Source organism: Paenibacillus sp. LK1 (assembly GCF_002750415.1).
Taxonomy (GTDB): domain Bacteria; phylum Bacillota; class Bacilli; order Paenibacillales; family Paenibacillaceae; genus Paenibacillus; species Paenibacillus taichungensis.
The window spans coordinates 1-57,671 of the sequence record NZ_PEII01000010.1 but is presented as its reverse complement, the minus strand read 5'-3'; the positions used below and the strand labels follow the sequence as shown (position 1 = coordinate 57,671).

Here is a 57,671-nt window from a genome sequence, read left to right as displayed (position 1 = left end):
TCCCTTCCGCAGCATGTGCGAGAGGGATTTTTGCTGTTTGCTTAATGAAATGCTGAGGAATATGTCCAAAGGGATCAATATCTCTGAGACTTATCTTGTTGTTCCGCCTAACCTAAACATGAAAAAGATGTTGAAGGGGGAAGGCAAATTGCAAAGAGATACAATCTTTACTGTTTTATTTGGATGGCTATTGTCTGCTATGGTGTACTTGGTTGGAGGGATGGATCACCTGTTTATTGCAGTAACGATTTTTGTGGGGCTCGATTACATCACGGGTGTGTTATCTGCTTGGTACAAAAAAGAACTTTCCAGCAGGATCGGATGGTGGGGTCTTGCCCGTAAGTCATTAACATTTGTATTCGTCATTATTGCTCATCAATTGGATATTATTGCTGGCAATTCGAACGACTTTATGAGAGATGCCATGCTTATGTTTATCATCGGTACTGAAGGTATAAGCATTCTTGAGAATATGGGGAAATTGGGACTTCCCGTCCCGAAATTTATCACTTCTGCTCTTTTCAAGCTTCGGGGTGAGGAAGATAATCAAGCTGAAAGCAAGGAGAAGATATAATGCTTCCAATCACAACGGACTACATACCTGTTAATAAATACAGTCGAGCGGGAATGAAACTGAAGGCTAAACGAGGAATTGTTATGCATTATACCGCTTCCCCAGGAGCATCAGCCAAAAACATCAGCAAATATTTCGCAAGCTTAGCACAGCAAGTTGGAAAAGGTCGTTATGCAAGTGCACATTACTCTGTAGATCGAACCTCCATTTATAACAGTCTGCCAGATGATGAACTTGCATACCATTGCGGTAGCGAGACTTACACAAAGGAAGCTGTAGCTCGTCTTGGAACGTATCCCAACAATAGTACGGTGGGTATTGAAATGTGCATTGAGAAGGATGGCAGCATTCACGAGGATACATTTAATAACGTTGTAGACTTGGCAGTATATCTGATTAGAGAACGCGGCTTTCCCAATGTATTTTTTACACATAAAGAAGTTGTCGGGTGGAAGGAATGCCCACTACCTTGGATTAAAACCCCTGGGGAATATGAAAGGTTTAAGCAAGCAGTTAATTCTAAATTGAATCCACTTAAGGAAGAAGTGGTCATGGAGGATGAGGATGATATGAATAAAGTGTTGGATTATGCTCAATGGACATGGAATGAACTTGATAAATACATAGGAGATGCATATAACGACAAAATTATTGACGAATGGGCATGGGTGGAGAAAGTACGTAAGAAGAAGCTGACCTACGGGGAATTGCTCATGTTGAAGGTTCTGATTGATGAACGAAGACGTAAAAAAGGATGAGGTAAGCCACGAGCTGAAAAGAGATTATTCGCAACGTCTTTTTAACCAATCATTAAAATGAGCTGCGTCTTTCAAAAAATAATAATTTTGTATGATCACAATTTTGTTAGGATGTTCACGCTCATATTGTGAGTGAAACATGGATGAATCTACGAGTCCAATTACAGAATGATGTAAGTTTATAACATGTTCAGAAATTTCTTGATTCATACAACCGTCCTTTCATTAATTGATTCATATTGAAGAAAGAGATATCCGTGATGTCTCCTACATATCTATACGAATTCAAAGAAAGGGCGTTAAGGCGTCATAAGTTAGAATTGAAAGTCCCAAGTCCAAGGACTTGAGACTCTACTTTTATGCGCTTCCATTTCCAAGAAACATGGATTCGGTCGATCTATTAGTAATTACTAAAACGGTGTAGCTACTCTTGTAAAAAAGCGGAAAGGGCCTCATCTGCAAGGTCGAGTTCTGCGAAGGCTTTGCACACTTTCTGGAAGGATCTAATGGTATTGGTCTCGTATAAAATGTTAATGGGATCGAAACCTAGCATAACTAGTGAATCCACAAGTTCTGTCTGGTCCACTTCGATATGGTGCAGTGCTTCAAGCATGGTTTCAATGACTGCTAAAAATAGAATTGCTTTATTTACTTGATCCATACGTGTTGCTCCCTTCGTTATTTCCTTTTCTCCTGTCATTCTGCCAAGGTACATTCTTAGAATAAGCAGGGTGAGATGGAAAATAACACGAAGCCTATAAGTGATCCTGTATAAACTAAATAAATCTGAAATGAGGGGAGAACAAAGACGTGAAAAAACAGTAGAAGATCTTCAATGGAACTCCCCTTGTATGTAAGATTAAGCGTTCTCGTTCACTTCATTGATAATTGAATCAATTAACTCATCATCAACCAATGTACTGGCTTTTTCAAGAGCGGATAAAATACCTTCTGGATTATCAAAAAAAACGTTAAACAGGACGGGAGCGACGTCGTCTAAATTAATTTTCTGGGCTTTAACCATACTAATCAGAGCAACAACGATCTCGTGGCCTTCTACATTGCCTTCCATGAATCTATTTCTTAAGTGAGTTGAAACTGCTTCGGTCTTTGACTGCGAGTACGCCATTACATTCCCTCCAACGATTGAATAATCTAAGTAGTGCTCCTCTTTTATGCAAGTCTAAACCAGGTTAGATTAGGAGTTATCTTAACAATAATAAGTCAGTTAGTTCAAATTATCAATAACTACTACAGCAATGAAATTTCACTTGAATCTCGTCTTTGCTCAATAAAAAAGACCCTGTACGGGTCATTTTTTTGGTCTTCCTTCCCAATAATCCGGAAATCCCTCGTAATCCCAAGCATATAGGTTTTCGTTGTCCGCCTGAATGGCAACATCTGCTCCTGAGCCAAAATCAACACCTACAGAGCCAAGTTCTTTTGCTTTAATAGCTAATACCTTGCCAGGTGCCCCTGCACATACGAGAGCTAGTTTCCATGGTGTTTTTTTGTAGATGTTTTCCATTTCTTTAGAGGCTGCGCTCACATGAGACCAAGAGGGGCAGTCTACTGTTGCCACTATGCCTGACCAACCGTAACGGCGTTCCAGAACTTCTTTATATTGTAAGGCTTTGGCTCCACAGATCAGTATCGGCATGGTCTTGAACGTATCATAGAACAGTTTAAACCGGGCAATGTAATTATTTTCAAATGCGTAGAATGTCTTCTTGGGTTTAATCTTGTAATACGCGAGACACATATCAAACAGGGGTCTGAAATACCAGTGATCCGTCTGGGTCAAGTGACCAACGTAGTCGGCTTTTCTCAGGCAGTATACAATGATTTCTCTCGCACCTACATTGGGTAACGTAATGCCACAGTATGTGGGATCATTCACCCACCCGTAATGGGATTGGATGAAATCCATGGTTAGGACGGTTCCATGTGCCAGAATTGTATTGGAAGCATCCCCGAATCGAACGGAAGCATGAGCTTTTCCATCCGAAGCCTTTTGGAACCAGTTATGAATTAATTCAACACTGCCAAGCACGCTCTTCACCCTCTTTCGGATTGAAATGATTGAAGTCCTTGTTGTACATCTGCATCAGCTCCTTCTTTTATAGAATAGAAGAAACGATTCATTCTCTCTCTTCTTTCCAGTGAAAAGATCTTTTTTTGTTGGACACGCTGAAGATTGGCGAAGATCGGTCTACACTATGTGAAAGGGGAGGGATGAACGGTGGCTGACGTATTCATAGGTGCTCCTGTGAGAAACCGGGCATGGATTATGGAGCGGCACTTGCAGTCGCTCAAACAACAGACAGTAAACAAGCATTTTTTTTACATTTTGAACGATAGCGAAGATCAGACAGAACAAATTTTGAATGATCATCAGATCCCGTACTTGACTCATAATATGGGCAAGAAATTCGGTCATCTGCGAGGTCAATACGCCTATCCTAATCTGGCTCTACTACGAAATAAACTGTTGGATGAATTTCTGAAATCCGATTGTGATTATCTGTTCTCTATTGATACAGATATCATTATCCCTGAACATAGCCTGAAGCAGCTTATTGAAAATGATAAGGACATCTGTGCCATGCTGATTCGAAATCACCCGAGAATTAAGGCTCATAATGCAATGATTGGTGGAAAGCACGTTCCAAAATTCAGCGAGGGTGTCATCCCTGTGGATTTGACAGGTGCAGTGTATCTTATAAAACGTGAAGTTATCGAAGCGGGAGTTCGATATGGTTCACATCCGATTGGTGAAGATGCCCCCTTCTGTGAGCAGGCTCAGCAACTTGGTTATGAACTTTATGTGGATACACGGCTTCGTCCGGTTCATGCCTATGAGGAAGGAGTGGAGTTGGTTGCTAAATTGGCTGGTACATAGAAGTAGGCGGAAAAAAGCATGTTTTGAAAGCATTGAAATGACGATCATATATCCACCTGCACTCGATTGGAATTTGTTGTTTCAACGTCCACAGCAATTAATGACCGCATTCTCCAAGATTCCAGGGGTCCGTGCTATTTTTATTAACGAAGAAACGTATAAGAAACAGAGCCAGCCGATCGAGAAGTTGAGTGACGACCTCTTCCTTGTGCAAAAGGGGATTAACTATGACCATCTGGTCAAAGGAAAAAAGGTACTCTGGTTTTCCAGTCCAGGTCAGTATAACTATCGGGATGGCCGTAATTTTGATTTTACCGTATTTGACTACTTGGATAATTCAGCCGATGAATTTGCGGTTTGGAAGGATTACATTCCGAAATGTTTTGAACGAGCAGATCTGATTGCTACAACGGCAAAGGTGATGTATGAAGCTCATAAAAATGACGGAAAACCGATTTTTATGTGCCCGAATGGGGCGGATTATGAGCACTTTAAGAAAGCCCGTGTATCTCTCCCAATACCGGCAGACTTCCCCGATGTTAAGGAGGGACAAAAGGTCGTCGGGTTCCATGGGGCTATGGCTTCCTGGGTGGATTATTCACTTATTACCGACATTGCAGACAAGGGATATCGTGTAGTTCTGATAGGAAACAATGCCCTGTATCAAAAAAACATTGTGCATCCTAATATAACGTGTCTTCCACATAAGGACTACAGAGTTCTTCCTGTTTATATTGCCCAATTCGATGTTTGCATCGTGCCATTCAAGCTGACAGAAATGATCCGTGGATGTGACCCGATCAAATATTACGAATATTTGTCTGCGGGTAAGCCTGTAATAACGACTCGTATGGAGGAAATCGTCAATAAATACAGTAACGTAACCTACTTTATGGATCGTCATAATTGTGGGCAGATGCTTCAGAAAGCAATTAGTGAGAACAGCGAGGCCAAAATCGCAGCCCGTGCTATGGTTGCTAGAGCTAATAGCTGGGACGGCAGGGCCATGGATGCTGTCAAAATGATAAATCAGGTGATGGGAGGCAACGTGGATGAAACAGATATTCAAACGAATTTTCGGTAGCCAGGCGGCCGAGCCGCCAATGGAAGTTGAACAAATAGAGGTTCAAATGAGTGAGTTCAATTTTGAAAAATATGTGCCCAAAATCAATACAACCATTGTATATCTGCCTGCTATTGATTTTCATAGTGAACGATTTGGGCGTCGACCACAACGATTGTTAAGAGAACTTGCGGAGATTGGTTATCATGTGATTTATATAAATTCCAGTGATGAGTTTTATCAGGTGGATGCATTGGAGTATCCTCACCCTGAGCTTCCGAATTTTGTCGTGGCTCGTGTTGGACAGAACGTTCGTCCGTTGTTTCAGGGTGAAAGAGTCATCTATTGGGTGAATGACAGCCAGTTGGCAAATTCGGTCGAGACAGCATATCCTAACCTGGTTGTATTCGATTCACTTACAGATCCCGACCTATTTGAAAAAGACAAGCACAGGATGGAAGCTGTTGCTGACGTTGTGTTTATTACACCAGAGCGAATTTATGAGCATGGAAAATACTGCTCTCATATTCATCTAATTACTGCCGATGAATATGAAATAAAGGAACGAGCAGAACAGGTCGCCCAAATTATAGATGATTTGCCCAATAGACCGGCCCCTCTAATGTAGGGGTCTTTTCTTTTTATTAACCTTATTAGAAGTTGTTCTGTTTGCATAGAAATCCATTTCAAAACTTTTGTTCAACGTATTCAGTGATATGTGTTAGGGAATGAGATTAGCGTTCTACACTATGAAAAGCAGAGACAGCCACCAGCCAAGCAGCTTGGAGGAATGAAATTCTGATCTTTTCAATCCCTCGACCAGCCGCAGGCTCATGTAAGTCTCGTTAGCTAAATAATGATATTACAAATCTAAGGAGTGGACTGTTCAATGGCTAAAAAAATGATTATCAAAGGTGTAGGCACATTCATGGCGAAACGTTACCCTACAGACCCGCTGGGTGCAATTGAAGTAATTACACTGGGTACCCTGCAAGACCTGAAAATTGACCTCAATGTAGAGCTGGAGGACATCTTTGGTGGTGATGGCCTGTTTGCCATCGATGTACTGGTGAAGTCGAAATCCATTGAGGTATCTGCTACAGATGCCAAATTTGATCTGGATGCGATTCAGCTGATGATGGGTTCAACCGTACAGGAACAAGTGAAGTCCTACGTATGGGTTTTGAATGAGCAGGATACTGCCGCTACTGGCGCAGCTAATTCCGGATTTGCTGAAGTGAAACCAAAATTCGCAAGTACAATCTATGGAAATAACGGAGATATTACGGTTCGTCTCAAAGATTCCAACAAGTTGCTGAAACAACTCAGTTCGAAGGCTGCAGCTGTGGCACCAGATGAATTTTTCTATGATGAAGCCAATGATGTTGTTGTACTGAACGCTGCACATATCAGTAAGGAAATTGTGCTCAACTACAAACGCGAAGAATTGGTAGACATGGTTGATTTGCTAGTTGACGAAGTGCCTTTCCCAATCTCTGTAATTCATCATGGTACATTCCAACAAAAAGATGGCTCTTTTGCAGGAGTTGAAACCGAGCTGTACATGTGCCGTGCCAAAGGCACTTTCAGTATCAATGCTCAGCGTGCTGCAGCATCGGCATCTGCGATTTCCTTGCAGATTCTTGATCCTGAACGTGCAGACGGCAAATTGGGAAGCATCAAGCGCTTTAGTGCAACAAGCAAAATCTAAGATCTCATACGATGTTCCATTGCTCCTGGCAAGGTATTTTACGGCGTCTGTGTCCTCCCCTGCACAGACCCTTGCCTTGCCAGGTTCTTTATTTTACAGGGGAGAGAATGTTCAGGGGAGGCTCTACTGATGGTGGAAACAGAACAGGAAAAGGCTGAGCGTGAGCTGGCGGAAAAATTGAACGAGGAAGCTGCCGAACGAATCAAAAATGATTCGGCGAATAAACGGGTAACCCCGGAGGAAGCCGAAGCTGCTGAACGGGCATTCTTCGAAGATGATGAGATTATAACACTTCGTGATCGGCGGAAATACCGCATCCCACCATGTAACCTGAAGGATGCACGTCGATTAATGAAACTGCTAAAAACGGTGAACATCGACGCCATTATTCTTAACTTTATTCCAACAGAGAATGATGAACTGGATGCAAAACGACAACAGGATTTATTTGATGTGTTGGCTATGGCGTTTAAAAACTATCCGCACATTGTGACCAAAGATGAACAGGGTGAGTATATCATCAATCGAGAATACCTGGATGAGTACCTTGATTTAAATACGGCTCGTAAAGTCATTGATATGCTCATTGGTCTAAATGGTCTAAAAAAGTAGAACGCGCCGAGGGTGAGCCTCTGGAGGGAACCGAAATCCGTGATGAGGAAACGCAAGAGCCAATTCACTGGGGAGAAATCTTCTTTACCCTTCATAAGCACTGTGGGCTGAACAAGTGGGAGATCTGGGAGTACACGCTCCCTCAGGTCGCGGAGCTGTGCAAGTCAGCCGAGAAATATATTCAGTTTGAGGTTGAATTAATGACAGCACCTCTTCGCATGTTCGGTGGCGGCAGAGGGGAAGAAGAAGCCGGGGAAGATGGAAGTATTAGACGTAAACGGACCTTTGATGACGCGGATTATACAGAAATATCCGAGGAAGACATCGGTTTGCTTGCACAAGCGCTTGGAGGATAAGGGAGAGACGTCCCGTTTTGCCTACACTAAGGTAGAACGGGATTTATGTATAAAGGTGGTGATGAATTTGGCTGACAAAGAAGAACAAAAACACTCTTTAACGAAAGAGATATTAACGGAGGTAGAGCAGTCTGGTATCCCAACCCCCGACTTGAAAGGGAGTAACCAATCAGGCTTTCAATCGCTCGTTAACCGTCTTGAGGAGATGAGGGACGAAATGCAGTCCCAAATGATTGCAACGTTAACCAAGGATTTGGAGACATTTTATCGTGGGGCCTTCAACGCAATGCAAGATCTGCCGGAAGCCGGTTCACAGGAGCTAGTGGACTCTATGAGCAACATGATGAAATATATCTCCTCAGGCGAAACCAAAGGGTACTCATCCGCTATGCTGAAGGAATCACTTGAGTCGTCACGTCAAATGGATGACCAGATGACCAAGGCAAATCAAAATTTCGAGATCAGATCATCAGGTCAAACAGGTCAAACAGACGGGACCGTCAAGGACCTGCAACGGATTGCACTGCAACATGGCATAGATCAGGAAGATATGGGTCTCGCATATCGCATTGGTTCCCGCTCCTATGATAATCCTCAGGAAGCCACAGCCTTTGCTAAAGAAGTCGCCAAGTTGCGTTCGTTTGACAATGTGGATGTAGAGCAGACTGCTACGGGCTTGGAAGGTGTTTCTTCTGCTTGGGGAGTGAGTGGTTATGATCTATCCAAAGTGACGGACATGATGCTTAAGGCTGCAACTATCTCACAGGTAAGCATTCAGGATCTGATTAAGGCCATGCAACGAACCGTGCCTGCATCGACTGAGCGTGAGGATGAAGCAACAAAAGAAAATGCACTTGCCCGTCTCATGGCTACGTCTTCATTGTCTCTTCAGGAGAAAGAACATTCAGGCCTGAGTGGTGGTTTAACCCAGGATCAGGCGTCAGTTGGCACTCTTGTGGATCAACTTAAGACAGTTGGCGAGAATACAGCTTCCGTGGTTCCGCGGACAGACTCAAGAGACAACTTGCAATTTCGTCAAAGCCAGTTCCGTACTGCGTTCCAAATCTCTACATACGAAGCTATGAAGGGGTTAAAAGAAGAGTTTTCTGAGCTCCAGACCTATCTTATTTCATTCTTGCGATTAATTTCAGACCGATCCAGCGGAATTGCAGACCATATGGAACTAATTAATCGGATTATGGAAGAAGCAGGAGTTCAAGTGGCCTGGGACAAGTTCGCCGATGTGATGAACGAAGGAGAACAGACGCGATACGGTAAGGGTAATACAGGTACAGGGAAGGGCGAAAGCTCAGGAGACAACACCTCCAACCCAATCGGAGTTGCTGATGTGCACCGTGCTGGTGTAACCCAGGAAAGAGCAAGACAGCAAAACCGTCTTCGTGTTCAAGGTACCCGTAAAGCAGAGATACAGACAAGAGCAACTGCCAAGCAAGAAGAAGTGCTCAAGCTACATACTAGACGAGATGAACAACAATCACTCTATAAGCAGGCAATCCAGGATGGTAATTCATCATCTTCCTCCTTTCACGAAGGAGAACGTGATCAAGCGGAGAAGGAAGCCAAAGCCAAAAGCAGGGAACTGCGTCTGTTGCGTGAGGAATTGGATTCACTCGATGAACAGATGGCGAAGACGAAACGGAGTCTTGAATTTCTAAGCCGTGAGTTGGATGAGAATGGTAAAGCGATCATGCAGCTTGAGCATCAAGCGAGAATATTGATGTTGGCGATGGATGATATGGATATGGATGCAGTGGAGCTTCGAAATAAGTTGTATTTCCTGAATGCGGAGTTCCTTTATGGCTCAACCGATGTTCAGCGTTACGAATCCGAGATCCAGAATTTGCGCAAACAATCAATTCTGTTAAATGATGTGCTAGCCAAATTAAGGAGTGAAGTGAATGCTCTGAATTCCTCATTCAGACAGGGTTCAATGGATGCCGTAGCATACATCTCCAAATTGAAGGAGCTTGAACAGGCTCAATTGGCTACAATGATGAACTCTTCTGGAGGCTTCCTCGTGGTTCCAGGTACAGGTAGTGCCGGTGCCGGATCAGCTGCAAAAGATGATAAAGAAAAGGATGACTCGGCAAACAAAACCTTCGTGGCTCGTCATGAAGACCTGATTAAGGATGTCATGAAAGATGCGATAATGGATGAATTCAATCCCGGTGGCGATTCCAAAAAGGAAAAACAAAAGACCAAAAAAAGGGGCCTTCTTTCCAGATTTAAGGACATGAAAGAGACAGGTAATCGCAAAGCATTTTTTGACAGCAATGCCCCGACTCGTGATGAAGGTGGAAATATTCTTCGAGATAGACAAGGTAATTTGATTACTCAGCGTGATATCAATGCGGAGCGTGCTGCACGTGGGATTAAAACACCGGGAAAATTTTCGAAATTAGTGAAATCCGGCTCAAGGTTGTTAAGACCTTTAAAAGCCGTACCAGGGCTTGGTGTTGCGATGGGCGCCATGGATGTGATTTCTGGCCTTGTTGATCCGCTTAGTAATATGGGCAAGTCAGACGCGGAGAAGCAGAATATTCGGGCAACGAACAAGGAAGAGCTGGCAAAACAGTTCAAAGATGTGGAGCAGTCATCTTTTATAGGAAAAGTATGGAAAGGACTTAACCTGGGGATGGATGCCGCTGTATCCGGAACAATGAGCACGATATTTGGGGATAATGCCACCAATAATAAGTTTGGCGATTATTGGAAGGGATTTAAAGCGATGTGGTCCGAAGATGGCGGAGATGCGGTCGAGAAAAAGCTGGCCAAAGAGTATAACTATGAGCAAGAGAAAAAAGAGTCACAGCTTCAAATGGACAAGGAGTCCGGCAAGACGCCCGAGCAGAACAGTCAACCACAAGTGCAATATGTACAGCCTCAGATTCAGTACATTCCTGCTGCTGGCGCAATGGGTACCATTGCTAACGGATATACACCTCAGCCGCAAAGCAATGGTATTGATGAAATGATCGCCAAGATTAATCGTCAACTCAACAAGTCAACAAGTGACAACGAAACAAATTATCAAGTCGCTCGATCCCGTCTGTTGATTAGCGGTGTCCGCGAGGATTCTGGCCAGATGCGCACCTTGATGGAGAAATATTTGCAAGAAAATATCAAGTTCTTTGATAAGGCGATTGCTAGTTTGCAAAAGACTTACGACAAGATGGCAGAGGGCAAGGAAAAAGATGAACTCGGTCTGGAGATTAATGAGAAGAAGCAGCAAAAGGCACAATCAGAGCTTGAACTGAACGGTGTTAAAAACAGTAAAATTGACGAACTCAGACGTAAGATGAACGACCAGCTTGAGCTGACACAGTTGGATTACGACAAACGAATGTACGATCTTCTGGCGGCCAATGGGGGGAAGGAAGATGCACCAGAATTGATTGCATTGAACAAATCCCGTGCATCTGAGCTGAACTCACAAATGAGTTCGATCAAGGAAGATTGGAACAATTTGCTGAATAGTGGATTATTTAAACCGGGCTCGGATGAATATATGGAGATTTTTAAACAAATCCAATCCTTGGGTGTAGAACAGTCCAAAAATTTGGCCGAAATCAGCAAAAAAATGGATAAACCCATATCTACATTCAACATTCCAGCAGGACTTAAAGTCATGGATTACTTTGATTATATGACGACAAACAATACACATAAAAGTGTGATGGTTGGCGCGGGCGATGTCACGGTGCATGTGAATATCGACAATATGACAGGCAGCACAAAAGATGTGGAAAAACTGACGTCGGCACTGGATAAGACACTGCGGCAGAATAATCCGGGTCTTGTAAACAGGATGGCTAGTAATGTCGGTGCAAGAATGGGGAGTAATTACCCCGTATCTTTTATTAGGTAAGGAGGGCATCTGATATGTCTCAGCAAGACCCGTTTGGTTCAGCTAATGACCGGTATAAAAGAAGGCTATATGTGGATACAGGCATGAAGTTTGAGCCTGTGAAGGGGCGGATTATTGATCCGTACTCTTCACCGTCGCCCAATCCGCAAGTGAGGGAAATTAAAATGATTAATGCTCCCTCGCATTTTCATCAGATGGGTGTGTCTTCGTACAAGTCCATCATTAACATCCTGTTTAAAGACAAGCAATCCTATCATGACTACGCCATGTACGTAGGCTGGACGCACAAATTTTATGATGAGAAGGGCAATATTTATGTTGGTGTTGTAGAGTCCATCAAAGTCGACCCAATTTTCTATCATCAGGATACGATGGATAAAGATCAGAAGGGTTACAAGGTCGAATTGACCATGACCCTGATCAAGAAAGATGGATATGACCGCAAGAGTGCGGTTCAGTTTCAGGATTTACAGACGACGGAAGGTAAGAATCACTGGGCAAGAGACTCCATTGAACGCATGGCTGATTTGGGGCTGACGGTTGTAACAGAATTGGATGGTACACCCATTCTATACTTCAGGCCGGAAGATTTTATAACCAGAGCAGAGTTTGTTACTTTCCTGATGCGCACGAAGCGTCTGCTGGAACGAACCATTCGAGAGTAGGGTGACCTACTCTCTTTTCTGTCTATTCTAAAGATAGGGGGTGTTTATCATACGAAAATGGGTTGATGTAAACGAAGGGGACTGGTTCTATAACGATGTTATGGAAGCCACGAATATGGTTCTGGAAGATGGTGAAGTCTTTGTTGCCGGGATCAACTATAACAAGTTTGAGGAAGGCAAGCCTTTTGTATATGAGGAAATCAAGGGGCAAGCGGGGCAAACCTCATTTAGTCTGCCTGTTCTGATTAAGCCGACAGATGACAATCCATTGTATGTGTTTATTGATGGTGTTCAAACGATCTACGAAACGGCTGAAACAAATAGTAAGGGGTTAACTGATGTAGAGTTGTATACCGGTGTGAAAGCAGGTCAGATGGTGTCCTTCTGTAGTTATGGAGAACCGTTGCTGGATAGTGATTGGAAAAGGCCACCGGTCTCCTGGACTGGAGATCTGCCCAGAGCTGCACTTAGTGCAGCCACGACCTATTTCTACGATCCATTCAGTCGTAATCATCAAGAATATTTGTATGCAGCAGGCCAACCGCTTCGCAGACTCAGTATTCCTTCCGAGGTATGGGCAGACACCATGGGGGATGCGGCAGCGGTAACCAAAATTGCAACAAAGGCAATTGGTTACCGGACAGATGTATATTGTGTCAGTCCAGGAGGATCAGTCTTCCTCCCATTTAATCTGAATGGTGTCACCTGCAAGTTCAATTATTGGACGAAGAATAGTGGTGGAGCATTCAAATTCAAGAGTGAAGACATCAAAGCGACAACCCTTAAACCGGCATACAACAACTGTTTTTTTCCTAATGCGATTATACAGCGGGGAGAAGCCTTTCATCTGATTAACAAGCTACGCAAGGTGTTCTATGCCAGATTTACGGACAAGGAAGCGCCAACGACGGGGATTAATGAGCCTATTAAGGCATTTCAGGGACAACGGGTGTTTAGACTTAACGGCAATTATCCAGCAGGTAAAAATAAACTTAAAGTTACAGTGAAATTCAAAGAAGAAAAGAAAGATAAAGTGCAAGAAACTCCGCCTTATTCAGAAATTGACAACCATACGGTCGTCTTCAGTCAACCTTTCTCAGAAGGCGACGAAGTGACTTTCTATTATCTCAAAGATGTGAGCGAGAGGTTCGCAGACGTCGGAAAAGATTCGGCCATTTATTATCAAACCAAGGGTGAGCGGGTAGAACAGTCCAAGGATGCTTTCTGGAAAATAGCCGTTTCGGAGATGGAAGACGAAACATTTGCCAATAATGATCCTCTGATTGCAGGCATCAATATCAAGAAAAAGCTGGATGATGCAGCAGTGGTAACTAATATGGGCAGACCTGTAGGAGGTACGGAACCGGATGAGACATGGTTTTTGGGTAATTCCGCTATGACACGGGCTGAAGCCGTGGCCTTCCTGGACCGATTCATGAAGTGGACCATCGAGCGATTTAAGTAGGGGGAGATACAATATGATTCCAATTTCGGATGAGGTTATGAATGTGCTGTCTCAGCGTCTGAAGCTGGGGGAAGGAGCACTTCCTAATATCCGGGTTGAAGTAGACAGGCTTGCATTTATCCCGGGACGGACAGAAGAGTTCAGACATATGGTTTCCGAGCAAGTACCCGTCATCAGTACACAATCCGTTTGGGTGGATGAGTCGAGTAACGGTATTTATAATGGCTCGACTCTAGCGAATACCCAGGAGATTTATTTTCCGGTCAAGGGTAAAACGATTGATAGCATTACAGTTACAGATAAATTTGGTGCAGCCAGAGATGGCGGTTCTCGAAGTCACCGAGGGATTGATCTGTTTGATGACATGGGAACACCAATTTTGGCGGCTTGGGCTGGAAAGGTTGTACATACAGCTCGCAATAAAACAAAGGGCGCGGGTAATGCCGTAACGATCAGGCATGCCAATGGTTTACTCACAAAGTACTTTCATCTGAAAGAAATTCTCTGTTCGGTGGATGATCAAGTGGCACAGGGGGCAGTGATTGGTACTCTTGGTAATACAGGGGGGGTGTACACGAATGGCCACAAGGTTTCAGCTGCTGAACGTGCCGCGGGCAGAGGAAGACATCTGCATTTCGAGATTTGGGAAGGGGTTAGTCCAACGTCCAAGACTGGGGAGGGAGGTAAGGCGGTCGATCCCCAATTATATCTGAGCGGAAAGCGTAAAATGCACGGAGATGCGAAAACAACATTTGCTGATGTAAAGCCGGTTCAGGTCGAAGGATATCCAGGAGAGATCAAATTGAATGAGAAGTTCGACAAACGTAACTGGCATGAAAAAAGCGTTTATACAACCGGTTTGAAGTTTTTGGAGTATGCCAAGATTGAATCGGGCTGGACTTTGTTTGATTCGGGAGGCAAGTTGCTCTATACGTTTGATGGCAAAGCCGCCGTAGTTGAATTTGAGATTAACGTGACTAAACTGAGCATGCCTACTCAAGGGCTTCTTAGTATTGGAATGGGAACTAATTTTAGTGAAGCGGAAGGGGATTCTTTCGCTGTGGTGATTGATGGTAAAACGTATGCCTATGTCAATAAGTTCAGCGGGGCATATGACCTGACCAAACTAACGGAATTGAACAATATTGTAATCCCCGCAAAAGCCAAAAGCATCAAAATTAAGGTGACTTATGGAGGCAAACAAAACACCACTGTTCCACCCGGATCGGTTCCTGCTTCGAAGGTGAAATATAAAAAATTCGCCATTGATTTTATTCGTATACAAGAGTTGCTGCCTGCTCCATTGAAAAATAAAAAGAGTGAAGAAGGACTTGATCCGTCCAAAGGCTATTATCAAACGAACAGCTATGAAGGTTTTGTCATGAACAATAGGCAAGAGTCGGATGTTATTCAGGTTGGATCTTTTGTGTATATGGACACGCAGGTTCTTCCTAATATCATTAGTGCCGAAATCGATGATCAGTTTGACTCTGAAGCCAGGGAAGCACGGCTGACCATCTCCAATCCCAGGGGATTCTTCTCCCCGGATTATAATCCTGCCCATTTTCCCGAGCTTGGGGGCGTGCCATCTCCATGGTCTTATTTTGCCAACGGATTTCATGTTGGGGTTCTGAGTGAAAACACACCGATACGTATCTACATGGGCTATGGTCAGCATATGATGCGGGTATTTACCGGACTGATTGACAAAGTGGACATCAATGGTGAGGGTTCCACGCTGGAGATCACAGCTCGAGATATGTATAAGCGCATTATCGAGAAAGTCATTTCGGAGAAAAAAGCTTATCCGGAGGTAGATGAGATTGATAATGTGCCAGATCCGGTGCCCCCTGCAGCAGTAGGGACGGACCGGACATCATCCATTATTCAGGCTGCTCAAGCTCAAGCTGCAGCCTATGGCGTACCGGATCACAAATTTTTGCTTGCGATATGCAAGCATGAGACCGTACTTGGCACACAAGGTAAGGGTAAAGAAGAGAACGGCAGCTTCATTCTCGGATACGGCTGTCCTAGTACAGAAGCTTGTAACCCCAGCTACAAGGGAATCCAGGAGCAGATGAAGCGTGGTGCAGAACGGATGTCTAAAGCACTGGCTTCCAGAGGGAAGAAAGTGACTTCCAAGGCGGATGTACTTTATTTTCATAATGGAGGAGACATTGCTCCGATGACCTGGAGTGCGGATCGGGATAATTGGGTGAACAGGGTATGGACCTTTTATCAGGAGATGCTCGCAGACCCGGCAAGCTGGACTATAACAGCAACCTCCACTCCGGCAGCTACACCGACACCAGCTCAGCCTGTGGAACTTGAAAAGCCGGCCTGGGTCAAATCAACGGTTGTCCTAGATCTCGTTAAACATGCAGGTATGGTGGGTTGGAGGGCAACCAGTGAGGATCGCTCTTATCCTGACTATGTAATCGACGAGACCTATCTGATTGAGGTAAATCAGAAGACGGGCAGAGTCATTGTTCCGGTACCGGGACAGGAGGGTGAGTTTGAAGTCAAGGATGCAAGTACGGTGCTTACGCCCAATGGATGGCTTAATCCATTCATTGAGGAGTATGGCAAAACGTTTGAGCAATGGTCCGCCAAAGTTACGGAAGCCGTTCAGGAAATTATCTCGGAGATTCCGTATCGAAGCTACTGTGACCGTCATGGTACATACCGATTGGAGCGCTTGAATTATGACAAACCGGTCATTGCGGAGTTTTCCGAGAACGACAATCTAATCTCTATTACCAAATCCACGGATTGGTCCAGAGGAAGAAGTCACATCGTTGTTATCGACTCGAATGGTAATCAGAACAGTTTTGTGGACAAGGAGATTTTGCTCGAACTCAAAGGTGAGATTCGAACCATGGTGCTTGCTGTTCCTTGGGCGAAGACGGTTGAAGCCAAAAGACAGGTGGCAGAGCGAGCTTTTTTTGATATGAAACGTATGTGCCGTACGCTGCAGGTATCTATTCCTGCGAACCCTGCGCTCGATCTGCTCGACAACGTCATTGTGACAGATAAAACGACCACCACACGGGCTGTATATACGATTAAAAGTATTAAAACCAGTTATTCGGTGGATCGTGGCATGCTACAGGTTATTGATATGATGTGGGCAAGAAAGGGAGTGATGGTGTAATGGCCGGCATTGTGAATGAAAATATTGTTTTTCCCGTGCTGGATCTAATCCACCGGGAGCTTCGCAAATATAGCAGTGTCTCCAATTCAAATGTTTCTCCTCTTGAAGGTGAGCCTTCCGTTACATTATATCGGGAACACCTGCAGGACCCGGATAGAGTGACTGGAGCAGACCTCTTCTATGAATCGGAGTGGAAGGTTTCGATCTGGATGAAGTTTGGCTCAGAGGAAGAAGAAGACTTTCCTGCGGGAGTGGGCTATGCCCACCCGGATTATGACTATTACAAGTATTTCAGGTTAACACAGGTGACCGCCCGTACATTTGATCCAAGTGGAGAGTCGATGTTCACCTATAATATTGGTCTAAATTATGATGACGAAGGACGCTTAACTGGAACGAGCGTAAATCGTATATAGCATATAGGAGGTGGTTCCATGGCATTTAATGTTTCTTACATCGCGGGTGGCGTCATCGACAAAGTGCGCGAGCTGCCGTACCCACACTTCAGTAAAAAGACGATCCCGTTCATACGGGGGCAGATGTTGGACATTCCGGCGGCCAAGACCACCAAGTCCGATACGTTCACCTTGGCGTATGACACGGAGTTTCTGAGCATTGCGTTTGCTGCGAGTCACTACTGTGTCGGCGATTACTGGGAACTGACGATCGGGACGGAGCGAGTATGTCAAACCATCTATACGAAGGAGCTTCCCGAGTCGGTTTCCATGGGTAACAGTTTCGGAATTGTCTACCCGATTCCGGCGGGAACGACCATTAAGTTTGACTTCGTAAGCGTGGTGGCTGAAGCCAAGTCGGTCTGGTACAACATCAAATTTTTGAGATAAGGAGGGTGACGATGGCACTGCAAAAACCGCAGACGAACTTTGCCGCCTTTATTGACGGAGAGTCGGAAGCACAAAATCTGATCAACACGTTGGCCGATGAGATTGTGAGTGCTGACATTCCCAGAGTAGAAGGCGGAATTGATGCAAATCGTTGGGAAAAAGTCTATGAGGCTGGCGGAGCGGAGTGGGTGACCTACAGCAAAAGTTATAATAAGGGCATTATCGGAATGTACGCGCATTCTGACGGGAATCAGTACGAAGTTTACAAAATTCCGGATTGGACTGAAGCGAAAAGTCATTCGGGTGATTCTGCCTTGGATGCCAATGGCTGCTTGTGGGAAGTGAGACAGACTTACTTTGATGAAGTAGTGGAAGGAAAGTCGAAACCAGATTCATCAAATGTTGGAAAAACTTACGGTAACTACAAGACGGGGCGTAAAATTCAGGTCGTGCAGTTCAGTTATCAAGATGTTCAAACCAATGAGACAAAGTACGTTGATATTCCTGGTTGTTTAGTAACTGTTGTTGTGGATGATTCCGTTCCAGACGGGTATAGAGCATACTTGGTACGTCAAGTGATAGGTAACCTCGATGGAACAACCAAACCGTCGAATGAATGGAACCAATTTGAGATTGTGACAGAGATGCCTACGGATTGGGCTTATGCGATCAAGCTCACACCAAAAGGGAAATTTCAATATAATTTCTCAAGAAAAGTTAATAACTATGAATATACTCCTTATTGGACATGGGCTAGTATCATTGATAGTTACTATGAACCTGTAAAGCAAATATACAAATTTGATGAATTGTATTATACAGCTGACGTTCTTAACTATGTGCCCGCGAAGGTAGTTATTAAAGGGACCCCTACAATACCCGCTGGAATTCAGGTTCGAGATTATTACGTCATGCTTGAGCAGCCTGCTTATGACTGGAACTATATCAATGTATACTATGGTGAAGGTTTCGAGGGGAGACTTGCTCAGGGAAGTCAGAGCGCAACGTATGATGGCATATGTGATCCTGATACACTAGTTATGGGAAAAATCCCTACCGTAATAGACCAGTTAAAGGCTCACTATATTTATTTATCTTGGAATGATCCAACTGCGATCAAGCCTTTTATCCCACCATCTACGAAGTGGAAGTTGGACTACGACGGGAAAACAGAAATTGTCAGCCCGGCAGCTCGCTTTTTCCATGGGCGAGATTCTACAACGTCTTGGCTGCCTAACAAAAAACGCAGACCAGACTACCTGGTAGCCTATACGCTATCGGTAAACAATGATCGGGTTATCGTTGTTCTTGAAGGTGATCCTTCACCGAATATCCATAGCTATTATCGAAGTTTTGGATACATAGGCAAAATTGTTCCGTTCAATGACTTTGACCATGGGGGGAACTTCGGGGTTACGGTAGGTATGGGTGATTTGCGGACGGATATGACAGGTTATACGAAGAAAGATATTCTAACCGACCTTAATCCGGATCTGTACGCCAAATATGGGGAGTACACTTCAAATGGCATGGATTCCATGTCTATGTTGAAGACACGCAGTAATGTCCTGTTTCAACGTTATTACCCGGCCTTTATTTCGCATCTTCCAAATTATCCTTCTGTCGGTACACTTCCTCCGGGGCTGTCCAAACTTGTTGTCGATACGGACGGTTTCCAAAAGTCCCTCTGGACAGGAAAGTATCACGCCAGTCCAATCTACCTTGTTCATCAGGCTGAGGGGTATCGGGGATATATGGATGGTGTGGTCGCGATTTACGATCATAACCTGGTCAATCGTGATGAATTAATCGTAGATACAGAGATTATGAAAGATAAGTCTAACCCTTCTCTGGGGACATGGACAGAAGTTTATAAATTTTTCAGTATCAAGAGCCCATTGAATCTGTTCAAGCATTCACCATCACCAGATGTCATCACCATTGCATTTTTGAAAGAGATAAAATAAGGAGGACTACTACACAATGGCAAACTTTAAATATGTAGAGACAATCACCACTTCCCAGGACTTGTTGACAAAACTGAAGGAGGAGGTAACGGGCTTTAAGAGCTTCCCTTTTGAGTCAACTGCGAGTGAGACCCAAGAACAAAATCTGTGGGAAGTATTCTATGAGGAAAAGGACAGCAACGATCGCGTTCAGGAACTCATCCTTCGTGGAGTTATGACGATCGGAACTCAAGCAAGTCCAATCACCAAAAAATTCTATGTTAGCTTCATCAATCATGCTTTGGTACCACGAGTCGTTGCACCTGTTCCGGCTTATGAAGAGCATAGTACGCTAACTGTACAATTGCTTGAAGGACTCGAGGGCAGTGAGCCAACTACATTACCAGTTACAACCCGACCTACCTTCAAATTGACAGGTCATCCGGTACTTTACCAATGGGCACTGGAAAACTATACACCAACGGATCGAAATAAAGAGAAACCTGTATATATGTATGTCAATGTCATGAACAACCGCTTAGCAATGGTTCTTGTTGCAGACCCTGCGGTGAACTTCCTTGATTACAAAAAATCCTTCTTGTATGCAGGTGCCTTGAAACCGTTCAAATACAACCTGAATGATGTAGACGGTAACGTGATGCTGACAGCCGGTGCCGTGATTGAGGAACCCGATATTTCTCAGATTGCCAAAACAGGAACATACTATTATGGTCAATACACTTCTGCAGGTAACAACACACTTCAGATGCTGAAAACCAAATCAGGTATTGAATTCCAGCAGCATTACCCTTCCTTTATTACACAAGCTCCACCAAAAGGTAAAGCTTATCTTGATCCGGAATTGGGGGATACAGGTCTGGAATTGGAACCACAAGGCTTCCAGGCATCGAAGTGGACTTCCAAATATCACTTGTCTCCAATCTATGTGGTCCACCCTTATGAGGGCTACCGCGGTCAATTCGATAACTGCATCGCAGTGACGAAGCATAATATCCTTCACCTTGATGAGTTGATCATTGATGTGGAAGGTAAGTCTTGGAACCAAGAAGTGTATCGTTACTTCGATACAGATACGGCACAGAACTTTATGAATCTTTCTGCCAACCAACGCATGGGCGTGGCCATTCTGAAGGAAGTCCGCTACTTGTAAGTTGAACTGAATGAAAGCTGAATCGTATAGATTCAGTGAGAGGGAACTTTCTGAGACTCCACTCAGGAGTTCCCTTTTTTTCATTGGAAGGGGGCAGTGACGTGAGTCAAGTAGTTAACCAGTACGATTTTACCGTAATAGATTATACGACAACTCAGTACGGCTACCTGTTCACTGTTGGAACTACAGGAAGCAGGCCTGAGGATTATCGATTTATATATATGCCTTACAGTCGTTATCCAAGTGTCCTGATGCTTGATTTCTATATGGCAAGATCGATTTCTCACGGGTTCAATCATCAACTTGTGGAAGCGATCCGCAAGGATCTTGAAGGAGAAGAACGGTTTATTGTGCTGGGTGATGCCAAACAGGGTAAAGAAGGCATTCTACCTAGATCCTCAGAAGGATCGGGCTCGACCACTAAGCAAGGCAATATTATGGATTTTTCATTTGAGATGGAGAGATCTGCGTTAATTGAAGCTTTGGAGGTGGATCATCGGCAAGAAGGTCATAGACTAAATGATGAGAAAGCATCAGCCGTCGATGAAGACATGACAGAAGGCTGGCGGGTGGATAACGACAAAGAGCTGAAGATTGTGCGAAATTTGGGTCTTACCCGTAACTTTGTAAAGAATTTGGACAAGCTAGAGCCCGGCAAAATCAGTTTCAGGGTGAGTGAGTTTGGGATGATTGCGGACTATGCAGATAGCGCAGAGGAAGACAGTCAATCCGAATTGGTGATTAAGGAATTAGTGCACTCCCTCAGAAATGATAAACCGGATATGGATGTGGCAGAGGTTTTCGAGGAAGTGAAGAAGATTATCGGACGATCAACGGAGAACAATTTTCTGTTGCAAGCACTGCAAGATAATCTTAGGACTACAGTACTCGGGGAAAGTATTCAGTCTCAGAAGGTAAGCAGACAAGATGTAGAACTGCTGTATCAGGACCTGCTCGGGTCAAGGGAGAGCGATAAGGAGACATATACCGAGGAAGCTACCATTATCGGAGCGAGGATTTACAATGACCAGCAGTTATCTATTTTTTCAGAAATGTCTACAGCTTTTATTCGCCGATTTCAGGAAATAAAGTATATGCATATTGATCGGACGAGCTCTCAAGGTACAAGAGTGTATAACACTTCCCAACTGGCTCTCATGCGAACGCTGGGTGGTGCTATACGAGAGACTACATTTAGTGGTATGACAACGGGGAAAATTGCTCAAGCATTCAGGGACATTGAAGAGAGTATGTTCCTGTCACAATTGAATCAAGCTACTCGTGACATTGAGTATGAGATGATGACTCATGAGAATGTACTTGCCAAACTGAAGGAGCGTCAGTACCCCACAGTTCTCCATACGGATATAAGAGGTGTACGCCAAGTCGATAAGAGACTGCACCTTCAAGATGATCTTGTTCAAAGCAGCCGTGATCGATATCGATCCGAGCTAGTACTTCGTCCAAGTGAGATTCTCTGGCATCCGATGCAAGCTCACAGAATTATAGACAAACATCCTTCAACTATAGAATCGGACATTATTTTAGCCAAAAGGGATATAGAGTCAATTACCGATGTGGAAAGGCATTTTCCATGGGCTGTTCGAGATCATGTTGAAGAGATGAACATCATGAATGATCTGACTACGGCTCAGAGAGTTTATCTGGAGAGAATGTATATTGAATATGAGCGTCCTGAGGCTCGACGGATTTATGTGGTGCAAAGTACTGTTGATCGTGATGCTGACCAGGCTTACCGCGAAAGTACAGAGTATGGTTTCGTTTTCAGAGATCTGCAAGAAAGCAGACGGATCAGCAAAATCCCAGGGTATGTAGAAAGGGAAAGTAAAATAGGTAAACGAGTATCCGTAGAGGCTCTTGAATTACTTAGCCATCTTTCTCTAGGTGAGAGGCAGAGTAAGTTCGAAACCTATATTGAGGAAAGATTTCATACTGCAAAATTAGAAAACAGGAAACTTTTCATTCCCAACATTGAGGAAAGTGCAGACAGAAAAAAATCCTTTAATGGCTATACGACAGAATTAACAACGGCAGAGAGAGCGCTGGCCCATGATTTATGGTTACCTGAGTTTGAGGAGCATCTGGCTGAGAAAGAAATGATACGTCCTTCCCTGCTCGAAAATTTAAAAACGTTTGAAAAGAACGGTAATCAGAAGCAATTGCATCTAACAGATAAACCACTTGTATCGCACCGAAATCGTAAGAAGATGGATATGGATTCCATTCTTCGGTCTATTCGAGATATAGGTCGTCCGACTATGATTCGAGACGAACTCTTGGACAAATTGGTTGGTGGAGGCTGGTTGGGGAATAAAGCGTACCCTGGATATCTGGACGAGGAATTCATTGTTGGGGAGATCTTGCAGAACAGTCCTGCTGTCATTCTGGAAATGATGATGGAGGCTGTGAATGATGATCGTGCTTCTAATTACTTTGACGAAAACTTCCTGGTTGGGGTGAGGGAACGGGTAGACGCGTTAATCGACTGTGGGATCTTGACAGCTGACAAAGAAGGATCAAGGTCAGGTATTATTTCCTTTAATTTCGAAGGTGCGAAGAACTCTCAGATTGGTGTTATTGGGACGGAACTTGCAGAAGCATCGAAACATTTGGGTGAAACAATACTTGAAGATGAATCCATATCGGCTGAAATGAACAGACGTAGGTCCACTTTAGAGGCAGACGGTTTCGAGGGAGTAAAGGTGAAGGAGAATCTGCATGGCGAAATTACGGAAGTAATTTATGGGGCAGATTTTAATACAAGGCCGGCTATGATTGAGGCGGAAGATCCATTAGGCTACTTGACTCCAGGCGGAGGATTATTTCCAGACGACCCGGCGTATCAGGGTAGTGAGGTTGAACGTAAAGGACAAGCCTCTGTCGAGTATACGACGGGAGCGAAATTTGAACGTGATGGAGATGTTCTCGATCATGGTAGCATGGGTTCCAGCGGGAATCGTGAAAGTGTACTTCATACTGAATTCAATATGGGGGGGGCTTCCCGCGACCGCTATGGAACCATCAATGAAGAATACACATTGGGTGGCACGAATTTGCGCCAGATGCTTTTGAATACAGAATATCTTATTGGAATGCCAAAGCTTCGTGAGGGATATTCGAAAGATCATGAGGCTATGGGAACAAGCCCAACAAGAGAGGCTCTATTTACTGATGAGTACTCCATAGGTACATCCAAAATTAGACAGTTGTATTTTAATGAGAGTTATTCTATTGGAATGATTGAACCACGTCAAGCTGCTATTGATATAGATTACTCTCTGGCTACATTGATATGGAGACCGTCTTTGCTTAGCAAGGATTATTCCATTGGCAGCGTAAAACCTCGAGATGGAGAAGCAGAGACTAGAAATACACTCGGTTCCTCGTGGGCAAGGGAAATTGCGATGGATATGGAGTTTAATGCAGGAATGCGCCAAACTTGGGAATCCACTTTGGAAAGCGTCGCTCCTATTGGGAACCGGGGAGATCATTATGGATTGGTGCAAAATGAGTTATTTCTGGCATTTACAGAAATGAAACCAGCTGACCATGATGATATCCTATTGGCTGATTCAATCACACGCAAGGGCCAATTGAACGTTGAAATCATTTCGGATAACATGAACAGATTGTCCTTCATGCTTGAAGAGAACTATTCCACAAGAATTATGAAAGAAGCATCAATCCATGAGGTTGAGAGTGAAGTGGTCAAATTACGCTTCAGCCAGTTGGTTGATGAGAGTATGTATGGTGGCAAAGGTATTAGGGATACGGACTTTATTGAACTGAATTATGAATCGATAAAGGGCAAAAAGGATTTGACACTGGAAGATATCTTGGTAATAGGATCGAAGGGTACACGTATAGCCTTAATTGAGGAGTCCCTACTTTCCATTCATCTGTATAGAGATGCTATAAATTTCGATAATGATGTTGTTTTTGCCTACAAAAATACTCAGGATTCTTACCTTCATGAGACAACAGAGAGCGTTAAAGAAAAGATTGCTAATCTTGAAGAACAACTGGTAGCGGACAAACCGCAATATGGTTATCTTGATCCTGTATTGCCACTGGGCGGTACAAATCTGAAGTATGGTGATGTCCCGGTGGAATCCGTGGGGGGCACGGGACTTAGCTATGGAGATATACCTATAGAAATAGTTGGCGGAACGAATTTGAAATACGGAGATGTTCCGGTTGAGATTGTAGGTGGGACAAACCTGAAGTATGGAGCGATTGAGAATTTGCTCTCAGCAGATAAGCCCCAGTATGGCAATATGGAAGAGAATCTGCTCGCTGACAAACCGCAATATGGACATTTGGAAGAAAATATTTTCGGATTGAATAATGCCAAAGATTCATTTCTTCATTCACAGCTTCTCGGCTTGAAGAACGGTAAAGAAGCTGACTTGATCCAAACTTTTGATTTAAATAAAGAGGGTAGATCAGCATTCCAGCATGACAACCTTTTCGGTAGAAAAGGTGAACGATGGGCACATACCCATGAGACGGTCGATGATGTAATAAAACTGCGAATTGGATCGTTGGATCAGGACATGTTTTACGGAAACAAAGAGCTAAAAAAATCCATCTTGGAGATGGAACTTGTTGGATTTCAATATAAGCAGCTGGACCTAATCCAAAGCGAATATGCTTATCTTAGAACAAGAGATGGTCACATTGAGGAGAATTCGTTCATCAGTTCCAGAGTTTCTTATGAGGCCTATAACCATCAATTGGATTCTGGGATGAGCCTGTTAAGAAGCGCGACTCTCGATTGGGAGCATGTCACAGCAGGAAAAATCGATCGACATGGTCATTCACATGAGCTGGAAAGTGGAGCTACAGATCAACGAGCCGGAAATCATTTCGACGGAATTTATGGGACGACACTTCAAAGGTTTGCTTTCTCAGATGATGAGGTAAGCTATGGACATAGTTCTCCATATACAAGCTACATTGTTAATGATGGCGAGACTTTTGGCAGCAAGTTGATAGACCCAGCTTATCTCAGTAAGAATGATTTTGAAGGGATAACTGAGGAACGTGAAACTAGAATAGAGAGAGATTTACCGACAGGAATAGCCAATGCTAGACTGTCTGAAATTGAGGATCCTGATCGGCTCATGGCTTCATTTGAGGAACGTTGTTCTCAAGTCATCACAGGTTTTATTTTCGCTGAAAGGCCTGAGAAGAGAGCAGAATATTTGGAACAGTTACACGCGTTTCTTCCTGAGAGAACGACTCATCTAATGGAGATATATCATGAAGCCAAGATGGAACCGCGTGATAGCTTCACACTGACTGATCATCCGGTGGCGCACCGTGAATCTACTGATGCTTACATACCGATGATGGATACGATGGCACAGGGTCTTATATTCGATTACTCAGATGATTTGCTGGATAGGGGGATGGATCCTGAAGATTGGGAGGGAGGCTTGGGCGTTCCAGAGGACTATGAACCGAATGATCCGTTCAATGTATACTATCCTTACTCCAAGGATATGGATGCGCTGGAGCTATCCCAGTCTGATGACTGGAATAAATTCGGTAAGGGCGATTGGGATCGGGACCGATTGATTGGGAAGTTTTATTCCAAAGAGGATACGAAGGACATCAGTGGATGGTATCGTAATAATTTTCTGGCAGAGACCTACAAGTTCTCCGTTGACTTCAAGGTTGATACGGACACGGATGGTGACGGTGCCGGAATTATATTCAAATACTTTGATGAAAATAATTATTGGATGTTTATGGTTCACGGAGGAGACAGTGATAACAGCCTGGATATGAGGACACCGATGCAATTATATAAAATCGTTGCTGGCAATCCAACTGCAGTAGGTTCTCCGATGCAACCGTTTAAGTGGGAGAAGAATAAATGGTATACATTGTCCGTATCAGTCATGGAAAACAAGCTCCAGATCTACACGGATTCGAAATTACAATATGATCTTACGGGCACCGATTAACTCGGTGCTCTTTTTGTCGTATAGAGAGATTGGGAGGTGATTGGTATGGGTCATACATTTGGTTTGTTCTCCAAGTCACAGAAAGGTGTATTGTTCGCGAATATGAGGGCGAAGATTGCGGACGAAAGTTACGACAACCCTAATAACCCTGCATATTTACCGCAGAGTCCCAATGCACCAAGGAGCGAAACCGATCGGCATGGTGAAGAAAATAACCCTATTCTGGGTGATCCAGGTTACGGTCAAATAGGACGATGGCAGACGGTTCAATTGGATGCGCTAGAGAACAGTATTGATCAAATCATTGAGCAGTACCTGAGAGATAAGTCATGGTATGCGAGTGTGCGCTGTCGCGAAGCGTTATGGAATATGTACCGCAGGATTGAATGGTGGGTGGAACAGCAGCAGCCTCCAGACAAAACGCAATATCAGCGGGTACTGCAAATGATTAAAGATTGTATTCGCAAGATTCTTGAAAATGCTCAGAAGCCTGGAGGCAGCCATCATGGTGTGTCATTGCCAGTCTGTCCGGCACCCTACTACCATCATTTTAGTGGGAATTACTTCAATCATTTTGATGCAACCGTATATGAGATACCGCTCTTTTCGATGAAAAAGGACATACCCTTCTCGAACAAATTTCCTGATTTCTTTAGATATGTCTCATCGACGGAGGATCAGGAATGGGTAGCTGTCCATTCCGTAGGCCGAAATGAACAATCTGGTTCAGAGATGATCTTGAAACTGGATCTAGGGCTTCTCGAGATTGGAAACTCATCCAAAATCACATTTAACTGGCGTGTGAAGCGTTATGGACAGATCAGGTTCAAGTACCTGGCTAGTGCTAAGCGCGGTAATGGCATGCTGTTCTATATTAATGGGCAGCAAGTCGGAGGCGAATGGAGTGAAAATATCGGATGGCAGGAAGCTGCATTTACACTGCAGCCAGGTCAGATGTACAAGTTTGACTGGCTGATCCGCAAAATGCGACCTGAAGTATGGCAGAACAATGGCATCTATATCAAGGATGTTGAAGTGGTTGAGATTGTGGATACACGCAAGCCGCCTGCGCCGAAGGATTACGATCTGGATGGCGAGGACGTATATGAGTATGGAAACTGGGTTGTAAGATCACCGCAAAGTGTGGCACAAGCACATTTTAAAGGACAGTTCATTACGGATGATTTGCGTAAGAAAACCATGACAATGGACCTGGATAACGAATGTGATGGTACGATTTCATTTGCTTACAAAATGGGTGTGGATGAAGAGCCGTATCCCGATCATGATTATCAATTGTTTTTTGATGATGAATTCGTTCAGCGGACCCAGCGTGGATATGGAGATCATGGTAGCTATGCTCGCTCAGTGCATGGTGTGGAATGGATACTGAATGGGGACTATTCAGAAACAGAGACCAACCAGGCTAAAATCGAATATGAAATTGTTGCAGGGCCGGATACGACGGTGGACTTAAGAGGTGCACTTGAAGTAACTTGTCCCCCGCGAGAGATTGATCATTGGGAGCCGTCTCATCGTGGACAAGGGATTGGGAAATATCAATGGTACATCTCGGGAAATCCAAGTTGGATTGATCAAGGAGATGTATTGCGTCTGGAAGAGCCAAAGGAAGGGGATATGATTGCTCAGACCTCGGTACCTTTACAGGATGAGGGGTGGTTCATATTCAGTTATAAGCACCAGTTACGGCCTACTGAAGCGTTTGAGGTAACTGTAAATGGTATGTCCGTTCATTATACAACGATGAATGGTAACGGCGAACAAGTACGTATTCCTCTGCAAGCTGGAAACAACGTAATCCAATTTCGAATCAGAGATAGTTTAACGGAAGACCCCTTTAAATATAAGTTGGACAAGTTGTTTACTTATGGTAATAACACGGGCAATACATACCGTACAACGTCTCCGCTAGGTTCATATGTTGATGTGAAACGTGGATGGGATGTAACGGATGCTGGTGCAAGGACGGAACAGAGCGGGGATACGATCACGTACAAAGCGGAGTTGAACCCTGGTGCTAAATTTAATATTAAAGAACATATGCGGATTTATCCCGCGATGGACTATAATTATGATCCAGAAACGGGTGCAAATAGAGATAAAATGGTATTTGATGAACTGTTCAATGATGAAGATAAGATTGATTCAAGATTAAGATTTATAGGAAGCTGGGATTGGAAAGAATTGATTCATGGTGATGGCGTGATGTGGGCGCAGGGACATGATCAGGAATTCATCTGCGAACTTGATGCACAACTGGATAAGCCAGGTTACATATTCTGGCAGTATGGTGGCGATTTCGATCCCGGAGAGAAATTGGAGCTTCAGGTAGATGGCGTTTCAGTCTGGACAGGAAATCAATCGAATGGAAACGATGGAACAAACTGCATGTATCCAGTTCCCTCAGGCAGTCACCGTTTTCGCTGGATTTACCGGGATGGTAAGGCATATGTGCCTAGCGACGGTAACCCAGGTGGATCTGGCAGCGGATCTGCAAATCCAGGCGGAAACGGTACCGGAAATGGTCAGTCAAATGGTTCGACTACAAATCCATTTGGAGAATTATGTTTTCCTGGTGGAATGAAAAATCATGAGATTCAGTATGGACAAAGTTCTTATTCAGGACGGTCTGACCAGACGAGTCTGTGGGGATGGAAAAATGAAGGAGCAACTTATGACGGCAGTCATAGACTTCTGGATGAAGGGAAATATATTACCCGGGATTTTTATGCTCCTCACATTGGTAAAATTGATTATGTTGAGACACTAAAGGTATATCCTATAAAGAAATTAAACAACACGGGTTTACGACCCATTCGAACTTCGGACATGATGAGACAATATTATGCCGAACCAGGTACCATTTATCAAAATAAAGAAAACAATTATTACGGATTAAATGTGAAAAGTCTATCTCCTGGGGAACCGAAAACGGAGTTTGATAGTCCACATACCAAAATGATTTTTCAACGATTTTACTGTGAAGGCGAGTTTAGCATTGATTTTAGATATATTTGTTATCTGAGAGATAAGGATCAACAAAAAGCGAGATTTAGGGTGTATTTTTATCCTGAATCTGGTACGAAACGAATAATATTAAACGAAATTAATAACAGAGGGAAAAATAACGGGAAAGTGAATTACAAGAATATAAGTGCTACTGACTGGAATACAGCAGCGACCTTTTCTGAAACAGTTACTAATTTGAAAGCAGGATATTACTATATCTGCATTGGCATTACGGATACTTTTGGTGACAGTGATCAAGATAAAGATGGTTTTCTCTACCATGCTTCTATTAAGAATCTATCCATTAAAACAAAAGACTCTGCTGGATTGAACGGCGGCAATCTGGTTTATCCTAACAGAACGGATAGTGAGACGTATGTATTGGTTGATTTGATCGATAAAACTGCAGGTTCAACGCTTTACTCCTATCGTTACCCTGCAAGTAATGGACAGATACAGACATACAATATGGATTTTACTCCTTATACAATACCTGGTAAGGCATACACAGTTCAATACAGTTTGCATAAAGCATCAGGTACAGCTGGCGGTAGTGGCTTGGATGCTGGAGGATTTACACTTAGTGGAGGACGTTTTAGAGAAACTTGGAATGCGTACTGTACAGATTCACAGGGGCGTTTGTACCTGGAAGGGCAATCACCACATCCTGGGGAGGATACATGGAATCCACCTGGCCCAGGCACGACTGCGCCAGATGGTGGCAGTCATGCCTGGCTCGACGTTATTCGATTGTACGAGAATAGAGATAGGGTTTGTCGAGGAACCAAAATTGTCATTGAAACTTATGAGGACGGTCAACTATTAATTCCACCACGACCAGTGACAAATGAAGATGATCAGATCATCTCCATTGAAGTCGAGAATACCTCAGATCAGAAAAAAAATTACGAGGTTCGCGTTCGATTCGAGCAGGACTGCCCTGGAGATGGCGCCATGATCTGGGGAGGTTCAATGCAAATTGAAGATCGTAGCAAATTAGATCCATCCTGGGCAGAAGTGACCCACTTCGAAGTTTGGAATAACAAACCAATCTGGATGGGCGGCTGCGATAACAGTAATATGCGCGTAAAAATTACACGTGAAGACGGAAAAGTATTATGGGATGAAAAGTATTACGGGGATGGGTATCAGGGCTTCGAACTGAATGATCTGGCTCCCAAGCCATATAGCAAGTATAAAGTGGAGATTACTACGGATCAAAAAGGGGAAATTAGTGACTGGACAGGAAAACGATACATGACCACCTTCCGGGTGCATGACTTCAAAGCCTACGAAAGATGGGTGTGGGTACCTGAGCCGTTTGATTGTCAGCTCGATTTCTTCATTGACGATGAGCTGATCAAAACATTCACTCAAGAGGGTGGATACTATTCCTTCTCACATCCGGTGCCCAAAGGCAAACATGAGTTCAAATGGGTGTTCACCTCACTTCAGGAAGTAGGTACACGTAGTTACGAATACGCGAACCTGGACTGGATGAAACTGACCAACTGGATCTGTGATGACGTCTATGTCATTCCTTACTGCGAAGGTGGAGGTGGAGACCAGTGTGTAGAAGCACTCATCAAGTGCTTGCTGGAAGTTTGGAAAGCAAGGCCTAAGATGTGTGTGATCGGTAAGCGGATCTGGCTATTCACGTAATGAAAGGAGGATCTTTATGGGTGTTGCAAGATTGATAGAATCAGGCAGGATTTACGAGGAAGACTTCACCAATTCCAACTCCAGCCTTGATTTTAAATGGGAAGTGCTGCCTAACGACCCTGCCCGCTTTGAAGCGGGTAGAGGTAGCTTAGTGCTGAAACATGGCTCCGATCCACTGTATATGTTCTACAAACCTTTAACGGATATCAAGCAATTCGTGATGGATGTGAGGAACAGTTACAACCCGGATACGGAGGGGTGTTATGGAGGCGTTATTGTTTTTGTGGACGAGCATAATTTCATGGAGATTGAAGAGTTTCTAGATATGTCTCTGCCAACCCCTTTGTTGAAAACCTATCCTTGGATTCGGTTAGTACGAGACTACAACTATTATACGGCATATTGGTCAGATGATGGCTTGCTGTGGAACATTATAGGTTCCGTTGAATTGGCGGGAGCGCCCAAGATTGGTCTCTATTTAAAAGGGGATGGAGATCATCCAATGCAAGTTCAGTATATTCGAATCAACAAGGGGACGTCTGTTGCCGTAGATAATCTGACCAAAGGAACTGTGGTAGATCTGATTGACAAGAATGGGATTGTGCTCGAATCAAGAGTATGTCGGTCCGAGGAAACGGTTGTGCATTTTGATATGGGACAATATTTGTATCCGTTTGAGGGGAATTTCGGGGTTAAGCTTCCTGATGGCAATCGTTTTATGGCCATGGATTCCATAAAGCTCTTTAGAGGTGACCAAATGTATTTCGAGGTTACTCCAGATTTATATTATAAAGAGTCGAATCCTGAAACCGGAGAAGATTTCGATGTCCTGCTTTACCCAAACACGGATCGTTTCCTTGGTTATTTAACAGCAGGTGGTTCCGCAACTCAAGAAGTTCGAATGGTCGCCAAAAATCCCATGCTGTCAGGAGAATTTAAGGATGTAACCTTTGCGATTACAACAGGCACGGAAAAAGTACAAATTGCGCCTGACGTTGGAGGTATCCCGGGTGCTTTCAGTTACTCAATCACGGCCTTTAGCATTTCGCCGGGAGCCTCCTATCCATTTTGGCTGCGAATGGAAAGGGAAGAATCACAAGATAGATATGCCTCCCAAGTTAAATTTTCTCTCCAAATGTATTCGACATACATCTAGCTTAATTTTAATGGAACCATTACGTATAGATTATGTAAGGCAAGAATGGAGGTGGTCAAATGTCAGTAAGAATTAACCAGTCTCATACATCGTCCGCCAGGAGTCATAGGGAACTAAGTGATATCGGAGTTAGAACGCATACTGAGATTGATTCCTATCTTGCAGAATTGGATGACGCCAGAGGTTCTGAGGTTAGTCTGGGTGATCGAATGACTCTAGTAGAAGAATCTGCAAATGTTAGCCGTGATAAGGTAATTGATCATGAGCAGAGACTAGACGATGTGGAGACTACAGTAACTTCGAACAACTCACGACTTGATGATGTTCAGCAGGACATTCTGACGGTAAGAGCAGATGTCAACGTCCTTTCGAAGAATCAGGATGATCATGAGAAAAGATTGAGTTTGGCAGAGATAGAAATTAAGGAAGCACGTGGAGAAGAGGTATCGATAAATCAACGTTTTGATACTTTGGAGAAGGTCATTGAGGTTGTATCTAAGCAGCCCATTCAGGATTTCGCCATTACGAACCCCACATATCTGAGTATGTATAACAGTGTTCAAGTTACGATTAATGCCGGGAGAGCGAGTATCAACAAGGTTATTGTAGATCAATTTTCCCAAACATTTAGCATTCCGGACATCACAGCAAATACATCTTATTATATTTTTCTGCATGAGGATGGCAGGTACTCCTATAGTATAAAAAAGGAGGAACCGCAAGATGCTATAATTATTGGTGGACTTGATGTTGGGGTATCACCAACGACTTCACTCACGGCTATGGATTTTAGATATTTCTTAACTAAGGGCTCTATCGAAAATGACATGTCTGCACTAGGAGAACGCGTAACTAGTCTGGAAACAACTGTTGGCATGCATACCACAACGATCGTTACACATGATGCAGAGATCAAAGCCATGCAAACCGAATTGGAGACCACTTCAAAAGAGGTTGTTGTTTCACGGGAAGATAAAAATGGAGTCGTCTATGATGCTCTTAAAGACAGACTCGATAACATGCAGAGCCGACTTGAATTAGCTGAAAGCCGAGGTACCATGGAACATCAATCGGTATTTCACTTCACTTCGTCTCCTAACAGTAGATTGTCGATTACCAGGGATTTTCAGGTACCTCGATACGTGATTGGTTCAAATTCCGCAGAGGTATTTCTGGACGGAATACGCATGGATGTAGGGGACGATTACATTGAATATAGCGATACGCTTATTCGGTTTAGATTTGATGTGCCTAAGGAAGCTAGAGTAACTGTCATTGGCCGAGGGTCTATCATTAACACGACTTCGGTAACGGATTATACCTACTATCCCGATGGAAAAGTACATAGAGAAAAGATTAATGGAGGAATTAATCGCACGATTGAGTACTTCTATAGCATGGATGGAAACCTCGAACGACAAGAGATTACTGAAAGTAGCGGACAGATCAAGTCCATTGAGTATCAGCGAGATCTTACAGGTAAGGTAATGAGGGAAATTAACAATGGAGCTGAGTATTACGTGCTTCAAGGGGGAGATACCTTCGATGATACGGACATCCGCAGAAGAATTGATTTTCTTGAAGGATCTGCTCTGGAACTAGATGTCGTATATAACTATTATTCAAATGGTGACATCGAGTCCGAGGAAGTGTTCTCTGTGAACGTGACACCGCAGCTTTTGAAAAGAACATCATTTACCTACAATACGGACGGTACGGTGAAGACCGAAACCTTGATTTATGACGGCCGAGGAGTTCAGAAAGCGTTTGAATATGACGCTATCGGTAATATCAAACAAGTAAAAATCAGAAAGGTTGTGATTTGAAGTGACGAGGACTGTACAGGATGTCAAATTTGCACTCCATACCATTATGGATAAGTTAGTGGGCAATCATTCGGAGCCATTCAATACAGAGGAAATCGAGATATTAATTTTTGCTTTTGAAAGCAATATTCTGTTTGATAATGTGGCACATAAGTTTTTGTCTTCGCTTAAAGGACTACCGGAAATACATGAGGCTGCTATTACTGATATGGAGTTAGAGGATAAAGCAGTAGAAGAAGAGCAGTCTTATCCAGAAAATCTCATAAAAGAGAGAAGTGACATGGTGAAAGCAATTCTTCTTACTGTAGTCAAAGAGAACATCTTTCACGATATGAAAATTAGATTAGGTGCCTAAGGAGGTAAGGTAGTTGGCTGAAAATATTTTGTTAGGTGCCCTGCGTCGTTATGAGTTCTACTCGTATTGTTCAACATTCATTAAGACCCTGTATGACACTGTAACACAGGATTTGTATGGCGACATCCACTGGGAGTGGTCTTATAGCAATAATAATACGTATGCTCAACCTAAGTCTTGGAACACAGGCAAGATTGGGGTAGCTAATTTAGGGACAATTACTGCTAAAAATATAAAAGATCCGAGTATGTTTTTTACAATTTGCATGAACTCTACTTCTTATAATTATGGAAATGATAATGGATACGGGGCTATGTCTAAGAATTATGTTCTGAGGACAGGTCTTAGAAATAACGGCGATTCAGTAGTTCCCGACTTATATACTAACTTGGGTGCAGTATCCGAAACCCCATTACATACCATGGATTCTAATTCGGTCCATGGTTATGATTACCGAAGTACTAACACTGCAGTCAACGTCTACTTAAAGTGGAGTGTTTTTATTACAGAGAATTACATTTTTCTTTATGGAGAGCCACAGTCAAACCTAAATGTAGCTTATCCATTCAGAATGTATATTGGCAGAATACAACCCTTTGAAGAAGAAGATCCGTTGATTGCCAATGACAACGTGGGCATATTTTCTCATTTTCCTCACGGTCTAATTGACAATGATGATGAACTTAAATACCGGACAGGACGCGGATATATGCGTGCTTCACGTAACGGGACACCTAATGCACTGTATCACTTTGCAACGAGTTCCCAAGTACCTTCACCAGGTGTAGGGGGAAGATTTTTCATCTCTCCATTTTATGTATGGCATGAAACAGAAGGTGCCAGAGGCGAGTTTCATGGTATAAGAACCGCAGTACTTAAGGATGCTAGCAAATACCCCGACGGATCAATTCTTGATTTGGGAGATGAAAGATATTATGTCTTCCATGCATTTGACCAAGCACATCCTGCAACGAATCAGCAGTTTTATGCAACAAACGGTACAGCTTATGCTGGCCAACCCTACTTCTTTGATTCAGCATTACTTCTCGGTGGCGGACAGCGAGTGCTGTTGTTCGAGATTGAAAAGGAGGTGTAATACATGACAATGATACGCAGACACGAGTTTACCAGTACCTTGAGTGTATTTGCTTCAACACTTGTTAGCACGTTAAAAGATGCACTCGACCCCTATTGGGATACAATATATACGGCCGAAACGACCTATGCCAACTGGGGAAATGCGCTGCTTACTAATAAAAAAAATACATCCATGCGTTTTACGATGTGTGTATGGGCGCACGCCAGAGGAGTCAATATTCGTTGGGGACTGAAGAATCTTGGAAGCAACATAGCATCGCCAGATCTATTCGTAAATCCACCATTAGACACAGATAAATTCATGTTGGAAACTCCCTTTTTGTGTCATAACGGACAGTATAATGTGAATTATAAGTGGTCTGTGATTACGAATGAAGATATCTTGTTCATCCACGGGGAGAGTCTAAACTACCCGGAACGAGCCTACCCAGTACGGATATTTCTAGGTAAATGCCAGTCATTAGAGCAAGAAGATCCGGCAATCGCGAATAAGTTCTATGGTATATTCCCACATATGCCTTTCAATACTTCGGATAACAACACGTCAGATCAATACGACACCCCAAGGGGGGTTGTAATGACTTCCCGGAATGGAGCAGAATATGCGCTATACAACTTTGGAACGGAGTCCATTCCTTCTCCAGGTGTAGGCTCAAGATACTATGTTACTCCGTTCATGGTGTACCACCCATTGGAAGGAGCGCGGGGCGAATTTAAAGGCATGCGGTCCATTGTTTTCAAAAACAGTGCGCAGCACCCGGACGGATCGATACTCGACCTTGGTAATGACGGTAAGTATTATGTGTTTCATGTCGTGGATCAAGATTATCCCAATACGGATTATGGACGGTATTACTACAATACGAATCAGGTTGCTGTGTATGGCAGGCCTAAGTTTTTTCACGGTGCCAGACTGCTTGGTGGCGGGCAAAGGGCTTTACTTTTCCAAATCTAGGAGGTGTTTATGAGGTATGGCCAATTTCTCAGGTAGAGTTAAAATGAATGAATTATTCGCAAATATGGTACAGGGGTTTAAAACGATTGCGGGTTCGCCCTGGTCGATCTTTTATGAAACAGCCAGTGTGATCGTGCTCAAATCAGTTGGTACTACAGGTACAGACAAGTTGTTCTTCCGACTCGAGGTTGGAAATACAAAGGGAACTACGGGGAACAAGCTCTCAGTGAGCGTGTGCGAAGATGTTATGGCAACAGACGGCAGCATCCCGGTGGGTAGAGCTGAAGTGAAAAAGGACTTTCTATGTCATACCAGTATTGTGGACACGAATCTATTGATCGATTATCAGGTTTCCGTCCAAGCGAACCGAATCATTATTTATTTGCAGGGTGATGTGAACTCGGTTACAGGCATCTCTAATCTAGGTTACTTCGGAATTTTGAACAGGTATGCCACAGAGGCGGATTCCTCAAGTTTGGGTGTCGGCCTCAGTTACAACGGGGATAACGGCATCCGAACGTTAAGGGATAAAGATAAACAGATGGTCAACAACATCTATGATGCTTATTCTGCAATGCTTCCGGTTAATCCAGGTTGGGGTTCTCTTTATCATCTTGCCCCGGTTATTATGTGCAATGGTGTGGAAGGACCAAGAGGTGAACTTATTGATATTTATGCAGTACCTTCTGCCGGTGTTTCCCATGGAGATGAGATCAAAGTAGGTACCAAAACATATAAGGTGTACTCGTTGTCCATCGGTGGACAGAGCTTCTTATCAGGCGCTACGGTTGCTGTCCTGATGAATTAAGGTGGTGAGTGGACATGACAGTGCATCAAGGAAACGTTGTAGGAACCGCCGCGAGCGGTTCTCTTTTTACCCAAAGTAAGGCGGGAGTCCCTCATCGTGTTGGATACGATCTCAATGCTGTTCCGTTAACCTTTGAAGGCAAGGAAATGATCTATTCGCTAGGAGCACTATCTACTACGGCTGAATTAATTGACATCTATCGTTGGGGAACGTGGAGGCTGCTGGACAGCCATGGTGATGATCTGATCGGATACGTTACGGACAAGTATATTTACGGAGCAAGAACGAGGATTGGAATTCCTTACGAAAAAAATATGATCCTGAAGCACAAGTTCTTGACTCAATCTAGTGGAGTAGGCTTAATCCGAGAAACCATCAGAGGACTGAAAGTGAAGCAGAATTATGCAGGTCTCGATTGGTGTATCAAGGTCAAAATTCCTGTTAACCAGTCCGGTTTGGTAGGAAAAACGTGGGGAGATTGGTCTTACAGTGGAAGTGGCAATACGTCAGGTGCTTACCTGCGTCCACGGAGATATCCTGATACACATATTCCTAGAAGGAGGGAAAAGCCTTGAATCGAACATGGAAACTGATGGAGGAGATGAGAAAAGTGATGTTGCCAGTTTCATTTGCCCGAAGAGTAGAGTATGTTGGCGGTGGGGCAATGGCGTTGATCGATATTCCGATGGAGCATCCTCGATTCATGATTAAAACGATCAGGGTCATTCCGTCCAGAGAAACGAATGTGGAAGTTCATGTACTGAATAGCGCAGGCCCTCATCCGGAGGTTCTGTATTTCAACAATGCCCAATACTCGACGGGAAATTTTATGGAAGGCATTTACGATATGATCGATTTGCCTTATGAGGACATCGATGGGACTTCCACACTTCACTTGTCGTTGAAAAATTTAGGAACAGATATGGCCAACTTCGATATAGAGGTCGTTGGTTTGACTACAAGGTAGGAGGGATACCATGGATATTGTTTCATTCAGCAAAGCTGCCAAGGTAGAACGTGAAGTCAAACAAGCCAGAGATTCCTTTGCCACGCTTGATGGAAGACTGGACGCAGTGTCCACTGGTAATGTCGTTTCGGTGAGACTAAAGACGGAGCTGCCGACCATAGGTGAAGCAGGAAGATTATATCTGGTACGCCAGGACTCAAGCAATCAGAACACTTCAACGACGTATACATACAGTGGTGGGGAATATGTGAAGGTTGGCGGTGACCGAGTTTCTAATCATACCGATAACGGAGCCGTGAATATCAATGGTACCAAAACGATGATTTACTCCCATCCCGTCACACACAGTGCGGACATTATAATAGATGGAAGTACTAAAGTGATTATGACCTCACAAGAGCGTGAAAAGCTACTCAATATTGAGAATGAAGCGAATCATTATATCCATCCGGATACACATAGTGCAGATATGATTATAGATGGTGCAACCCGTGTGAGTATGACTTTGTCCGAGCGCAAGCGCCTGAGTGTGACGGACCCTTGGGATGCAATCAGCGATTTGGTGGATTATACAGACGTAGTTACATATTTTGCTTTTGATATGCAAGGCCGGGTCATTCGACAAGTCGTCACAGACAATTACATGGAGCAGGTCGTCACAGAGCCATTGCTGACCATGCCGATTTCGACAGATGGATATGGGCAAAATGATTCGTTTTTGGTGATATCTGTTGGTGAAGTTCATCGGTTGGACGGACAAGAATTCGTGCAGCTCCCGACCTTGGTCGATGTAATATATCAATATGATGATGAAGGAAGACTGGATTCAAAGTCCATCACCAGGATGGCAGCAACCCCAATTCAAACCAACTTCAAATACATCTATGACTCTTTGGGCAATCGCATAGCGGTTAAGAAATATTAAGGGATAGCTTATGCTGTCCTTTCTTTGTTTCAAAAAAAGAGAAATGCGGCTGCACAGGGTTAACATCCTGACGATTAGGACGTATAGAGAGAATAGTGAAGGTATGAAGGCTAACACTTGAAGTTTATTCTTTATTTCCTAATAACGTTAGAACACTAATTTAGCCAGGAGGTATTACTAGATGAATATTGGACTCACCGCTCATTTCTATTTCAAGGGAAGTGGCAAAAAGAAAACAGTGACATGGATTGAGGACAATCCCCGGCTACAACAGAAAGAGAAGGATTCCGATAAGGTTGTACGCGAGATTCCTTTAACTGCCGATGAAGTCAAGCAAGAATACCGAAGACTTTTCACTAAACATAAAAATGAGGGAAAGTCGATTACTTTGGAAGATACAGATGATGTTGTTCATATCATTGATCTCACCGATGTTCGCAATATTGAACTTACTTCAAAGGAGGGAACCATCGATGCTGTACAGACTGACCTTTGCGTTGAATCATGAGGAGATCATCACGATGGAGATGACCACGGAGAAGGACGACCTAGTTGGTGCAACGGAAGAAGCGTTCGATGTAATTGAGAAGGAATATGGTGCCAATGTGGTTTTGAATCTAGTGGCGTTCAGCCTGCTCAAAGTTGACGTGCCTAATGAACAATGAAGTTAAAAATAGATACTAAAACGAAATAGTATAGTTTTAAACGTAATGTGCTGCTTTATTTGCATAATTGTAAGCCATAGTAAAACCAGTGATATACCCCAAGCCTACTTCTGGGGTCTATTCCTTTTTCATGAAAAGATCGTGGGGACTTTAGTCCGTAAACGCATTGAAACTTGTCTTGTATAAAGAGTTTTGATTAAATTAGGTTTGATTATTGTATTCAGGGCAATAGGAGGAAAAAGGATGATTGTAGGGAGGGATGTGAACATTGACATAAAAGACTTGGAAAGAGAACTCGCGAAAATGGCATCAAGAATAAGAAAAGATTTTACTGAACGCGGGCCAGTAGATACCAGAGTCGTCATCATGAATTATTTTATCATCCTTAAGTTTACAGCAAAATTCACCAAACCTGAAGCGTTCATGCTTGAACACATGCAATCGCATTCCAGTCAGATCTTTGCCGAATACAAGCTGAAGCTTGCAGAAATGATGAGAGAAGATTTCAGTCCTGTTTTCTCCTATATTCACCTGGGTTTGAAAATTGAAGATATTGAAACCATGTTCTTTGGCACTGATTTTGCGGAACAGGTAACCGTCTTTAAAATGAACAAGGATGTTGAGGGGCTGCTGAAAAATGATGCAATAAACATGCCTTAAGACCCATGAAAATTCATTTTGTTATTGGATAGGTTCTTCGGAACTGATTTTGATGTTGACAATATCCTACATATTTCCTTATACTACCCTTATGGCGATCAGATAGAATTAATAATCTTGACGAAGCCTGTAATCGTATAAAAGGGCTTCAAGACCATATCTTCGGTAATTGGAACGAAATAGATGTCAGACCAAGACCGACACATTCCACCATTTTGGTATTTTCCTAGTGGTGCGCTCTGTGTTGGTCTTTTTGTTTGCAAAAAAAACGGGCTTTACGTTTCGCATTTGGCTTCGTATATAGTGGGTAAATGGTGTACTAAAGAAGCTGATAAAAATATGTTGCGAACATTAGTTCGTATTTGTTATTCTGAATGTAATAGGTTGGAAAAGTATCTCTGATAAATTGTCCCATTGCTGAGCTTTGAAAGTTAGTTTTATATCTTGATGTGGATCGGAAGGGGAGGTGGATCATCTACGCAATTTTTATGTAATGCAAAAGACTTATCTAGCTTTAAGCATTGCCTGAAGAAGAAGTTTTCATATTTACGAAGAAGTGATAACACTACATATTAGATATGGTTTTTTGGACATCGGCAAGCAATATTTGAGGTTTGATTAGGGTTAGGATAGTAGATTGCTGAGTGAGCAAGAATTAATCAAAATTTTAACGATAAAAATGCAAGTTAGAGTTAACAAACAACTAAACAACTAAATAGTTATTGGGGGAAAATGATGATGTCTGCTACAACTGCTTTGGGGTTTGATGATTTATTTGAAATTGGGGATATAGATACGTTCTTGAACAAAGCACAGGAAAAATGTCGCCATAAACTTAGAGGCAAAACGTTTGCAGGGATGGAAAAAGAGGATGTAACGCAGGAGATCATGATTAAGTTGTATAACGCGCTGGACAAGTATGACGCAGAAAAAGCAAAAATGTCGACGTTTGTTGATCACCTAATCGAAAACAAAATCAAGGATATGTACCGCAAATGCATGTCTGAGAAAAACCTCAGTGTCGTTAACGCTGTCCAGCTAGTGTGTACAGATCTTGGTGCAAGTGATGAAAGTGATGGAACAGATACAGCGCTAACGCTTGGGCACGCTGGGTTTGCTTTTGAGAATTTTGAATTCGTAACTGACATCATGGAGAATATGAAACTTAATGACCGGGAAAAAGAGATTTTTAAACTTCGAACCTCCGGGTACGAGTTTGTAGAAATTGCAGCAATGTTAGGTGTATCCAAGGCACGCATATCACAGTTATGGAAAGCGATTCGTGAGAAATACGAAGCTCTGTAGTTTTAATAAAGTGGCAATTCATAGCCAAAGTTTGTTGCAGATCGACCAAAACGGTACATAGAACTAAAAGCACCCTTAACGGGGTGCTTTTTTATATCGTATAGAGTAATTAAGCGTTTGAATAATGGAAGGTGGCAGAAGAATATGCTCAGTGTTGTTGTGTTGGGATTTACTTTGGAAAGTCTGTCGGGATTTTCTGATATTGCTTGGGCCCACCATGATTCAGCTAAAGCGTCCGGCCTAAGTAACCGGGAGTATGCGTTGATTATAGAGAAGGTTGTCTTTCAAGCAGATGCGTTGCTCGTTAATCTTGATGTGGAAAAGCTGACTCCTACTGAGGTAGTGATCTTGCATCATGCGTATATTCAAAACAAACCGATCATGGGTGTAGGACTCAGAGTATGGGAGCCTGTCATTGAGGAGATGTTGTCCAATCGAATAAATGATCTTGAGCGTGCTGTAAAGCATATTCGAACGCATTATACGCTCATAAGTGGCACCCTAAATGCCTCTCCTGTGGTACATCGTTAACTGTTAATAATATAACGCGTATAGAGAAATTGAAGAGTTGGATATCCGAGTCTAAGATAATTTAAATATGTGGAGGAATAACTGTATGACACAAATGATAAAAGCAAAAGACGATACATTAACCGAAGAATTGGTTGCAAGTCTGATTGGTAAATGCGTTCACGCACCAACGAATGTGCATGAGATTCAAACGCCAACAGGCGCAACAACAAAAGCCAATGTATGGTTTGCAGGTATTGTAGCTGGCTATGAAAAAGCCGTTATTGGATTCAACTACGAAGCGGACGAATTTCACGAAGAACCGCAAACCTACTACAACATTCATTTAACGGACGGTATGGGATATATTCTCACAAGTGCATTTGAACTTGAGATCCATGAGTTGACACAAGAGGAGTTTGCTCAATTGATCGAGGAGAAGAAAAAAGAGGAGAGCACTACTGAATCCCCTTCTGCTGTACAAAGCGATAAAGAAACAAACGAACAAACAAACGAACAAACAAACCCTGAGCTTCTTATCGCTAATGAATAAATGGACATGAAAAATTATGCCTTAGATATCGCTGTAAAGATGTTTACATCACCATCACCAATGGACCTAGAAGAACAGATTAATATCTGGATGAATGACAATCCCAATGTATTAGTCACTGGATTAGATGTTACTTCCACTTACGATTCAGCAAATAGCAGGATAGAGTATACAGCAATCTTGGCATATCAGACCAGTGAACGAGATGAGTCTTAGTAGGAAAAGAGAAGCCTTTAAATTCGACTATACACCCTCTAATTAATTGGGGTACAAGTTCGTACAAGCATTGAAAAACTACGGTTTCCTTCTATTATATAAGGCTTAACCTAAGGAGGTGAGCAATCCCGTTGGTCACTTTTGAAAAAATCGGGATTATCATTACGGCGGTACTGGCATCGATAACGATATATGGAGGGCTGATTGTACCAGCTGCTGTTAATCCGATTGGAGAACAAAACACAAAACAAACCCTAAAGCAAGTGAAGTCAAATCCGGACGCTACGTCCCATAAAGAAATGGTAGATATGTTAGAGCTTTATATAGAATCTTATCAGGAGAAGATAGTAAGCCAGCCTAAGCTGCTGAAGTATGTGAAGTGGGTGGACCATTATATTGAAGGCTCCAATATGGATTCTGTGTGGATATTGGCCATGATGTGGCAAGAGAGCCGCTTAGTAGAGGATAGCACATCATCTCATGGAGCCATTGGACTCCTTCAAATACTACCAAGTACGGCCAAATCGTTTGGTGTTAGCGGCAGTGACTTATACAAGCCGGAAATTAACATCAAAACCAGCATTGAATATATGGAATATCTATTGGAAAAGTATGACGGAAACCTCCGTACAGCAACAATTGCGTACAATCAGGGGGAGGGCAATGTAGACAAAGGCAAGGCTCGCCCCTGGTATTACAATCAAGTGAAGAAACACCATAACAATATGGTTCAGATACTAAAGAAAATCAATAAAGAACGTTAGAACGGTAGATTGTTGGTGAACTTCCACAACATTTACATAGGGAGATCTAGATGGATAAATTTTCAGAACATATTAGCATGAATTTGAAGTTGGACAAGAAATTTTACTCTATGGACCTAGTAGGAAATATTGAACGATGTCAAGTCGATGAACATTTTCTCGGAGATAGTATTTTGGTTAATGAGAACTTGATTTGGCATTCAGTACATAAATACATTGGAAAACCGGAAGTCATTATCAAAAATCATTGTGTGGAAAAAGACGATATTCTTCAATTGGGACGCCTTGGATTTATTAAAGCAGTCAAAGCATTTGATACAGGACGTGGGGTGAAATTCAGTTCGTTTGCTGTTACTGCGATTGTAAGGGAAATCCGATGTTTTCTGAGAGACAGCGCAAGTATTATTCGCCCCACTCGCACGGCTACAGAATTAATTAACCGAATCAATCGGCTGGAGCACGATATGGGGTATCTTCCGACCGCTCATGAAATCGCTCTGTTGCTTGATGAGGAAGAGGAGAAAATCAATAAGGCCCTACAAGTGGGCAAGGGAGTTAAATACCTGGATGAGCCTGTCGGAGCAGATGATCAGCAAGCCCAAGCAGTTACATTGATGGATACCATTTATAGCGGAGAAAATATTGAAGATGGAGTGGTCGACAGAATTTATGTTGATGCAGTTATAGAATCGGTGAAAAGCAAGTTAAGCGAGAAGGAAGTCACTGTCCTGAAGCATCGGGTAGAGGGTTTTAATCAAACACAGACAGCAGAGATGGAGGACATTAGCCAGATGAGAGTCTCCAGAATTATGCGGAAAGTGGCCAAGATGCTGGACAATAAATAAATATAATAAATCCTAGCATCTCAATTTTTTAAAACAGCAAAAATCCCTTCCGCTGCATGTGCGAGAGGGATTTTTGCTGTTTGCTAACACTGGGACATACTTCGGGTTGTCCTGTCATAAGCTAGTACAAGATTCCAAGTGACCCGGAGGAATGAATCGATGCGAAAATTAATGAAATTTATGGCATGCATGCTTGTACCCTTGTTTCTGTTTCCCTCAATTGGACTTGCTGAAGCTCAGGGAACCATACCTGGCCCCTCAAATCATGCGCAAAGCGCTGCTCTCATTGATGTGACGTCGGGCCGAATATTGTACAGCAAGGACGGGGATAAGGAACTCAGAATTGCCAGCTTGACCAAAATCATGACAGCAATTGTTGCGATTGAACACGGTAAACTGGATGACAAAGTAAAGGTAACTTCTTCGGCTTTTGCCAAAGAAGGGTCATCCATCTATCTCAAGCTGGGTGAAGAAATGACACTGGAAAACATGCTGTATGGGCTGATGCTTCGATCGGGCAACGATGCGGCCTCGGCGATTGCTGAACATGTCGGTGGATCTGAAGAAGGTTTCGTTCTTTTAATGAACAAAAAGGCAGAGCAAATTGGTCTAACCCATTCCCATTTTATGAATCCCCATGGACTTGACGCAGATGGTCATTACTCGACCGCCAATGATCTGGCACGCTTAACCGCGTATGCGCTCAAGAATCCGGTATTCAAACAAATTGTAGCTACGGAGAACAAATCGGCCCCAAATCCGAATGAGAGCTGGGAGTATTCCTGGCAAAACAAAAATAAAATGCTGCGATTGTACGAAGGAGCTGATGGCGTAAAGACCGGATATACCAAAAAAGCATTCCGTTGTCTGGTCAGCTCTGCTACTCGCAATGGACAACAACTTGCTGCGGTAACCCTGAACGATGGAGACGACTGGAATGACCATGCACGTATGCTGGATTTCGGTTTTGAAAACTTCCCTTTGGTGGAAATTGCAAAAAAAGAACAGCCTGTACAAAACACGGATGTGGTCACAGGCCGCGGGTTCACCTATCCTCTGGCGAAGAGTGAGACATCTTCATTGACGAAAAAGCTGATTTTACTCGAAAACCGTGTCCAAGAGAGTACAGAGGGAGATGCAAAAACGACTGATCCCACTTTTGGACTGGCCGGCCGAATTGATATGCAGCTTGACGGGAAACTTGTGGGTTCAATTCCTGTGTATCGCAAAGGAAGTTATATTCCGCCAGAGCCAAAGACAGAGGATGCAACTCTGGGGGGGATCGATGAAATTTCTACCTGGGCTTCCGCATGGCGTGCAGTATTAAGTCATTTGTTATCTCCATAATGAGGGGAGGGTTATCTTTTGATCAATTTAATCTGGCTTCTCATGATCGTAACCGGATTTGCTTTTGCAGCCGCACAGGGCAAAATTGAAGTCGTTACGCAGGCGGCTTTTGATGGAGCAGCAACCGGAGTCACGGTATGCTTTGGGCTGATCAGTGTGCTCGTGTTCTGGATGGGGATGATGAAAATGGCTGAGGATGCAGGGCTCTTGGGACGAATCGCAAAGCTGCTGGGTCCGGTTGTTGGCTTCTTGTTCCCGGATGTTCCGCGGAATCATCCAGCCATGGGCTATATTTTATCTAACATGAGTGCCAATCTGCTCGGCCTAGGCAATGCGGCAACCCCAATGGGGATTAAAGCCATGCAGCAACTGCAAGAGCTGAATCCGGATAAACAAACGGCTTCCCCTGCCATGTGCACGCTGCTGGCTCTGAATACAGCGAGTATCACCATTATTCCAACAACCCTGATAGCCATTCGGCTTAATTATCATTCTGCGAATGCCACGGAAATTGTAGGCACCACGCTAATGGCAACCATTATTGCGACATTTGCAGCCATCGTAGCCGATCGCTGGTACCGAAACAGGGCACTTCACAGGCCGCCGCGTGTACATAAAAGTGACAATCCCGGTATGAAAGGATGAGCAACGTTGTTAACCTTCATCAACTGGATTTCCGTCTGGGCCATTCCGGTTATCATCGCGTTTGTTCCATTATATGCGTTTACCAAAAAGGTCCCGGTCTACGAATCCTTTGTTGATGGGGCCAAAGACGGCTTCTCTACGGCAATTAGCATTATTCCCCATCTGGTAGGTATGATGGTAGCGATCAGTGTATTCCGTGCTTCTGGTGCATTGGATTATGTGATCAGCCTATTCGCACCACTTGTGTCCTGGATGGGGGTTCCGGGAGAAGTATTGCCACTCGGTATTTTGCGTCCTTTGACTGGGACAGGCTCGCTTGCCTTTACAACTGACCTAATTAAAACCTATGGCCCCGACTCGATGATTGGCCGCATGGCTTCCACGATTCAAGGCAGTACGGATACAACCCTATATGTATTGACTGTTTATTTTGGAGCGGTAGGGATACGTAATGGTCGCTATGCGCTCAAAGTTGGGTTGTTTTCCGATGTAGTTGGTTTCATTGCAGCCTTGGTCATTTGTTTGATTGTATTTGGTTAAAAATATGCCCTCTCCTTCCGATATACGAATTATGCTAGAATGATAGCGGAGGAGAGTGAGAATCATGCAAAAGAGTTGGAAACGAATGCTCCGCTTTGGAATGTCAGGCATGCTTGCCATTGCGTTGCTTGCAGGACAGACGGGGTTGGCTGCGGCTCAAGCCGTTAATACGATTCATTTTACGGGTTACTTCGATAAACAACTACGTGCTCAGTTGGCCGTTACAGCGGATTCTTTTCCAGTTGTGAACGTACGTCTGGTCAAGCAGGATGAACCCGATTCAGTATATTATGATGTAGGCACATCTATACTGATCTCCAAGGATGAGGTGCTAACCAACTATCATGTCGTTCAGGATTATGCTGAACTGTCTGATGGGGACGAAGGCACACTTACTGTAGCAAGCCCAGGTCATCTGGACAAGCCGGTTAAAGCCAAAATCATTAAAACAGATCCGGTGACAGATATGGCATTGCTGAAGCTGGACAAAGAAATCGACGCACAACCGGTGACGTTTGCAAATGCCAAAGATAATCAAATTGTCTATACCATCGGATTTCCTAAAAATTCTGCCGGGGAACTTGTGCTGTTGGACGAAGATTTCCCTTCAACTTATAATACAATTGCCAAGAGCCGAGTATTTAATTCACAAGATTCGGACGTTCCAGGCAAGAAGGGCATTGGCAGTATCGTAAAATCTGTGGCACAAGGCAATTCAGGTGGCCCTGTTCTGGACCAGAACAATCGGGTTATTGGCATGATGACCTTTGTATACGGAGGACGTACTTATTATATTACTTCCAAAACGTTGCAATCCTTTATTAAAGAAAGTGCAACCCCTGCGAAAAAGCAGGTCGTTGTTGCAGGTAAAGTAGCCAATTAACCTTTTGCTTATTGCAGTGGTTACATACGATTGAAAGTGAACGGCTCACCTTAACGCTCCTGTCGCATACAGACAGTGAGAGGGTGAGCTTTTTTGGTCTAAATACATAGCTAAATGCAGCTCTAAAGGTGTTTACAACCCCTGCGTTAACAAAATCGATGGATTATCCTTGTGATTTCCGGCCTTGATGGGTATCATTAGTGTGAGGTGACATGACAAACATGGAAAGATTACAAAAAATTATTGCACAGGCAGGCATTGCATCCCGCCGCAAGAGCGAGGAACTGATCCTGTCCGGCAAAGTAGAAGTTAACGGGGAGGTCGTAACCGAACTGGGTACGAAAGCGAACCCCGAAGAGGATATGATTACGGTTAATGGTAAACCGATCCGCAGTGAAAAGAAAGTGTACATGATGTTGAACAAACCGAAGGGTGTTATCACAAGTGCTTCAGACCCTGAAGGTCGGAAAATTGTATCCGACTATCTTAAAGGTGTCAAGGAACGGGTATACCCAGTGGGTCGTCTGGATTATGACACAGAAGGATTGCTCATTCTGACCAATGACGGCGAGTTTGCTCATTTGTTGACGCATCCGAAGCATCACGTACCCAAAACGTATCATGCAACCGTTAAAGGTGTTCCACATGGTTCGGCTCTGGAGAAATTAAAGACAGGCATTATGCTGGACGACGGTATGACAGCTCCGGCAGAGATTGAGTACAAAGATGTGGATACCGCAGCAAATGAATCTGTTATCTCTATTACGATTTACGAAGGGCGTAACCGTCAGGTTAGACGTATGTTCGAAGCGATTAACCATCCGGTAACACGTCTGAAACGGATTTCGTTTGGTGGTATTTTGCTTCAAAACCTGAAACGCGGACTCACACGTAATCTAACCAAAGAAGAAGTCAACAACCTGATTACGCTCGCAAAATCAGAACCCGCCAAAAAAATGAAAAAAAGGTAATGTGAGGACACATAATTTTCATAAAAGCGCCGCAGATTTGTGACGAAATTCGCTATAATTGTTCATAGGATGTTCACAGGTGTCCAAGACCGTTATATGCGAATGCTAGTCACTCAAGCTTTTTGCATAAATCCCTGGAGCGACTTTCAATCAGCAAGAGTTAGATCGAAATGGTGTTATTCGTCTAATTCTTGTACCCGGGAGCGTTTAGAATCAAATTATGCAAAAAGCTGACTTAAAAGGGGAGCAGCACATGGGGAAATCAAGAAGAGCGGTGCAGATCGTCATTTTGTTATTGATCCTGGTGTTGGGCGGATATGCGATTACTACATCGGTATCCGGCTCGAATGGCAAGCCAAAAGAAGGAGACAAAGCTCCTTCTTTTGAATTGCTGGGCCTGGATGGACAAGTTCATACGTCTGAGGAATACAAAGGCAAAGCCATGGTGATCAACTTCTGGGGGACTTGGTGTGAGCCTTGTGTCAAAGAGATGCCTGCGCTACAAGCGCAAGCGGACAAATGGAAGGACCAGGGTGTCCAATTTGTTGGAATCAATGTTGGGGAAGACCAGATGACCGTGGAAAATTTTGTTCGGCAGGTGGGCGTTACGTTTCCGATTATGCTCGACCGTGACAAAAACTCGATCCGGGATTTCGGTATATCTCCGATGCCAACGACATTTTTTGTCTCCGACACGGGTAAAATCTCCACCATTCATATCGGTCAACTTGATTTGAACACACTTGACGCTCAAATCTCACAACTGGCGAAACAGCCCTGACAGGAGGTCTAGTCGTGTTCCAAAATACGAAGTGTGAGTGCGGACACCAGAATCCGGTGGGCACTGTGCTGTGTGAAGCATGCGGCAAGCCGCTGCTGGAGGCCGAGGTAAAATCGGATGAAGTATTGGAAATGCGTTATGATGGCATGGCGCGTCGTTCGCAGCGTACGAATCCCAAAATTATTGACCGCATATGGAACTTTTTCTCATCGGTCAAAATTGCTGTTTACATGATTGTGTTTACACTTGTAGGTTCCATGCTAGGCACGATCTATCCACAAGAAAGTACATTTCTGAATATTGATCCATCCGTATATTACAAGGACACATACGGTCAGTTGGGTCATATCTATTATCTGCTGGGTCTGTCCCATACATACGAATCCTGGTGGTTTATTTTGCTACTGGTGCTGATCGGTGCTTCATTGGTCATATGCAGTCTAGACCGGGTACTTCCACTATACAAAGCGCTGAATAAACAGAAAATACGCAAACACATGCAGTTTCTTACACGCCAGCGACTGGTGTACCAAGGCTCCATAGAAGAGGCATCAGAAGACTGGATTAAGAAAGCGGTTACGCCGCTTAAAAAGAAAGGTTATCGTGTGCATACCGAGGGTAGTGCATTGCTGGCTGAGAAACAGCGATTCAGTCGCTGGGGACCTTATGTTATCCACATCGGCTTGATTATCTTTCTACTGGCAGTACTTGCCCGAGGGCTTCCCGGGCTGAATCTGGATGAGCATGTTGCTTTTCCCGAAGGTGAGATCAAGAAAATACCGAATACCTCCATGTATTTGAAGAATGAACAGTTTAATGTTGAGTTTTACAGTGAAGATGAGGTTCCAGAACAGTTCAAAAATTTGAACAAAACCGTTCCAAAACTGTTTGAAACCAAAGTGGTGTTGTACGAATGTACGGCAGATTGCTCGGATCCTTCGAAAAAACCTCAATTGACCGAGGTGGACCGACATGATGTTCGAGTGAACCATCCACTGAATTACCACGGATTGAAAGCATATCAGTTTGATTATGATTTGACACCAACGATTCGTTCGGTAACGCCTGATCTGGTCAATGCCCAGACGGGTGAGAAGTACGGAGCAATCCAAATTGCTATGGTGGATACGCAGCGAACGTTTGAAGCTGGACCCTATAGTCTGAATGTGAAAGAAAAATATATGGATTTTGGGCTGGATGAAAATGGAGAGCCCAAATCAAAGTCCCCTTCACCTAATGCGCCTGCCTTTCTATTTAACATCAAGGGACCCGATTTACCTGCAGAGGGCATGCAGTACTTGTATTTTGCGAAGCAGATCGATAAACAGCGTTTTCAACAGGACGCAATTAACAAACAGCTGAATGGAGGAGAAATTCCTTTGCAGCTAGAGGTCGATAGCATGGATAAGGTGGACATCATTCAGTCCGTGAGTTACCTCAATATCCGTATTGATAAGGCCATGCCTTTCGTATGGGTTGGGGCAGGAATCGTTATGTTGGGTCTGGTTATGGGCTTTTACTGGCACCACCGACGTATTTGGATTCGGATTGATGATGGACAACTTACCCTAGGCGGCCACACGAACAAAAACTGGTTTGGTTTTAGGCGAGAGGTTGCAGCTGTGTTAAAACATATGAATGTGGAAGTGGATGAGAAGTCGTTGGATAACGGGGGGAACCAAACATGAGTTTATTGGATTTCAGCAGCGACGCATTTATCGTATCTTTTTTTCTGTATTGTGCTGCATTTATGTTATATGGCGTTGCCGTCATGGGCAAGAAATGGAGTAATCGTGACCCGCAAGCTCATGTAGAACGATGGGGCAAGCGAGCCTTTATTGCATCAACGGTTGCACTAGCTGCACATCTCATCTTCTTTGGTACACGATGGGCTGGAGCAGGCCATATACCCGTAAGTAATATGTATGAGTTTATGAGTTTTCTATCCATGATGATTATGGTGGCATTTATTGTAGTTTACGCAATTTATCGAAAATCGTTGCTGGGACTATTTGCATTGCCACTAACCATCATTATTATGGCATATGCAGCCGTATTTCCTCAGGAAGTACAGCCGCTGATCCCTGCTTTGCAATCGATATGGCTCAAGATCCACGTGACGTTGGCTGCACTTGGCGAGGCATTCTTCGCCGTAGGTTTTGCCGCAGGATTCATGTACTTGTTACGCACAGTGGATTTCAGTGGCAAGGATAAGTCATCCAGACGCCAGCGAGGATGGGTTGAGTTTACATTAATCACTATCGTCGTTGTGGTTGGGTTTATCGGGTCGGTATTTGCTTTCCGTGCATCCGGATATGAAGCGGTTTTTGTTCAGAAAACCACGAGCATTGACACAGAGGTACAGGAAAATAGTACAATAGAGAAAGTGATTTATCGCATGCCTCCTATATTTGCACCTTATAATAGCGAAGTGGAGAGCATAAAACCGTTTCTTGGCATGAAGGAACCTTTGCTTGAGACACCTTCCTGGATGAACGGAGTTAATGCTGGACGTAAACTGAATACGGTAGTCTGGTCTTTGATTGTAGGGCTGATCTTATATGGACTTATTCGTTTAATTGTAAGAAGACCGCTTGGACAAGCTCTGCAACCAATGCTGGATGGCATTGATGCCGACGATCTTGATGAGATTAGTTACCGCGCAATTGCTATCGGATTCCCGATATTTACATTGGGAGCATTAATTTTTGCTATGATCTGGGCTCAGATTGCCTGGAGCCGTTTCTGGGGATGGGACCCCAAAGAGGTGTGGGCACTTATAACATGGTTATATTATAGTGTGTACCTGCATTTGCGTTTGTCCAGAGGCTGGCAGGGCCGCAAGTCTGCCTGGCTTGCAGTACTTGGATTTTTGGTCGTTATGTTTACGCTCGTTGGTGTGAATTTGATCATCGCCGGGTTGCATTCATACGCTGGGGCAGACTAGGAGAGGTAGTTTCGTAAAGTTCCCGAGAGAAATCCATGAAACACATACGTAAGCCCCTACGTTCAATGGGGCATTCAAATATTGTTCGCCAGATCGAACATAATAGAAGTGATGAGGAGTTATTGCAAAGGGGCTGGAGTGGAATGGCTGAACATGAGAACCGTATACTAGTCGTGGATGACGAGGAAAGAATCCGACGGCTTTTGAAAATGTATCTCGAAAAAGAAGGTTATGAAATCGATGAAGCAGAGGATGGGGAAACTGCGTTGCGAAAAGCAACTGCAGGTGACTATGGTCTGATTTTGCTTGATGTGATGTTACCGGGCATGGACGGCGTTGAAGTATGTACCCGTTTGCGTCAGGTAAAATCAACCCCTGTTTTGATGCTTACTGCAAAAGGCGAAGAAATTAACCGCGTTCAGGGCTTTGAAGTTGGAGCAGATGATTATGTCGTTAAGCCGTTCAGTCCACGTGAAGTGATTTACCGGGTGAAGGCGATTTTGCGTCGTTCTTCTGCGACAGCTTATCTGTCTAAGGAAAGTAATTCAAGCAACAATATCGTATTTCCTCATTTGGTCATCGAACATGATGCTCACCGCGTAACCGCAGGTGGGGAAGAGATCAGTCTAACACCGAAAGAATATGAACTGTTGCATTATCTCGCGACATCTCCAGATAAAGTTTTCTCCAGAGAAGAGCTGCTGAAGGATGTATGGAATTATGAATTCTTTGGTGATCTTCGTACTGTGGATACGCATGTGAAGCGTCTTCGCGAGAAGTTAAACAAGGTTTCGCCAGAGTCAGCGGCGATGATTACGACGGTGTGGGGTGTGGGTTATAAACTGGAAGTACCGAAGTAGTTTTAGTTTCTGGAGATCGCTGGTCGGGAAGTTATGGATTACGATTATTTGCCTTGTGGGCTGTGTACTCATAGCATTGGGTCTTTTTTTGCTGCCGTATATTGATACGAATTTTGCGGAGTCTGAGTCGAGAGATATCAAACGTTTGTTCACATATGTTTGTATTATCGGATTCAGCTTGACGACCTTTTTTGCGCTGTTTCTTTTTACGAAAATTACGCAGCCGATGCAGCAGTTAATTCAAGCAGCCAATGCGATTCGAAAAGGAAACTACGGTACACGTCTCTCCCTTGTAACGAGCGATGAGATTGGAGAATTGGGTAATACATTTAATCATATGGCTGCACAGCTGGAAGATAACATTCGCAACCTTAACCATGAGAAAGAACATCTGGCGAGCGTGCTCCGAAGCATGACCGATGCCGTAGTGACATTCGATGGTGAGGGAAAGGTTATTTTGACAAACCCCCCCGGCGAGAAAATCATGCAGGCTTGGTGTGATTTGGACTGGGCACAGATGGGCGAGAGACAGGACTCGGAGAATGCTGTGAGTTCTTCGCGAGAGGTACCGGAACCACTCGTTCCTTTGTTCAAAAAGGTGATGGAGCAGGGCGGCGATCAGAACTCTAACGTGCATGTGCAGCAGGGAGTCTGGTCTGTTCAGATGGCACCTTTGTACGCGGATAGTGTCGTTCGAGGCGCAGTAGCTGTGCTTCGTGACGTGACGGAGGAAGTACGACTGGAGAAGATGCGTCGTGATTTTGTCGCCAACGTCTCTCACGAAATACGTACTCCGCTATCCATGATGCAAGGGTACAGTGAAGCTCTTTTGGATGGGATGGCGGCTTCCCCAGAAGAAAGTGAAGAATTAATTCAAGTGATTCATGATGAGTCTTTGCGTATGGGCAGGTTGGTTAAGGATCTGCTTGATCTTGCGCGAATGGAAGCGGGTCATACGGATATGGCCGTGAAGGAAGTGGATTTGGTTGAACTATTGGAACGAGTATACAGAAAGTTCTCGGTACGTTCCAAAGAACAGGATATCCATCTTAGGTTTGAGTGCAAACAGTCTTCCATTGAACTTCATCAGGCGGATGAGGATCGACTTGAACAGGTGTTTACCAATTTGCTGGATAATGCGTTTCGGCATACTCCCTCAGGCAAAAATGTTGTCATATCGGCAGAGCTGTTAACTGATGTCCGGACACCTGTAGCTAAAGTGACTGTAAACGATGAAGGTGTAGGCATTCCGTCTTCCGATCTGCCATTCATCTTTGAACGATTCTACAAAGCAGATAAGGCTCGTGTTCGGGGTGAAAGTGTCGGTACAGGACTGGGGCTCGCAATTGTTAAAAACATTGTAGATGCGCATCACGGTACCATTATCGTTAATAGCGTACTTGGCGAAGGTACAGAGTTTATTTTACAATTTCCGGTGGATTCATCGAAATAGCCCGATTTCATACAAAAAGTGCGGAAGCACCCTCATGCTGAGGGTGCTTTTTTTGTTGAACAGTACCGTTTAATCTTGTTCAACGTGGAACAGTATGTTCATTTTTTTGCGTCAAAATATGTGTCCAAGATAAGTTTACCTCTTATGAAACATAAGCTTGAAGAGCGAAGATGTTAAAGGAGGAGTGGATTAGGCATGTCCAATGATAGAAAAAGGGTGAATATTAAAGCTTTCTTAGAAGGAAGATCGTTTCGAGCGGGATCACCGTTTATTCCAATAACATCGAGTGAAGTGGAGCAGTTTGAGTCCATTTTGAAAGCACTAGCAGTGACTATTCCTGCATCTGTCAGTCAGCCTACAGCGTCTAATACTCTCGCGTTGCAAAACAGTTTACGGAGTTTGCTCAACTTTGTTAATACCTCTGGTTTTCGAGCTGGGGTGAAAGCGGAGTTACAATCCGTTCTGGAACTAACCATTGCAGGCTCTGAAGTTGTGCCTGTAGCCGTTATTAATCTAGCTGGAAACTTGCAAAATTTACTCGATGATGTATTAAGTGTAACGTTGCTTCTGGAAGTTCCGCCTGCGGAAAAAGATAAATTGGTTGGTTTGATTCGTTCCATATCCGTATCATTGACTCGTGCTACCAGTTCATTTGGAACATCAGGAACTCCAGGTCCTCCAGGTCCTCCAGGTCCCCCGGGAGTTCCGGGAGTTCCAGGGGTTCCGGGTGTTCCTGGACTGCCAGGTCCGACCGGGTCAGGAGGAACAGTTGGACCAGTAGGTCCGGTAGGACCTCTAGGGCCTCAAGGCGTACCAGGTCCGCAGGGGGCGCCTGGAGTTGGACTGGATGATATATCCGTTTTTGACCCAGCTCAGGCACCTGGCTATGTGCAAGGTCAAGTAGTTTCGTATAACGGTAGTCTTTATGTAGTTAACGTAAATGGTCCCACCGGTATACCTGGAAGTTCTCCAGACTACACGTTGTTTTTGTCAGGAGGAATGACTGGAGCAACTGGGGCAGGTTTAACGGGCTCTGTTCCATTTGATCCAGCGGTAGCACCAGGTTATCCGGCAGGACAAATTGTAACATTTGGCGGTAGTACCTATATTACTAGTGTGGCATCGCCAACGGGAACACCGGGTAGTTCACCGGATTATACTTTGCTAGCAGCGGCCGGAGCTACTGGAGCCACCGGGGCAACGGGTGTGGGACTCGGTGGTTCTGTTCCATTTGATCCAGCGGTAGCACCAACGTATCCAGCGGGTCAGGTCGTAACATTTGAGGGCAGCACCTACATTACAAATGTGGCATCGCCAACAGGAACTCCCGGTACTTCAACGGACTATACACTCTTGGCGGGAGCAGGACCTACAGGGGCAACGGGAGCCACTGGCTTAGGTTTAAGTGGAATATTACCGTTTGATCCGGCAGTAGCACCAACGTATCCAGCGGGTCAAATAGTGACGTTTGACGGTAGTACCTATATTACTAATGTAGCTTCACCAACTGGAACTCCAGGTACATCACCAGACTACACATTGCTTGCTGGCGCAGGAGCCACCGGTGCAACCGGAGCAACAGGAGTGGGCTTGAATGGAGCAGTTCCGTTTGACCCAGCAGTAGCACCAACGTATCCAGCGGGTCAAGTTGTAACTTTCGACGGCAGTACGTATATTACAAATGTCGCATCGCCAACGGGAACGCCGGGAACATCCCCGGATTATACATTGCTTGCAGGCGCAGGACCAACGGGGCCCACGGGTGTAACAGGAGCGACTGGAGTAGGTCTGAACGGGATTGTACCGTTTGATCCAGCAGTAGCACCAACGTATCCAG

The 57,671-nt window shown here is 43.8% G+C and carries 49 protein-coding genes; 46 read left to right on the top strand and 3 right to left on the bottom strand.

Annotated features, from left to right (window positions below):
• The first annotated feature begins 148 nt into the window (after nt 1-148).
• Nucleotides 149-574 carry a phage holin family protein gene (locus CS562_RS21465; RefSeq protein WP_257219575.1) on the top strand — a complete coding sequence of 142 codons (426 nt, stop codon included), beginning with the start codon at nt 149-151 and terminating at the stop codon, nt 572-574.
• Nucleotides 574-1,332: a peptidoglycan recognition protein family protein gene (locus CS562_RS21460; RefSeq protein WP_099858189.1), complete on the top strand. Its 759-nt coding sequence runs from the start codon at nt 574-576 to the stop codon at nt 1,330-1,332. The genes CS562_RS21465 and CS562_RS21460 overlap by 1 nt, the downstream gene beginning before the upstream one ends.
• 424 nt (nt 1,333-1,756) lie before the next feature.
• Here the strand turns inward: CS562_RS21460 and CS562_RS21455 are convergent, their stop codons facing one another.
• From CS562_RS21455 to CS562_RS21445, 3 genes are all read right to left on the bottom strand, one after another.
• Nucleotides 1,757-1,993 (bottom strand): hypothetical protein, encoded by a 237-nt coding sequence (locus CS562_RS21455; protein ID WP_099858188.1) that lies wholly within the window; start codon nt 1,991-1,993, stop codon nt 1,757-1,759.
• A 198-nt stretch (nt 1,994-2,191) separates the two neighbouring features.
• On the bottom strand, nt 2,192-2,461 hold the full coding sequence (locus CS562_RS21450) for a hypothetical protein (protein WP_099858187.1): 270 nt from the start codon (nt 2,459-2,461) through the stop codon (nt 2,192-2,194).
• 183 nt (nt 2,462-2,644) lie between these two features.
• A complete protein-coding gene (locus CS562_RS21445) occupies nt 2,645-3,385 on the bottom strand; it encodes a GT-D fold domain-containing protein (protein ID WP_099858186.1) in 741 nt (246 codons plus the stop codon).
• Nucleotides 3,386-3,574: 189 nt separating this feature from the next.
• Here CS562_RS21445 and CS562_RS33040 point away from each other — a divergent pair, with 189 nt between their 5' ends.
• The 44 genes from CS562_RS33040 to CS562_RS33035 form a co-directional block, all read left to right on the top strand.
• Nucleotides 3,575-4,234: a glycosyltransferase family 2 protein gene (locus CS562_RS33040; protein WP_180287200.1), complete on the top strand. Its 660-nt coding sequence runs from the start codon at nt 3,575-3,577 to the stop codon at nt 4,232-4,234.
• A complete protein-coding gene (locus CS562_RS21440; protein WP_180287199.1) occupies nt 4,212-5,318 on the top strand; it encodes a glycosyltransferase in 1,107 nt (368 codons plus the stop codon). The genes CS562_RS33040 and CS562_RS21440 overlap by 23 nt, the downstream gene beginning before the upstream one ends.
• Nucleotides 5,287-5,925, top strand: a complete 639-nt coding sequence (locus CS562_RS21435) for a hypothetical protein (RefSeq protein WP_099858184.1) — start codon at nt 5,287-5,289, stop codon at nt 5,923-5,925. Before CS562_RS21440 ends, CS562_RS21435 begins: the two co-directional genes overlap by 32 nt.
• A gap of 261 nt (nt 5,926-6,186) precedes the next feature.
• Nucleotides 6,187-7,008 (top strand): hypothetical protein, encoded by an 822-nt coding sequence (locus CS562_RS21430; RefSeq protein WP_099858183.1) that lies wholly within the window; start codon nt 6,187-6,189, stop codon nt 7,006-7,008.
• 129 nt (nt 7,009-7,137) lie between these two features.
• Nucleotides 7,138-7,620 (top strand): hypothetical protein, encoded by a 483-nt coding sequence (locus CS562_RS21425; protein WP_257219574.1) that lies wholly within the window; start codon nt 7,138-7,140, stop codon nt 7,618-7,620.
• Between the two features lie 200 nt (nt 7,621-7,820).
• Entirely contained in the window at nt 7,821-7,976 is a 156-nt protein-coding gene (locus CS562_RS33565) for a hypothetical protein (protein ID WP_257219573.1), read from the top strand.
• A 67-nt stretch (nt 7,977-8,043) separates the two neighbouring features.
• Entirely contained in the window at nt 8,044-11,865 is a 3,822-nt protein-coding gene (locus CS562_RS21415) for a phage tail tape measure protein (protein ID WP_099858181.1), read from the top strand.
• A gap of 14 nt (nt 11,866-11,879) precedes the next feature.
• Nucleotides 11,880-12,530, top strand: coding sequence for an S-layer homology domain-containing protein (locus CS562_RS21410; protein WP_099858180.1), 651 nt, complete (start codon nt 11,880-11,882; stop codon nt 12,528-12,530).
• Between the two features lie 115 nt (nt 12,531-12,645).
• On the top strand, nt 12,646-13,995 hold the full coding sequence (locus CS562_RS21405) for a hypothetical protein (protein WP_099858179.1): 1,350 nt from the start codon (nt 12,646-12,648) through the stop codon (nt 13,993-13,995).
• Nucleotides 13,996-14,008: 13 nt separating this feature from the next.
• Nucleotides 14,009-17,149, top strand: coding sequence for a M23 family metallopeptidase (locus CS562_RS21400; protein WP_099858178.1), 3,141 nt, complete (start codon nt 14,009-14,011; stop codon nt 17,147-17,149).
• Nucleotides 17,149-17,565: a hypothetical protein gene (locus CS562_RS21395; RefSeq protein ID WP_099858177.1), complete on the top strand. Its 417-nt coding sequence runs from the start codon at nt 17,149-17,151 to the stop codon at nt 17,563-17,565. Before CS562_RS21400 ends, CS562_RS21395 begins: the two co-directional genes overlap by 1 nt.
• Nucleotides 17,566-17,691: 126 nt before the next feature.
• On the top strand, nt 17,692-17,994 hold the full coding sequence (locus tag CS562_RS21390; protein ID WP_257219572.1) for a hypothetical protein: 303 nt from the start codon (nt 17,692-17,694) through the stop codon (nt 17,992-17,994).
• A gap of 11 nt (nt 17,995-18,005) precedes the next feature.
• Nucleotides 18,006-19,961 carry a hypothetical protein gene (locus tag CS562_RS21385; protein WP_099858175.1) on the top strand — a complete coding sequence of 652 codons (1,956 nt, stop codon included), beginning with the start codon at nt 18,006-18,008 and terminating at the stop codon, nt 19,959-19,961.
• 16 nt (nt 19,962-19,977) lie between these two features.
• Complete coding sequence (locus CS562_RS21380; RefSeq protein WP_099858174.1) at nt 19,978-21,111, top strand: hypothetical protein; 1,134 nt, start codon at nt 19,978-19,980, stop codon at nt 21,109-21,111.
• 101 nt (nt 21,112-21,212) lie between these two features.
• Nucleotides 21,213-27,107, top strand: coding sequence for a hypothetical protein (locus CS562_RS21375; protein WP_099858173.1), 5,895 nt, complete (start codon nt 21,213-21,215; stop codon nt 27,105-27,107).
• 45 nt (nt 27,108-27,152) lie between these two features.
• Complete coding sequence (locus tag CS562_RS21370) at nt 27,153-31,799, top strand: hypothetical protein (protein WP_099858172.1); 4,647 nt, start codon at nt 27,153-27,155, stop codon at nt 31,797-31,799.
• A 16-nt stretch (nt 31,800-31,815) separates the two neighbouring features.
• Nucleotides 31,816-32,955 carry a hypothetical protein gene (locus tag CS562_RS21365; protein WP_099858171.1) on the top strand — a complete coding sequence of 380 codons (1,140 nt, stop codon included), beginning with the start codon at nt 31,816-31,818 and terminating at the stop codon, nt 32,953-32,955.
• A 59-nt stretch (nt 32,956-33,014) separates the two neighbouring features.
• The gene (locus CS562_RS21360; protein WP_099858170.1) at nt 33,015-34,781 is read left to right on the top strand and encodes a toxin-antitoxin system YwqK family antitoxin; all 1,767 of its coding nucleotides are present in this window, start codon (nt 33,015-33,017) and stop codon (nt 34,779-34,781) included.
• A gap of 1 nt (nt 34,782) precedes the next feature.
• Entirely contained in the window at nt 34,783-35,136 is a 354-nt protein-coding gene (locus CS562_RS21355) for a hypothetical protein (RefSeq protein WP_099858169.1), read from the top strand.
• A gap of 13 nt (nt 35,137-35,149) precedes the next feature.
• Nucleotides 35,150-36,232, top strand: a complete 1,083-nt coding sequence (locus CS562_RS21350; RefSeq protein WP_099858168.1) for a hypothetical protein — start codon at nt 35,150-35,152, stop codon at nt 36,230-36,232.
• Between the two features lie 3 nt (nt 36,233-36,235).
• Nucleotides 36,236-37,189, top strand: a complete 954-nt coding sequence (locus CS562_RS21345) for a hypothetical protein (RefSeq protein WP_099858167.1) — start codon at nt 36,236-36,238, stop codon at nt 37,187-37,189.
• A gap of 16 nt (nt 37,190-37,205) precedes the next feature.
• The gene (locus CS562_RS21340; protein WP_099858166.1) at nt 37,206-37,997 is read left to right on the top strand and encodes a hypothetical protein; all 792 of its coding nucleotides are present in this window, start codon (nt 37,206-37,208) and stop codon (nt 37,995-37,997) included.
• 14 nt (nt 37,998-38,011) lie between these two features.
• Nucleotides 38,012-38,572 (top strand): hypothetical protein, encoded by a 561-nt coding sequence (locus CS562_RS21335; RefSeq protein WP_099858165.1) that lies wholly within the window; start codon nt 38,012-38,014, stop codon nt 38,570-38,572.
• A complete protein-coding gene (locus CS562_RS21330; protein ID WP_099858164.1) occupies nt 38,569-38,964 on the top strand; it encodes a hypothetical protein in 396 nt (131 codons plus the stop codon). The genes CS562_RS21335 and CS562_RS21330 overlap by 4 nt, the downstream gene beginning before the upstream one ends.
• Nucleotides 38,965-38,974: 10 nt before the next feature.
• On the top strand, nt 38,975-39,889 hold the full coding sequence (locus tag CS562_RS21325) for a hypothetical protein (protein ID WP_099858163.1): 915 nt from the start codon (nt 38,975-38,977) through the stop codon (nt 39,887-39,889).
• A 181-nt stretch (nt 39,890-40,070) separates the two neighbouring features.
• Complete coding sequence (locus CS562_RS21320) at nt 40,071-40,397, top strand: hypothetical protein (RefSeq protein WP_099858162.1); 327 nt, start codon at nt 40,071-40,073, stop codon at nt 40,395-40,397.
• Nucleotides 40,363-40,554 (top strand): hypothetical protein, encoded by a 192-nt coding sequence (locus CS562_RS21315; protein ID WP_072735249.1) that lies wholly within the window; start codon nt 40,363-40,365, stop codon nt 40,552-40,554. Before CS562_RS21320 ends, CS562_RS21315 begins: the two co-directional genes overlap by 35 nt.
• 207 nt (nt 40,555-40,761) lie before the next feature.
• Nucleotides 40,762-41,214, top strand: a complete 453-nt coding sequence (locus tag CS562_RS21310) for a Na-translocating system protein MpsC family protein (protein ID WP_218966746.1) — start codon at nt 40,762-40,764, stop codon at nt 41,212-41,214.
• A 738-nt stretch (nt 41,215-41,952) separates the two neighbouring features.
• Complete coding sequence (locus tag CS562_RS21305; protein ID WP_180287198.1) at nt 41,953-42,519, top strand: sigma-70 family RNA polymerase sigma factor; 567 nt, start codon at nt 41,953-41,955, stop codon at nt 42,517-42,519.
• A gap of 144 nt (nt 42,520-42,663) precedes the next feature.
• A complete protein-coding gene (locus CS562_RS21300) occupies nt 42,664-43,050 on the top strand; it encodes a hypothetical protein (protein ID WP_099858159.1) in 387 nt (128 codons plus the stop codon).
• Between the two features lie 85 nt (nt 43,051-43,135).
• Nucleotides 43,136-43,582: a hypothetical protein gene (locus CS562_RS21295; RefSeq protein WP_099858158.1), complete on the top strand. Its 447-nt coding sequence runs from the start codon at nt 43,136-43,138 to the stop codon at nt 43,580-43,582.
• Nucleotides 43,583-43,929: 347 nt separating this feature from the next.
• Nucleotides 43,930-44,562 carry a lytic transglycosylase domain-containing protein gene (locus tag CS562_RS21290; RefSeq protein WP_099858157.1) on the top strand — a complete coding sequence of 211 codons (633 nt, stop codon included), beginning with the start codon at nt 43,930-43,932 and terminating at the stop codon, nt 44,560-44,562.
• Between the two features lie 50 nt (nt 44,563-44,612).
• Nucleotides 44,613-45,407 (top strand): sigma-70 family RNA polymerase sigma factor, encoded by a 795-nt coding sequence (locus CS562_RS21285; protein WP_099858156.1) that lies wholly within the window; start codon nt 44,613-44,615, stop codon nt 45,405-45,407.
• A 159-nt stretch (nt 45,408-45,566) separates the two neighbouring features.
• Nucleotides 45,567-46,754 carry a D-alanyl-D-alanine carboxypeptidase family protein gene (locus CS562_RS21280; RefSeq protein WP_099858155.1) on the top strand — a complete coding sequence of 396 codons (1,188 nt, stop codon included), beginning with the start codon at nt 45,567-45,569 and terminating at the stop codon, nt 46,752-46,754.
• Nucleotides 46,755-46,772: 18 nt separating this feature from the next.
• Complete coding sequence (locus tag CS562_RS21275) at nt 46,773-47,399, top strand: nucleoside recognition domain-containing protein (protein WP_063568316.1); 627 nt, start codon at nt 46,773-46,775, stop codon at nt 47,397-47,399.
• A 6-nt stretch (nt 47,400-47,405) separates the two neighbouring features.
• Nucleotides 47,406-47,939, top strand: a complete 534-nt coding sequence (locus CS562_RS21270) for a spore maturation protein (RefSeq protein ID WP_062324415.1) — start codon at nt 47,406-47,408, stop codon at nt 47,937-47,939.
• A 64-nt stretch (nt 47,940-48,003) separates the two neighbouring features.
• Nucleotides 48,004-48,822 (top strand): S1 family peptidase, encoded by an 819-nt coding sequence (locus CS562_RS21265; protein WP_064636817.1) that lies wholly within the window; start codon nt 48,004-48,006, stop codon nt 48,820-48,822.
• A gap of 221 nt (nt 48,823-49,043) precedes the next feature.
• Nucleotides 49,044-49,793 carry a pseudouridine synthase gene (locus tag CS562_RS21260; RefSeq protein WP_063568319.1) on the top strand — a complete coding sequence of 250 codons (750 nt, stop codon included), beginning with the start codon at nt 49,044-49,046 and terminating at the stop codon, nt 49,791-49,793.
• 253 nt (nt 49,794-50,046) lie between these two features.
• Nucleotides 50,047-50,574: a redoxin domain-containing protein gene (locus CS562_RS21255; RefSeq protein ID WP_076291921.1), complete on the top strand. Its 528-nt coding sequence runs from the start codon at nt 50,047-50,049 to the stop codon at nt 50,572-50,574.
• Nucleotides 50,575-50,588: 14 nt separating this feature from the next.
• Nucleotides 50,589-52,262: a cytochrome c biogenesis protein ResB gene (gene resB / locus CS562_RS21250; RefSeq protein WP_099858154.1), complete on the top strand. Its 1,674-nt coding sequence runs from the start codon at nt 50,589-50,591 to the stop codon at nt 52,260-52,262.
• Nucleotides 52,259-53,521: a cytochrome c biogenesis protein CcsA gene (gene ccsA / locus CS562_RS21245; RefSeq protein WP_076291923.1), complete on the top strand. Its 1,263-nt coding sequence runs from the start codon at nt 52,259-52,261 to the stop codon at nt 53,519-53,521. Before resB ends, ccsA begins: the two co-directional genes overlap by 4 nt.
• Before the next feature lie 143 nt (nt 53,522-53,664).
• On the top strand, nt 53,665-54,381 hold the full coding sequence (locus tag CS562_RS21240) for a response regulator transcription factor (RefSeq protein ID WP_017687664.1): 717 nt from the start codon (nt 53,665-53,667) through the stop codon (nt 54,379-54,381).
• Nucleotides 54,350-55,834 (top strand): ATP-binding protein, encoded by a 1,485-nt coding sequence (locus CS562_RS21235; protein WP_306554673.1) that lies wholly within the window; start codon nt 54,350-54,352, stop codon nt 55,832-55,834. The genes CS562_RS21240 and CS562_RS21235 overlap by 32 nt, the downstream gene beginning before the upstream one ends.
• A 195-nt stretch (nt 55,835-56,029) precedes the next feature.
• Nucleotides 56,030-57,671, top strand: a 1,642-nt coding sequence (locus CS562_RS33035; protein ID WP_099858153.1) for a collagen-like repeat preface domain-containing protein, incomplete at its 3' end; no start/stop codon positions are given.

Coding starts and splice junctions, on each gene's coding strand:
- CS562_RS21370 (WP_099858172.1), top strand. CDS start 27,153: ATGGGTCATACATTTGGTTTGTTCTCCAAGTCACAGAAAGGTGTATTG.
- CS562_RS21435 (WP_099858184.1), top strand. CDS start 5,287: ATGAAACAGATATTCAAACGAATTTTCGGTAGCCAGGCGGCCGAGCCG.
- CS562_RS21305 (WP_180287198.1), top strand. CDS start 41,953: ATGTCTGCTACAACTGCTTTGGGGTTTGATGATTTATTTGAAATTGGG.
- CS562_RS33565 (WP_257219573.1), top strand. CDS start 7,821: ATGACAGCACCTCTTCGCATGTTCGGTGGCGGCAGAGGGGAAGAAGAA.
- CS562_RS21460 (WP_099858189.1), top strand. CDS start 574: ATGCTTCCAATCACAACGGACTACATACCTGTTAATAAATACAGTCGA.
- CS562_RS21360 (WP_099858170.1), top strand. CDS start 33,015: ATGTCAGTAAGAATTAACCAGTCTCATACATCGTCCGCCAGGAGTCAT.
- CS562_RS21380 (WP_099858174.1), top strand. CDS start 19,978: ATGGCAAACTTTAAATATGTAGAGACAATCACCACTTCCCAGGACTTG.
- CS562_RS21345 (WP_099858167.1), top strand. CDS start 36,236: ATGACAATGATACGCAGACACGAGTTTACCAGTACCTTGAGTGTATTT.
- CS562_RS21315 (WP_072735249.1), top strand. CDS start 40,363: ATGCTGTACAGACTGACCTTTGCGTTGAATCATGAGGAGATCATCACG.
- CS562_RS21260 (WP_063568319.1), top strand. CDS start 49,044: ATGGAAAGATTACAAAAAATTATTGCACAGGCAGGCATTGCATCCCGC.
- CS562_RS21405 (WP_099858179.1), top strand. CDS start 12,646: ATGGTTCTGGAAGATGGTGAAGTCTTTGTTGCCGGGATCAACTATAAC.
- CS562_RS21285 (WP_099858156.1), top strand. CDS start 44,613: ATGGATAAATTTTCAGAACATATTAGCATGAATTTGAAGTTGGACAAG.
- CS562_RS21410 (WP_099858180.1), top strand. CDS start 11,880: ATGTCTCAGCAAGACCCGTTTGGTTCAGCTAATGACCGGTATAAAAGA.
- CS562_RS21400 (WP_099858178.1), top strand. CDS start 14,009: ATGATTCCAATTTCGGATGAGGTTATGAATGTGCTGTCTCAGCGTCTG.
- CS562_RS21280 (WP_099858155.1), top strand. CDS start 45,567: ATGCGAAAATTAATGAAATTTATGGCATGCATGCTTGTACCCTTGTTT.
- CS562_RS21335 (WP_099858165.1), top strand. CDS start 38,012: ATGACAGTGCATCAAGGAAACGTTGTAGGAACCGCCGCGAGCGGTTCT.
- ccsA (WP_076291923.1), top strand. CDS start 52,259: ATGAGTTTATTGGATTTCAGCAGCGACGCATTTATCGTATCTTTTTTT.
- CS562_RS21365 (WP_099858171.1), top strand. CDS start 31,816: ATGGGTGTTGCAAGATTGATAGAATCAGGCAGGATTTACGAGGAAGAC.
- CS562_RS21385 (WP_099858175.1), top strand. CDS start 18,006: ATGGCACTGCAAAAACCGCAGACGAACTTTGCCGCCTTTATTGACGGA.
- CS562_RS21325 (WP_099858163.1), top strand. CDS start 38,975: ATGGATATTGTTTCATTCAGCAAAGCTGCCAAGGTAGAACGTGAAGTC.
- CS562_RS21425 (WP_257219574.1), top strand. CDS start 7,138: ATGGTGGAAACAGAACAGGAAAAGGCTGAGCGTGAGCTGGCGGAAAAA.
- CS562_RS21265 (WP_064636817.1), top strand. CDS start 48,004: ATGCAAAAGAGTTGGAAACGAATGCTCCGCTTTGGAATGTCAGGCATG.
- CS562_RS21295 (WP_099858158.1), top strand. CDS start 43,136: ATGACACAAATGATAAAAGCAAAAGACGATACATTAACCGAAGAATTG.
- CS562_RS21320 (WP_099858162.1), top strand. CDS start 40,071: ATGAATATTGGACTCACCGCTCATTTCTATTTCAAGGGAAGTGGCAAA.
- CS562_RS21240 (WP_017687664.1), top strand. CDS start 53,665: ATGGCTGAACATGAGAACCGTATACTAGTCGTGGATGACGAGGAAAGA.
- CS562_RS21455 (WP_099858188.1), bottom strand. CDS start 1,993: ATGGATCAAGTAAATAAAGCAATTCTATTTTTAGCAGTCATTGAAACC.
- CS562_RS21300 (WP_099858159.1), top strand. CDS start 42,664: ATGCTCAGTGTTGTTGTGTTGGGATTTACTTTGGAAAGTCTGTCGGGA.
- CS562_RS21430 (WP_099858183.1), top strand. CDS start 6,187: ATGGCTAAAAAAATGATTATCAAAGGTGTAGGCACATTCATGGCGAAA.
- CS562_RS21340 (WP_099858166.1), top strand. CDS start 37,206: ATGGCCAATTTCTCAGGTAGAGTTAAAATGAATGAATTATTCGCAAAT.
- CS562_RS21255 (WP_076291921.1), top strand. CDS start 50,047: ATGGGGAAATCAAGAAGAGCGGTGCAGATCGTCATTTTGTTATTGATC.
- CS562_RS21450 (WP_099858187.1), bottom strand. CDS start 2,461: ATGGCGTACTCGCAGTCAAAGACCGAAGCAGTTTCAACTCACTTAAGA.
- CS562_RS21395 (WP_099858177.1), top strand. CDS start 17,149: ATGGCCGGCATTGTGAATGAAAATATTGTTTTTCCCGTGCTGGATCTA.